Origin of the sequence: Streptomyces sp. A 4/2 (assembly GCF_940670765.1) — a bacterium.
GTDB lineage: Bacteria > Actinomycetota > Actinomycetes > Streptomycetales > Streptomycetaceae > Streptomyces.
On the sequence record NZ_CALNVW010000016.1, the window covers coordinates 230,687 to 288,357 of the forward strand.

Consider the following 57,671-nt stretch of genomic DNA (forward strand, 5'->3'; position numbering starts at 1 on the left):
CCAGGGACATCGGGACCCAGGTGGGCGAGCTGGTGGGCAGGGTCTGCGCCTCGCGGGTCTCGTCCAGCGGCTTGCGCATCCGCCGGACGATCCAGTACTCGGCCACGATGATGCCGCCGATGGGCGGAATGGCGACGCCCAGCAGGGACAGGAAGTCCGTGAAGTGCGTCATGATGCCGACCGCCGACAGCAGGGTGCCCGCCAGGCCCAGCACGATGGTGACCGCGCCGCGGTGCAGACGCTTGCCGAAGACGACCTGGAAGAAGTTGACGACGCCGAGCGAGGAGCCGTACAGGTTCCAGTCGTTGACCTTGGCGGTCGACATCAGCACGACGATCACGCCGATCGCGCCCGAGGTGCTCAGCACGATGTGCGAGACCTGGTTGCTCTTGACGAGGTGGCCCAGGAGCACGCCGGTCATGCCGACGATGTACTCCGAGAGGATCATCGACGAAGCGCTCTGCAGGAAGACGTGCGAGCCCTTCTTGTTGAAACGGGTCATCTCGGGGGCGACGATCGCACCGGTCATGAACCCGCCCGCGATGGCGGTGGCCGCCACTGCCAGCGAGATCGGCTCGCCGGGCGGCGGCGAGTGGACCAGGTCCGTGAAGGAGTGCTTGGTCAGGGTGGAGATGACCGACCAGGCGACCAGCGCGAAGAAGAGCGGCGTGACGATCTTGGCGAAGACGGCCATGTACTTGAAGCCGAAGATCACCAGCACCGTGACGGCCAGTCCGGCCACCACGCACCACATCCAGGACGGGCCTCCCACCAGGGAGGAGACGCTGTCACCGAAGATCGTGTTCTGTACGCCGAACCAGCCCACCAGGCTGACCGCGATGACGAAGCTGACCAGGGCGGAGCCGTTGCGGCCGAAGCCGACCCAGCGGGTGAGCAGCGGGGTCGCCAGTCCTTCGCGCATTCCGGCCAGGCCGATCGCGAAGATCACGATCTCCAGCGTCACCGCGCCCAGGGTGAAGGCGAGGAAGGCGTTACCGAAGGTCATCCCCACGCCGATGGTGGCGCCGAGCGTGAACTGCGAGATCGAGCCGGACTGGGCCAGCCACTGGAGCAGCATGCTCCCGAAGCCGAAGCGCTTGTCACGCGGAACGCGGGAGAGCGCGTAGTCGTCGCTTCCGATACCTGTGGTGTCCTCGGCAGCGGGTGGTGAAGTTGCCATTTATGACTCCCGTGACGGGTGGCCGAGGGTCTGCAGATGCGTCAGTGACCCGTAGCGGTTGACGAGGTTGTCGAACTCCCCCACGTCGTGGAAGTCCAGTTGGCCACCGCCGAAGACCTTGGCGGTCTCGACGGCGAACCGTGCGGCGGACGCGATGTCCGTCTCGTGGCTGGCGCCCGTCTGGCAGCCGGGAACCGCGGCGGCCGACGTGATCGCGAGTCCGACGACCGGGGCGGCGGTTGCCGTCGCGGGCTGGAGGATCGAATTGATGTGGTGTGCACCATTACCGTACGGAGTGATGTCCTGTGTCGTCACGGGGTAAGTGACCAACGGCTCACCCGTCACGACGGCCAGCAGCTCACCGAGCTGCTCGCTCACCCGCAGGACCCAGCCCTCCTTGACCGTGGGAGAGAGGGCGAGTCCCTTGTGGTTGATGATCCGGTTGCCCTTGGTGGTGTCGATGGAGAGCACGGCCTCCATGTCATCGGTCACCTCGTGGCGGTTCATCGTGGCGATGTCCACGGGCGAGCCCATGAACGGCACCGGGTCGTGCGGCTCGGTGGGCGCGCTGGGGCAGACGTGCGTGGCGACGATCACGTCACCGGGCAGGACGTCGCCCCGGCGGCGCATGTCGAGCAGTTTGGCGGCGGTGGCCAGCGCGGCGGCGGCGCCGTCCGCGTCCGAGACCAGTCCGGTCACCTCGGGCCGGGCGCCGACTCCACCGAGGCGGCCGACCACACCGAGGGTGCGGGCCGTGCCGCCCGAGGTGCGGCCCCGGCTGCCGTGGATGCGGATCTGTACGAAGTCGGTGGAGCCCCGCTCACCGGCCACCGTGGTGACCCGGGCCCCCGAGCCCTCGGAACCGGCTACGGCGTCGAGGTACTCGACGACGCGCTTGCCGTCGGCCGCGGGATCGTCCAGCAGATCCACGATGTCCAGGACGTACTTCAACATGGGGGGCCTTTCTCGCTACGTCAGCACCCGCTGAGTTCCGGTAGGTGCTTCCGGGGGGTGCTGACAGCAGATTCGGGATCCGATAGCGTTGAGCGCAACTGTTTCCCTCTATTTGCAATTCGGGTCTGGATGGTGAGATGACGTTGGCCGAGATCGATCTGGACCGGCGCAAGCCCGCAGGGGCACTGCAGACCGTCGACCGGGCACTGCTCGTCCTGCTGGCCTTCGAGCGGACCCGACCCGACTGGGGCGTCACCGAGGTGGCGAGCGAGTTCGGCTGGGACACCTCCGTCGCGCAGCGGCTGCTGTCGACGCTGGCGGGCCGCGGTTTCCTGGTCTCCGACCCCGCGACCCGGCGCTACCGGATCGGTCCGGCCGTGCTGCGGCTGAGCCGGCAGTGGGAGCGCTCGGGCTCGCTGGAGCTGCTGGCCGGCCCGGTGCTGGAGGAGCTGTGCCGCACCACCGGCGACACCGTGCTGTTCTGTCTGCCGGACAGCTACCACATGCGCTGCGTGGCGGCGGAGGAGGGCGAGGCCGGGCCGCTGCGGTACTACCCGCTGGTCGGTGAGCTGTATCCGGCGCACGCGGGCGCCACCAGCAAGTCGTACTACGCGTTCCTCCCCGACGAGCAGCGGCACCGCCTCTTCCGCGCCCGCCCGATGGCCCGCTTCACCGACCGCACGGTCACCGACGCCGATGAGTTGGAGCGGGAGTTCCTGCGTATCCGCGCCCAGGGGTACGCGTGGACGGTCGGCGAGTACGACCGCGGAATCGCCACCGTCGCCGTCCCGGTGTTCCTCGGCCGGGAGCCGTACGGCAGCCTCAGCCTGGGCGGGGCCGAACAACTCTTCGCGCAGGGACCCGAGTCCCGGCTCGACAGCCTCCGGCAGGCGGCCCAGCTCCTGGAGAAGCGGCTCACCCACCCGCCCCAGCGCACCCGCCGCCCGCGCACCTGACCCCCTTTTTTCCTCCCGCTACAACACCTGTCCCCTCGCTGAGAAAGCACCACCGTGAATCTGCTGCTTCTTTCCAACTCCACCCAGCACGGCCGTGGTTACCTGGAACACGCCCTGGACACCGTCACCGGGTTCCTGCCCCGGGGCGCCCGACTGGCCTTCGTCCCCTACGCCCTGGCCGACCACGACACGTACACGGCGCGGGTGCGCGGCGCCCTCGAACCGGTCGGCATCACGGTGCGCGGTGTCCACGAGAACGCCGACCCGGTGGCCGAACTGGCCGCCGCGGACGCCGTGTTCATCGGTGGCGGCAACTCCTTCCGGCTGTTGAGCGCGCTGTACCGTACGGGACTGCGCGAGGCGGTGCGCGACGCCGTGCGCGGCGGGCTTCCCTACATGGGCGCCAGCGCGGGCACGAACATGGCCGCGCCCACGCTCCGCACCTCCAACGACATGCCCATCGTCCAGCCGCCGTCCTTCGAGACGCTGGGCCTGGTCCCGTTCCAGATCAACCCGCACTACCTCGACCCGGATCCGGGCAGCACGCACAAGGGCGAGACCCGCGCGGAGCGCCTGACGGAGTTCCTGGAGGACAACGACGTCCCGGTACTCGGACTGCGCGAGGGAAGCTGGCTCCGGGTGACCGGGGCCGAGGCCCGGCTGGCCGGGGAGCGTCCGGCGCGCCTGTTCACGCGGGGCGAGCCCGCCCGGGAGCTCCCGGTGGGCTCCGACGTGTCCGCGCTGCTCGGCACGGAACCGCACTTCGACTCACCGGTGGCGTAACCACGGCCGCCGGGGCCGGGCCGCCGTCCGGGCGGCCCGGCCCCGGGGCCGTTCCGTCTCAGCCCGCGGTGTGCACCACTTCCCCGCCCACCACCACGATCTGGGCGACGGTTCCCGGGGTCCGCTCGATGGGCAGGCCGAGGATGTCCCGGGAGAACACGGCGAAGTCGGCCAGCTTGCCGACCGTCAGCGAACCCCGCTCGTGCTCCAGGAAGTTGGCGTAGGCGGAGCCCATCGTGTAGCCGTGCACCGCGGTCCGTACGTCCACCGTCTCCTCGGGTATCCACGCCGGGCCGCCGGACAACGGCCGCCGGGTGACGGCGGTGTAGATGCCGACCATGGGGTCCATCTCCGCGACGTTCCAGTCGCTGGAGAAGGCCAGCACGGTACCGGCCTCGTGCAGGGAGCGCATGGGCCATGCCTTGTGCCAGCGTTCCTCGCCGACGTTCTCCGCCCAGTCCTGGCCGGGGCCGGCGATCTCCGGCGCGCAGTGCCGGGGCTGCATGCAGGCCACGACGTCGAGCGCCGCGAAGCGCGGGAGGTCCTCGGGGTCCAGGCATTCGACATGGACGACCTGGTGGCGGGCGTCCCGGGGGCCGTTGACGGCGCGGGCCTGCTCGATGGCGTCCAGTACGGTGCGGATGCCACGGTCGCCGGTGGCGTGCACGAAGCACTGGAAGCCACGGGCGTCGAGCGCGGTGAGCAGGTCCGCGAACTCCTCGGGCGGGTAGAAGGTGTCGCCCCGGTGGTGGGCGCACCCTGCGTAGGGCTGGAGCATGGCGGCGGTGCGCGGCTCCACCACGTCGTCGATGTAGAGCTTGAGCGGTCCCAGCCGCAGCCGGTCGTCGGCGTGTTCGCGCGCCGCCGCCGCGAAGTCGTCGAGGTCCGCGCCGGTGGTGCCACGCGGGTGGAAGAGGGCGGCGACGATCCTCGAACGCAGCCGCCCCTCGGCGCGGGCGCGCTCGAACAGGGGCAGGTCGTCGAGGGAGTTCTGCGGTTCGACGACGGTGGTGATACCGAAGCTGATGGCGTCGTCGAGCGAGGCGGCGAGGCGCTGGTACTGGCGGTCCGGGGAGGCCCAGGGCACCCCGAGGGCGTGCAGGGCGCGGTATCCGTCGCGCGAGAGCCCCTTGACCGCGAAGTCGGTGAAGAAGCCGGTCGGTTCGCCGGTCGCGGGGTCCGTCCTCGCGGTGCCGAACGGCAGGTCCGGCTGGGCCGCGGTGACACCGAGCAGCCGCAGGGCGGCGGTGTTGAGCCAGACGGTGTGGACGTCGTAGCTGAGGACGAACGCGGGGGTGTCCCCGGTGGCCGGGTCGAGATCGCGGGCGGTGGGCATCCTGCCGTCCGGGACGGCGGAGTAGTCGAAGGCTTCGGCCTCGATCCACGTGGCGTCGGGATTCGCTGCGCGCCAGCGGAGGATGCGGGCGTGGATCTCCTCCAGTGACTGCGCTCCGGCCAACTGGACGCAGGCGTCGTCCGAGCCCAGCCGGACATGGTTGTGGGCGTCGATGAACCCGGGCAGCACCAGGCGCCCTTCTCCTTCGATGACCTGGGTGTCCGGCCCGATCCACGCCGCGGCCCCCTCGTCGTCACCGATCCAGGCGATGCGCCCGTCGCGCACGGCGAGCGCCTCGGCCCGGGGCAGGCCGGGGTCGACGGTGTGGATCCGGGCTCCGCGCAGAACGAGTGTCGCGGCCGGGGCGGAGGGGGTGCGAGGTGTCATCTGTGGTGCTCCTGCGTGGTTCTTGTCGGTGGGGCATCGGAGTGCGGTGCGGGCTCGACTGCCCGCGTTCCGCAGGGAGTTCAGGCCTGTTTCCGGTACGGCTTCGTCGTGCGGCGGGCGAGCGCCCAGTAGAGGAGGCCGGAGACGGGCGCGCCGAGGGCAGTGAGGTCCATTCCGCCCAGCGGCGCCACCCACGGGCCGGTCCACAGGGCGCTGTCACAGGTGAGCGCGGCGAAGGCCATCCCGCCGAGGAGGGCGACGATTCCCGGGGCGTGCCAGCCCGCGCGGTACCAGTACGCGCCGTCGCGCCCGCCGTGCAGGGCGTCGCTGTCGTAGTGGCAGCGCCGCAGCAGCATGTCGGCGAGGAAGACGCCGCCCCACGGGGCGAACACGATGACCAGCAGGGAGAGGAACGAGAGCAGCGATTCGGTGAAGTCGAGTACGAACAGCGCGGCCAGCGAACCCAGCGCAGTGACGGCGGCACTGATGAGGATGGCCTTGGCGCGGCTCCAGGGGATGCCGAGCACTTGCAGGTTGAGGCTGGAGGAGTACAGCGTGATGATCGAGTTGGTGACCGATCCGCCGAGTACCAGCACGAGGAACACCGGCTGGAACCACACCGGGAGAAGCTTCTGGGTTCCGGCGACGGCGTCGCCCAGGTCCGCCTGGGTGGCTGCCGCGGCCCCGGCGATGCCGAGGACCACGGAGGAGACGAAGCCGCCCGCCGCGCCGTTGAGGGTGAGGGAGCGCAGCGTGGTGGTGCGCGGCAGGTAGCGGGTGTAGTCGGCGGGCATGGGCACATAGCTGAACGGCCCGGCCAGCGTCACCACGAAGGCCAGGGACCAGCCGGTGGCGCCGCCGGGAAGGCTGGGCGCCGAGGTGTCGGTACCCGGCAGCAGGAAGACCAGCAGGGCGGCGAAGCCGATGGCCAGCACGTAGGCCATCCACCGCTCCGCCCACTGCACCGTGGCATGACCCCACAGGGCCACCACGAACGTCAGCAGAAGGGTGAGCAGCAGGGCGACGGCGCGAGCGGCGTTGCCGTGCCAGCCCAGTGAGGCGCAGCAGGCCGCCAGGGCGAGGGCTCCGACGACGGTGTTGACGATGGTGTAGCCGATGCTGACGATCCAGTTCAGCAGTCCGGCCGGCCAGTTGCCGCGTACGCCGAAGGCCGCGCGTGAGATCACCAGCGTGGCGGTGCCGGTACGGACGCCGCTCAGGCCCGCGGCGCTGATGGCGAGGAACGTCAGGCCGCCGGCGACCACGACCAGGACGGCCTGCCAGAAGGAGAGGCCGAAGGAGACCGCGAGGGCTCCGTTGATGACGTAGGTGAACGTCAGGTTGGAGCCGAACCACAGCCAGAACAGGTCCCGGGCGCCTCCGTGCCGCTCGGCGTCCGGGATCGGGTCGATGCCGTGTTCCTCCACCTGGAAGACGTCGTCGGCGGCCGGGGCGCCGCCGACCGCGGGCGGGTGCTCCCCCACTCCTTCGCGCCGCGCTGTGCTCGTCCCGCCGGCCATACGCCGCCGCCTGTCCCGCGACCCGTGTCGCGCATTTGAATGGTGTTCTAAACTCTTGAACGTCATTCAAGATGGAGGCAGCTCCCCTCGGCCGTCAACCCCTTGACGGCAATTCACAGAGATAGGCTCGGCTCCGCAGGCGCCGGGGCACGGGGCGCCGGGGCAAGCAGCCGGGGCGGCGGGAACAGAAGGAGCGGGGACCAGGTGGCAGGGGCGGCGGCACAGCGGCACTCGGCACGCGGCGGCGAGGAGTTGCGCGTACGCATCGTGCGGGAGGCCACGACGGTCATCGCCGAGGAAGGGCTGGCCACGCTCACCATGTCCGCCCTCGCCAAGCGCCTGAACACCAGCGGCGGCCATCTGCTGTACTACTTCGACAGCAAGGACCGGCTCCTCCTGGAGGCGCTGCGCTACAGCGAGAACGCCCTCACCGAGGAGCGCCGGGCCCTACTCAGGAAGCGGGTCACGCCACGACGGCGCCTCGACCTGTTCCTCCAGCTCTATCTGCCCACCGGTCCGCGCGATCCGCGCTGGATGCTCTGGATCGAGCTCTGGGCGCGCACCGGCTCCGACGAAGCCCTGCGCCCCGCCCAGGAGGAGATGGACGAGGCCTGGCAGCAGGATCTCCGGTCCATCCTGCTCAAGGGAGTGGAGCGCGCGGAGTTCGCCCCGGCCGATGTCACCGAGCAGGCGTCCCAACTGCTCGCCCTGCTGGACGGCCTGAGCACCCGTGTCGTCCTGGGGCAGGGCGGGACGGACAGCCGTCAGGCCCTCGCCACGGCCCGCGCCGCCGCCGTACTGCTGGTACCGGGCGCTGGTCCGCGGCACGGCGAGTGACAGGATGAGCAGCCTACCGACGGGAAAGGTGCCATGACATGGCGGTCATCCACAGGACCACACTGACCCCTACGAAGCTGGAGCTCCTCGCCTCCTGGCTCCCTGAGCAGTCCTGGTACCGCGGCAGCGGGCACCAGCCGGAACTGACCAAGGCCGGCGGTTTCCGGCTCGACGATCCGCAGGGCGAGGTCGGGATCGAGTTCATGGCGGTCACCGACGATTCCGGCGACGGGCCGGTGACGTACCAGGTACCGCTCACGTACCGCGGCGCGCCCCTGGACGGGGCCGACCACGCTCTCATCGGCACCTCGGAGCACGGGGTGCTGGGACAGCGGTGGGTGTACGACGGAGCCCACGACCCGGTTCTCGCCGCCCAGTTGTTCGCTCTCGTCGTGGGCGCGGCCGAGCCGCAGGCACAGAACGCGAGCAACAGCCCCGACCCGACCGTCACCAGTCGGCGCGCCGGGTCCTGCCCCACCTCGGCGACCGGGCCCACGGCGGTGGCCGACGGGCCGGACGCCACCGAGATCGGCATGCGCACCCCTGCCGGACCGGGTCGGCTGACCCTCCGCGTGAACCGCGTCCTCCGGCCGGAGCAGCCGGGACGGCCGGGACAGGACGGCTCGTCCGACAGCGCGGCCGGGTCGCTGGGACAGGTCAGCGCCGAGTGGCTGCTGCCGGACGGCACCAGGGCACGCGGGCTGTTCGCCGTCGTCCAGGACTGATCAGGTCGGTCCTCAAGCCGTGAAGCCCACGTGCACGTGGTCGTGGTGGGTGTTGTCGGTGAAGAACTGACCGGCCGTCGCACCCCCGGAGAGCTGGACCGGGCCGCCGACGTTGTACGAGCCGGCCGCCGCCGCGTCCCGCATGAAGGACTCGATCAGCCGGCGTGACGTGGCCGGGTCGACGACCATGTGCCCGTCGATCTGCCATACGTCGAAGGCCCGGCCCAGCGGATGGTCGCTGGGCCGGTTCGTGCCGAACACGTCCAGCGGGTGGCCGGAGCGGATCACGCTGACGTACATCCGATAGGTGCCGGCCAGCCGCAGCAGCGCCTGCAGGACGGTCGGGTGGATGTGCCCGCTGCGGATGTCGGCCTCGGCCGCGGGGGGCAACGTGATCCGCGGGTTCGCCAGCACACGCTGTGCGGCCGAGGGCAGCGACGCCACCGCCGCGCCGGGTCGCGCCGGGTGGAGCGCGGTCACCTTCCAGTGGGGCTGCGCCCGGCTCAGCCGTACGTCGACGGTCGTGCCACCGGCATGACCGGGTGTCCACTGGCGGCAGACCACCAGCACGCTGGCCGAGTCGCTGAGGATGCCGCCGTACTGCGCGTCGATCACCTGGAGTGCGGCCTCGTTCGCGCCCGGCAGCAGCGGTCCCGCCTGGTCCACCAGGGACGGCGCCGCTCCCAGCGCGGCCACCCGCTTCTTCGCCGCGGTCGCGCCGCCCTCTCCGGCGCCCCAGGCGCCGATCGCCTCCACGACCTGTACGGCGCGCAGCTTCACCGCGGGGTCCACGTCGGCGCGGTCCGGGCGCCAGGGCGTGGTCGCGGGCAAGGAGGAACGAGAGGACGGGGACGGGGACGAAGCGCGGCCGGGGCCCGCAGCCGTCCGGGGGTCTCCGGAGCATCCGGCCGCGCCCAGTCCCACGGCTCCCGTGACCAGACCTCCGGCGCCGAGCAGCACCGCGCGTCGGCCGAGTGGTTGTCCCATGCGATGCCCCGATCTCGTTCCGGCCTGTCCGGCACCAGCCTGCGGGACCACCGGGCGCGGCGCATGCGGGGCGCGGCGGACGTGGTGTCCGCCCCGGGAACCGGCTCGGATCGGATCGGCCCTACTCGGATCGGGTCAGAACGGGACGGTGAGCTGGGCCCGGACGTGCGCGCGCAGCACGCCCGCCATGTCCGTCGTGCATCCGCTGAGGAGCCACTGCACCTGGAGTCCGTCCATCAGCGCGATCAGTTGCTGCGCCGCCACTTCGGGCGCGATGCCGGGCCGCAGCGCGCCCGCGTCGTGCGCCTGCCCGTACGCGAGTACCGCTCCCTCCACCGAGGTCCGGTAACGCCGCACGAAGTACGCGTGGGCGGGGTGGTCGGCGGCCGTCGCCTCCGCGGCGAGCACCGAGAACAACTCGACGATCCCGCGGCGCCCCGCGTTCAGCTCGGCCAGATCGGCCATCCTGCGCAGCCGGTCGACGCCGGTCGGGCTGCCGAGCGACATCCACTCGCCGTCGACCTCGTCGCGGTGTTCCAGGACCGCGAGCAGGAGCGATTCCTTGGTCGGGAAGTGGTGCAGCAGCCCGGGGTGGGAGATACCGCAGCGGGTCGCGATCGTGCGCAGTGACGCTCCCCGGTAACCCGCCTCGCCGAACATGGCCATGGCGTGGTCGAGGATCTCGCGCCGTTTCGCACGGCCCTTCGCGTAGCCGCGCCGCTCTTCAGCGGTCACTCGTCACTTCCCGGGTCTCGTCGGACTGCGTCGCCGAACAGATTCGCACACCGGAATACTTACCACTTGGTCGGTATGGTGCGTACCGTGGACCGTCGCGGCCAGCGGGAGCCGTGCCCCGCCCCCTGGGCCGCGTCTCCCGTTGTCCCGCCCGACGAGCAGGACAACGACGTTGCGAAAGGAATCCCTGTGGCCCCCTCCCTGCCCTACCTCGACCCCGCGCTGCCCGTCGCCGAGCGGGTCGACGACCTCCTCGGCCGTATGACGCTGCCGGAGAAGACCGGACAGATGCTCCAGTTGAACGCCAAGGACGGGGTGCGGCACCTCATCGAGGACCTGCACGTGGGGTCGATCCTGCATGCCCCGCCGGACCGCGTTCTGGAAGCCGCCGAGCTGACCGGCCGGACCCGTCTGCGTATCCCGCTGCTTGTCGCGGAGGACTGCATCCACGGGCACTCCTTCTGGGAGGGCGCCACGATCTACCCCACCCAGCTCGGTATGGCCGCGACCTGGGACCCGGCGCTCGTCGAGCGCATCGCGAGGGCGACGGCCGTCGAGGTCGCGTCGACCGGTGTGCACTGGACGTTCTCCCCGGTGCTGTGCATCACGCGCGACCTGCGCTGGGGCCGGGTGAGCGAGACCTTCGGCGAGGACCCGTACCTCATCGGGGAGTTCGCCTCGGCCATGGTGCGCGGCTACCAGGGCGACGGGCTCGCCGACCCGACCGCGATCCTGGCGTGCGCCAAGCACTTCGCGGGCTACTCCGAGACCCAGGGCGGCCGGGACGCCAGCGAGGCCGACCTCTCACGGCGCAAGCTCCGTTCCTGGTTCCTGCCTCCGTTCGAGCGGGTCGCCCGGGAGGGCTGCCGTACGTTCATGCTCGGGTACCAGTCGATGGACGGCGTCCCGATCACGGTGAACAACTGGCTGCTGAACGACGTGCTGCGCGGCGAGTGGGGCTACACCGGGACCCTGGTGACCGACTGGGACAACGTCGGCCGCATGGTGTGGGAGCAGCGGGTGTACGCCGACTACCCGCAAGCAGCCGCGGCAGCGGTCCGCGCGGGCAACGACATGGTGATGACGACGCCGAAGTTCTTCGCCGGGGCGCAGGAGGCGGTCGCCCGGGGCGCGCTCGACGAAGCGGCGATCGACGCGGCGGTCCGCCGCATCCTGACCCTGAAGTTCGAGCTGGGTCTCTTCGAGGACCCGCGCCGCCCCGACCCCGCCCGGCAGGCCGAGGTCATCGGCAGCGCCGAACACACCGCGCTGAACCTGGAGGCGGCCCGCCGCTCACTGGTCCTGCTGACCAACGACGGCACGCTGCCCCTGGCCGGAGGGTCCGGTTCCGGAGGGGTGGTCGCCGGGGCCGGCTCCGGGCCGCGGACGATCGCCGTCGTCGGGCCGAACGCCGACGACCCGCACACCCAACTCGGCGACTGGGCGGGCGCGTCGGGCCAGGCGGACTGGCTGCCGGACGGTCACCCGCGCGCGATGATCAGGACCGTGCTCGACGGATTCCGTGCCCACTCCCCCGCGGGCTGGACCGTCTCGCACGCGCGGGGCGCCGACATCCTCACGGTGGGCCCGGATCCGGAGGGCGCGTTCTTCCCCGACGGCCAGCCCCGGCCGGACGTCGTCGTCCCCGCGGAACCGGACGAGACCCTGATCGGTGAGGCCGTCGCCGCGGCGCGGGCCGCCGATTACACCGTCGCCGTCGTCGGCGACCGTATCGAGCTGGTCGGCGAGGGCCGGTCCACCGCGACCCTGGAACTCGTCGGCGGGCAGGTCGCGCTGCTGGACGCGCTGGCCGCGACGGGCACACCGCTCGTCGTCGTGGTCATCAGCTCCAAGCCGCTGGTGCTCCCGCCCTCCGCGCTGGGCGCGGCGGCGATCGTGTACGCCTTCAACCCGGGCATGCAGGGCGGTCGGGCGGTGGCCGAACTGATCCTCGGCCTCGTCGAACCGTCGGGGCGTCTGCCCGTCTCCTTCGCACGGCACGCGGGGCAGCAGCCGACGTACTACAACCAGGTGCGCGGACAGCACGGCACCCGGTACGCCGATCTCACGCAGCATCCGGCGTTCGTGTTCGGAGAAGGGCTGAGCTACACGACCGTCACCTACACCGGTCTCGAAGTCCGGACGCCCACCCTCGGGGCGGACGACACGCTGCACGCCCGTGTCACGGTCCACAACACGGGCGAACGGCCCGCACGGGAGACCGTGCAGGTCTACGTGAGCGACACCGTCACCTCGGTGACCTGGGCCGAGAAGGAGCTGAAGGCCTATCAGCAGGTGACACTCGCCCCCGGTGAGTCACGCGAGGTCGTCATCGAACTGCCGGTCTCCTCGTGCTCGCTGGTGGACTCCGAGGGCCGTCGCGTCGTCGAGCCCGGCGCCTTCGAGCTGCTCGTCGGCCCCTCGTCACGCGACGAGTCCCTGCTGCGGGCGGGCTTCACCGTGAAGGGCTGAGACCTGCGGACGGGTCAGGAGAACAGCGGACGCCACGCGATCCGCCAGTGCGGACCGATACCGGGGGCGAACAGCTCACCCGTCGGGGAGATGCGTCTGGCGTCCGGAGAGAGGACGAACGGCAGGGGGAGATAGGACCTCCCGTTCTTCGGCTGGCGTACCCGGGTCTCCACCGTGTACGCGGCCGAGTCCTCCGGGTGGACGTAGACGGCGTCGTACGGCTCGCCCTCCCCCCGGCCTGCGGCGGCTTCCTCTTCCCGGGTCGGGATCCGCGGTGCGTGGCCGCCGAGCATCGCGACGGCGCGTGCCTCGTACCCGTCGGCCAGGATGTTCGCCACCGGACACAGGCCGTCGGCGCCGTGGTCCACCGCGGCCCGAGCGGCGTCGACGGCGTCCCTGGCGGTGGCGGCGAACTCGTCGCGCAGCGGTGAGGTGTTGTCGACCGCGGCGCCGAGGGCCAGCCGGGCGGTGTCGAGGGCGAGGAGCGCCGCGCGGCCGGGGGCGGCGCCGACCGCGGCCTCCGCCGCGATGTCGGCGGCCGTTCGCCCCGCCGCGTCCCTGACCTCGGCGCCCCCGTAGGCGACAGCGCGAGTGGCAGCGCTTGCGGCGCGCGCGAGGTGGCGGGCCCTCGCCTGCTCGTCGGGTTCGGCGGGCCCGTCCACCGGTCCGTCCCCGAACTCGTCGGGACCCGTGGGGAGAAGCGTGCTCATCGGTGTACCTCCGGCGTCCGCGGGGCGCGGCCCGTGCGCCGTACCCCATCCGGCCACGGTCTGCCGACGCGGACCGGCCACAGGTATTCGGAGCTGATGCGGTGCCGGATTGGCCGCATCCGCAGCCGGTTCGCGGAGCGCCGGGGCGAGCGCCGCTACGGCGTCGGTGCCGCCTCGGCCACCAGGTGTCGCAGGTTCGATTTCGGCCGCGCGCGGAGTGCGCAATTCCCCCTGGCCCCGCCCGTAATGGAGTATTGACAATACTCGGACAGCGATACCCACTCCGTGCGAGATCGGCTCGGCTACAGTCGGCTCACCGCCCTGCAGCGTAAGAGTCGAATGTCCACTCCGCAGCGGGACCGTCTCCCGGATCAGCGCATTCGCCCCCGGTTCAGGCAACACGTTCCGGGGCCCGGCCGGCTTGTCACAGTGAACGTGCCGTACGCGGCGCGGACGACAGGGGGAACCCATGAGCCCGGACAGCACCATCACGCACCTGGTCGGAGCCGCCGCGATCATCCTGGTCGTGGCCAACGGAGCGGGCCTGCTGGCCCGCAGACTCGGACAGCCGTCCATCGTGGGCCAGTTGACAGCCGGGATAGCCATCGGTCCCAGTCTGCTGTCCCAACTCCCTTCCTCCGTCGGCCGGATGCTGTTCCCCGCGGAGATCACCCCCATGCTCACCGCCCTGAGCCAGGTCGCCCTCGTGCTGTTCCTGTACTTCGTCGGGTACGAACTGGACCTCCGTCTGCTGCGCGGCCGGTCCCGCACCACGCTGACGGTGGCGTTCGCGGCGTTCGCCGTGCCCATTGCGGTGGGTGGGGGCGCCGCGCTGCTGTTCCACGGCACGCTGGAGAAACTCGGCCTCCCGCACGACGTGCCGGTGCGTTCGACACTCTTCCTGGCAATCGCGTTGTCGATCACGGCCGTTCCGGTGCTGGTCGTCGTGGTGCGCGAGTCCGGGCTGGCCGGCACGGTGCCCGGCGTCATCGCCGTCTCGGCTGCCGGGCTGATCGACATCCTGGGGTGGACGGTCCTGGTCGGCATCCTCCTGGGAACCGGCGACCGGTCCGGAATGGCGATGCCGGTGCGTCTGGCCCTGCTGCTGGTGACGGCCGTGGTGATGGTCTGGCCCGCGCGCCTGCTGCTGCGCTGGTTCATGCGGCGTCCCGGCGTCAGCCAGGGGCCGCGGCTGGCGGTACTGATCGGTTTCGCCTTCACCGGCGCCTGGGCGACCAGCGCGCTCGGCCTGCACGTGATCTTCGGGGCACTGCTCGCCGGAGTGGTCACGCCGCGCGAGCAGGACGGCACCCCCGACCCGGAGTTGGTGCGCTCGCTGGAGGGTGTCGGGTCGCTGCTGCTGCCGTTCTTCTTCGTGGTCTCCGGCCGGAGCGTGAGTGTCGGCGCCCTGACCGGTACCGCAGTGGCCGCCTTCGTGGTCGTCACGGTGCTCGCGGTGGTCGCCAAGGTGGGCTCGGGCGCACTGGCGGCGCGCGCGTGCCGTCTGGACAAGCGGACCTCGGTGACGGTCGGGATCCTGCTCAGCACCCGGGGTCTGACCGAGTTGATCGCCCTCAACGCCGGTCTCCAGGCGGGCCTGTTGAGCGGTCCTCTCTACACCGTTCTCGTCCTCATGGCCATCGCCACCACGCTGCTCACCCAGCCACTGCTGATCCTTTCCCGCCGCATCCGAGCGGCCGACACCGACCCGCACACCTCGGCGGACCCGGTATCGGCGGGCGTCCGCTGACGCCCGGGAGGCATTCGGTCGTCAGCGTGTTGCGGGCAAGCCTCAGGTCAGGACCATCCACCGTCGGCCGTCGATGAGTTCCCGTGCGGCATCGAGGTGGCCCGCGTGGCACGCGGTCTCGGTGATGACGTGCAGCAGGACGTCCCTGAGGGTGTGCAGGTGCGGCTCGCCGAAGAGATGCCGGGGCCACCAGACCAGGGGCGTGTCCGCGTTCGCAGCGGTGACGACGGTGTCCGCGAGGTGTGCCTCCGCGCGGTACCGGTCGAGGACGTCGACGGCCCGGACGTCCGGCTCCACCTGCCAGGCGTTGTCGATCTCGTCCAGCGCCCCGATGACCTCCTGGTCGCCGAAGGCCACCGCACGGAACCAGAATCGCTCGACGTCGAGGGCGAGGTGCTGGACGAGGCCCAGGCAGCTCCACCCGGAAGGCAGTACCGGTCGGCGCAGGCCGTCCGCGTCGAGTCCGTCGAGGATGCCGAGGACATGGCGCCGCTGCCCGTCCAGGACCGAGAGCAGTGTCCGGATCTCCGGATCCGGTGCCGAGGTCAGGTGGGCCGTGTCGGATGCGTCGGTGTGCTTCACCGTACAGAGGATCTACGAACGGGCCCGGCCCTGTACAGAGGCCGCCCGGATCTTCTGCCGACGACGGCGCCCGGCCCGGTGAGGACGGGATCGTACGGGCGCGCGCACGGGCGCGGCATGACGGAGGCCGACGGCTCCTCGCACACGAGCGCTCACGCCGGTGCGAGGGCGGCCGGCTTCAGCGCAGGTGCACGGGGAGCGATTCGATGCCGTACACGATCGACAGCTTGCGGAAGGTCAGGTCCTGCGGCGGGACGGCGAGGCGCAGGTGAGGGAACCTGCGCACCAGGGCCGGGTAGGCGGCGCGCAGTTCCATCCGGGCGAGTTCGGCGCCGATGCAGCGGTGGATTCCGTAACCGAAGGCGAGGTGCCCGGTGGTGTCGCGGTGCGGGTCGAAGCGTCCGCCGTCCGCGGTGTACGACGGATCACGGTTGGCGCCGCTGAGCGAGCAGAGCACCATGTCGCCGCGCGGGATGACCTGTCCGGCTATCTCGATGTCCTGCCGGGCGAACCGGGGGAAGGCGATCTGTACCGCGGTGAGATAGCGCAGCACCTCCTCGACGAACGGCGCGGTCAGCGCGCCGTCGGTCCGTATTCGCCGGAAGAGGTCCTCGTCCCGCAGCAGGACGAGCGAGCCGAGAGCGAGGGTGCTGGCGGTGGTCTCGAACCCGCCGGTGAGCACACCGTCGGCGAGGCCGGCGAGTTCCTCGTCGTCGACGTTGTCGCCGTGCTCGCGCACGATCATGCCGAGCAGACCGTCGCCCGGCTCGGCGCGCTGCTTCTTGACGACGTCCCGGAAGTAGGCGAGCGAGGCCGACATGGCGCCGAAGGGCGCACGCGATCCGGCGGCGAGGTCGAAGCGGTCCATGGCCAGCTGCTGGAAGTCGTGGCGGTCCTCGTACGCCACGCCGAGCAGTTCACAGATCGTCAGGGACGGGATCGGCAGCGCGAATTCCTGCACCAGGTCGACGGGCCCCTGCCGGGCGTCCATCGCGTCGAGGCGCTCCTCCACGATGGCGTCGATCCGGGGGGCGAGGCGCCGCAGCCGGCGCATCGTGAACTCGGGGGTGAGGATGCGGCGCAGCCTGGTGTGTACGGGGGGATCGCTGAACCCGAGTCCGCCGGGCGTCTGTTCCGCCGTCACGCGGGCATTCGCGGCGAGGTGGGCGAAGTCCGTGCTGAAGGCGTCGGCCGCGCCGAGGACGGCTCTCGACTCCTCGTAACCGGTGACGATCCAGGCGTCCATGCCGAACGGCAGCGAGACCTTGGACACCGGCGTCGTCGCCTGTACCTCGGCCATCCGGTCCACGGGGTCCATGCCGTCACGGCGCATCAGCATCAGCAGGTCCGCGGGCAGCAGTCGCATGGTTGAGGGGCCGAGCCCGCGCTGCTGAATCCTGGACAGGTAGGCGCGCCCGATGCGGGCGGTCATACGAGAACGGAACGTCGTCCTCAACGTGCACTCCAAGGGCTGGGCAGAAAGCGCGGAAATGAAGTGGGCGGGTGTCGACACGGCTGGCGGCACGTGGCGTTGTGGTGCGTCTCAGGGCAGGGCCAGGAGACCGCCGACGCTACACACAGTGGTGTGGGCACGCACATCCGCGGCCCCCCGCAGGTCGCGGTGAGAACGGAGAGAGGACTTCGTCCCCCTCGCGCAGGAAGTCGTGACCGCTGTGTTCGCCCCGGGCCCCGAGGAGCGCGCCGGCCATGCCGTGGGCCTGGCAATACCCTCAGTTGCACGTACAACAAACCGACGGATTCGGGACCCGGCCAAGGCTTTTCAGCCGTTTTCCGTGATCACAGTTGCGGCAGAAGTGGTTCTGATTACGTTAGGGGCTGTTTTGACAGTACGAGCCCGGGAAGGGTGTGGTTCGCTGTGTCCACGCTGCCGACGACGGCCGAGGAACATCCGGAGAATCCCCGCGCCAGCCTCACTTTCGAAGGCAACACACTACTCTCGGCGCAGCAATTTACGGATTCGGGGTACATCGTATTGCCCGGCCTCATTCCCGAATCGCTGCAGGACCGGCTCAGGCCCGAAGTGGACCGCTGGGTGGACGACGGACTGCGTTCACGTTCCATAGCCGCCTGTGCCGACCACGGCGCCGAAACCCCGCCGCCGCTCATGGAACTGGAAATGCCCGCACACGGTGAACTTCTCACTTACGAGCCGTTGTTACGGGTGATCGCGGATCTCATGGGCGCGCCGTTCGTCTTTCACCATCTGCACAGCGACCGGCACGGTCCCGGAGTTCCCGGAAAGCCGTGGCACCACGACCGTGAGCCCAACGACCGTGGCGATCCGGAGCTGTTGATGGTGCACGCGCTGCATTATCTCGGTGGTCTCGACGGGACGATAGGAAGCCTCGCGATGGTGCCCGGGTCCCATCGTCGGCCCCGGAGCAAGTCCGCGTTCGCCCACCTCGGCAGCGCCGAGCTGCCCGGCGAGGTGGTGATCGACACGCTGCCGCCCGGCTCGACCGTACTGATCAACTCCGCTCTGCTGCACGCCCGCAGGCCCGCGCCGAGCCCGGCCGGTGCCGCTCCCCGCTATTTCGTCGACGCGTGCTACTGCCAGACGGGGGCACGCTGGCGTCCCGCGAAGCCGTACTGGCGGCAGATGCTCGCCACGGCCCGGACCCTCGGTCTCGACGGCGGGCGGTGGCCGGAACTCTTCGCCGAACGGCATTTCACCGAGTACGCCCGGTCGGCGTGAGAAGGAGTGGCATCGATGCAGATCATCGGTCCGGTCACATTCGACGAGGTGCTCACCGCCTTCCATCAGGACCATCCCGTGGCGCGTGACCACGGGAACAACACCAACCAGGACGCGGAGAATGTTCTCCTCCTGGCCGACAAGATGTTCGGCACCTGGTCGAAGGTACGGCTGACCCGTGCCGAATTCCGCGAAGTGATACTGCCCTGGCACCTCAGCGAGGGCGGTGGGTTCGAGCTCGTACCCCGCACCGGGCGGACGGTCGGCGAGGCCGCGGACCTGCTCAGCTCGCGTGCGGCGGAGCTGGCGGCGGCCAACCCCGTCTGCACGGCGAAGATCGCCCGGTTCCGTGACGCCCCCTTCTCCTCCATCTATCTGAGCACCCGCCCGGTGACCCACGACCACTACGCGGACCTCCCCACCGGCGAGGGCATCGTCCACCTCGACGGCCTGCACCGTCTGCTCGCCTGGGAACTGTCCGGGCGGCTGTCGCTCCCGGAGAGCCCGACCGTGTACATCGCCGGTGATCTCGCCCCGGGCGCCCCGGGTTCCGTGAGCGGCAGCACACCCGATGCCACAGCCGGAGGTCCACGAACATGACGGATGCGGACCGCTCCCGCACTTCGCTGCCCGAACTCCTCATACGCAACGCCCTGTCCCATCCGGACCGGCCCGCGCTCAGCGACGGCGCACGCGCCTTCGACCACCGACGGCTCGACACCGTGGCCGGCCACGTCGCGGCCCGCCTCGCCGAGCTCGGGACCGGCCGCGGCGACCGGGTGGCGCTGCTCGGGGCCCGGGACGCCCGGGTGTGCGCGCTGTTGCACGGCATCCTGCGCTCGGGAGCCGCCGCCGTACTGGTCGATCCGGGGTGGAGTCCGGACGATGTACGCCGGAGGCTGGACGCCGTCGGGGTGCGCCAGGTTTTCACCACGACCCCGCGGATGCGGGCCCCCGAGCCGTACCGCACCGAGTTCGTCGATGTCGACACGCTCGCCAAGACCGATCCCGTCGACCCGCCCGCGGTCTTCCCCTGGGCGCCCGCCGACCTCGCCTACCTGTCGTTCACCTCGGGGTCGAGCGGGGAGCCGAAGGCGGTCGCGGTCACCCACGCCAACGCCGTGCACTACGCGCGGTCCCTGCGCGACCGGCTGGGGTTCACTGCCGCCGACGCGCCCTGCGTCGCCCACGTCACCACGCTTGCCGCGGACCTCGGTCACACCTCGTGGCTGCTCGCGCTGGCGACCGCCGGATCGGTGCATGTCGTCCCCGACGACCGGACGCGCGACCCGGAGGCGTTCTGGGCCTCGCTGCACGACGCCGGGGTGTCGGTGCTCAAGACCACGCCCTCGCATCTGACGGCGCTGCTGGCAGGCCGTCCTTCGCACGGGCCCGTCCTGGACACCTTGATCCTCGGCGGCGAGGCACTGCCCCGTTCGCTCGCCGCGAGCCTCCTCCGGGACGGCGTCACCGCGCGGGTCGCCAACCACTACGGACCGACCGAGACCACCGTCGGGGCCACCTGCTTCCTCGCGTCCAGCGAGGCCGAACTGCCCGCGGACGAAGTCACCGTGCCGATCGGCACGGCCATCGGCGAGGTCGAACTGCGGCTGGAGCGCGACACGGTGGCGGGCGACGCGGTCGACAGCGACGTGCTCAAGGGCGACACGGTCGAGGGCGGCGTGATCGAGGGCGACGTGGTCGAGGGCGAGCTCCACATCGGCGGAGCAGGGGTGAGCGCCGGGTACTTCGGGCGGCCGGAGGAGACCGCGCGCCGGTTCGTCACGCGCGAGGGGCGGCGGGAGTACCGGACGGGTGATGTGTGCCGCCGCCGGCCGGACGGGAACCTCGTCTTCGTCGGCCGGTCCGACCGCCAGGCGAAGGTCCGGGGCTTCCGCGTCGATCCCGTCGAGATCGAGCACGCCATCGGGGAGTTCCCGGATGTCCGCCAGTGCGCGGTGATCGTGCGCGCCACCCCCGCGGGCAGTCATCTGGTGGCCGCCGTACGGCTGTCCGACCGGTGTGCCGAGGGCGAGGCGCTCGCCGCACTCCGCTCGCACCTGCGTGACCGGCTGCCGGACTACTCCGTCCCCCAGCCGATCCTCGCGCTGCCGGACTTCCCGTTCGGAGCGAACGGAAAGCTCGACCGCGAACGTCTGAGCAGCGCCGTGTCCGGCCTCATCGAGTCCCGGGCCCGCACGGCACGCCTCGAACCGTCCGCCCCGGCAGAGGGCGCCGACCGGGCCACCGCGTCGCTGGCACACACCATCGCCGAGCTGTGGGCGGACGCACTGGGCCTGCCCGTGGTGGATCAGCACGCCAACGTGCTGGACCTGGGCGGCGACTCGATCCTCGCGATGCGCACCATCGCGTCACTGCGCCGACGCGGCCACCGCGTCGCCTTCCAGGACTTCTACGAGCACCCGACACCCACCCTGCTGGCAGCGGCAGCGACTGCTTCCGCGCACCGTCCTCCGCAGCCGCGCTCCGACACCGCCACCGAACCGGGCCGGCTCGCTCCCGCGCAGCGCTGGTTGTTCCGACAGCCCATCGACGAGCCACGGCACTGGAACCAGTCCGTTCTGCTGCGGTGCGGGCAGCGCGTGGACACGAGCGCCCTGTCGGCGGCGGTCCGGGCCGTCCTGCACCGCCATGCGGCGCTGCGCCGGCCGCTCGGCCCCGGCGGTCCCGGGCGTACCCGGCCCGAGGCCGACCTGGACACGGTGAGCCACACCCGGCTGCGGGCTGCCGACGCCTTGTCCGAGACGGTCGGCACGGTCTGCACCGAGCTGCACCGCAGTCTCGACCCGGAAGCCGGACGCCTGCTGAGGGTGCATCTGTTCTCCGGCGGGCCCGGTGTGGACGACCGGCTCGCGCTGATCGCCCACCACCTCGTCGTCGACGGACTGTCGTGGCGCATCCTGCTCGACGACCTCGCCACCGCCTACCGGGCCGCGCTGTCCGGCCGGCAGGCCGACCTCCCGCCGACCGCCGACTTCTACGCGTGGGCCGCTGCCGTGCCCCCGACCACCGCCGTGCACCCGGCCGCCGCACCCCGGCTCCCCGAGGACGACGCCACCGGTGGTGCCGAACCGGCAGCCCTCACCTGGTGTCTCGACGAGGAGGCGACGGACCGCCTCGTCGCGCGCCACGGGCGTGCCCAGCGCCTCGAAGCGGTGCTGCTCTCGGCGTTCGCCGACGCCGTGCCGGCCTGGAGCGGCCAGCGGAGTCTCGCGGTGGAGGTGGAGACCCACGGCCGGGAGACCGGCAGTGACGACGGGCAGTACCTGGACACGGTGGGCTGGTTCACCGCCGCCAAGTGGCTGACCATCGACGCGGCGGACGGCACACGGCGGGTGTCCGAGGTCGAGGATCTCGTCCGGCGGGCACCCCAGATACCGATGGACGCCGAAGGGGCGCGCCCCGAGGCCGGGTTCAACTTCCTGGGCACGTTCCGGCTGCCCGAGGATCCGGCCCTGGGCTGGTCGGTGGCGGACGAGCAGGCCGGGGCGGCCCGCTGTCCCAGCGGCGACACGCTGTACCGGCTCCGCCTCACCGCCCGGATCGTCGACGGCAGGCTGGTGACCGATCTGGTGTACGCATGGCCACAGCTCTCCCACGACCACGCGGAACAGATCTTCACCGCCTTCTCCCACGCGGTGGCCGGTGCGGCGGACACCAACGCTCCTCCCCACGTCAGGGCAGGGGTGTCCACCTCCGGTCAGCTGCTGCACCGGGGTGCTGAACCGTTTCGGGGCGGCTGGCGAGTCGTGCGCGAGCCGGCACACGTACTCCTGACCGGGGCGACCGGCTATCTGGGCCGGCACGTACTCACCGAGCTGGCCGACCAGGGCGCACGGGTGACCTGTCTGGTGCGCGGGAGGAGCGACGCCGAGGCGGCCCGGCGGCTCGGCGGCGCCGAAGTGATCGCCGGTGACATCACCCGGGAGGGCCTCGGCCTCTCTCCCGCCGGGCTCGCACGGGCCCGTACGGCCCGTGTCGTCGTACACGCCGCCGCAGACGTCCGGTTGGTGGCCTCACCCGCCGAACTGGAGCGGACCAATATCGCCGGGGTGCGGCAACTGCTCGACTGGATCGACGCGCACGCCCCCGGTGCCCGGCTGCACCACATCTCCACGCTGGCCGTCGCGGGCGGTGTGGCCGGTCCCGCACGCCGGTTCAGCGAGGCGGATCTCCGCATCGGCCAGAGCTTCCGGACCCCGTACGAGAAGGTGAAGTTCGGGGCGGAGGAGACCGTCCGTGCCTGGGCCGCCTCCGGCGGTCAGGCCTACATCCACCGCAGCGGCCACATCGCGGCACACAGCAGGACCGGGGCGTTCCAGGACAACATCGCGGACAACCGGGTCTATCAGACCGTCCGCGGCTACGTACTGGCCGGCGCGGCGCCGAGCCGGCCGTCGGCGACGTTCGAGTTCTCCCACGTGGACACGGTGGCGGCGGGGATCGCGGCGATCGCGAGCTATCCGTACGCGGCGCCGGGCGTCTACCACGTCGAGTCGCCGCACACCGTCCCGCACGACGAGCTGGTGACGTGGATGACCCGCCACGGCTATCCCGTCCGGCTGACGGACGACGCCACGTTCGCCGCGGCGCTGGCCCGCGCCGAGGAGCACCATCCGGACATGGCCCGAATCGCCTCGGCCTGGTCCCAGCTCGGCGACCGCAACGTCGTCTTCGACAGCTCGTGGACCCAGGTGGTGCTCGGCCGGCTCGGGGTGCGTTTCGCCGAGCCGACCGCGCAGTGGTGGTCGGCCGCGCTGTCCTGGGCGGCCGGTACCGGCTTCCTCCCGGCGGCCGTCGCCTGTCCCGACAGGCCTGGGCCGCATGCCGGTTCACCTTGCCCCTCCCCCAGCCGGCCCTGACCGCCGGCCCGCACCACCCTGCCCACCGCCCCACCTCAGGAGTGAAGCCATGACCCAGCTCTCCCCGGTCCTGAAGCAGGCCACGCCCGTGATCGCCACCCGAGGGGAGGGGATGTACCTCTACGACGCCGACGACCGGCGCTATCTCGACTTCACCGCCGGGGTCGGCGTGACCAGTACCGGTCACTGCCACCCCCGGGTCGTCGAAGCCGTACAACGGCAGGCGGGCCGGCTGATCCACGGGCAGTACACGACCGTGCTGCACGACCAGTTGCTCACACTGACGGAACGCCTGGGCGAGGTGCTGCCCACCGGTCTGGACTCGGTGTTCTACCTGAACTCGGGCAGCGAGGCGGTGGAGGCGGCACTGCGGCTCGCCCGGCAGGCCACCGGCCGGCAGAACGTGATCGTGTTCGACGGCTCGTTCCACGGGCGCACGATGGGTGCGGCGGCGATGAGTACCGCGGGCACCCGCTTCCGCGCCGGAATCGGGCCGCTGATGCCCGGGGTCGCGGTGGCGCCCTTCCCGTACGCCTTCCGGCTCGGAATGAGCGACGAGGAAGCGGCCGAGCACGCGCTGCGCGGCCTCGACCGTGTGCTGGCCACCGTCAGCGCACCCGCCGAGACCGCCGCGATGTTCGTCGAACCGATCCTGGGCGAGGGCGGTTTCGTGCCTGCCCCACCGAGCTTCCTGGCGGGGCTCCGGGAGCGTGCGGACCGGCACGGGATCCTGCTGGTGGTCGATGAGATCCAGTCCGGCTTCGGCCGGACCGGCGCGTTCTGGGCCCACCAGCACGCCCCGGGGCTCGTACCGGATGTGGTGATCACCGCCAAGGGCCTGGCCAGCGGTTTCCCGTTGTCCGCGATCGCCGCGTCCACGGAGCTGATGAGCCGGGCCTGGCCGGGATCGCAGGGCGGTACCTACGGCGGCAATGCCGTGGCCTGCGCCGCCGCGCTCGCCACTCTCGACGTGATCCGCGACGAGGGCCTGGTGGCGAACGCCGCCGAACAGGGACGTCTGCTGGTGGACGGCCTGCGCAAGACCGCCGCCGATGCCCCGGCCGTCGCCGATGTCCGCGGGACGGGCCTGATGGTGGGCAGCGAGTTCTGCCGGCCCGACGGCTCCCCCGACGCCGGGACCGCCCAGCGCGTCCAGCGCGCCGCCGCCGATCTCGGTCTGCTGCTGCTCACCTGCGGGGTCCACAGCAATGTCGTACGGATGCTCCCGGCGCTGGTCGTCACGGGCGAGCAGATCGGCGAGGCGCTCGGGCTGTGGGCCGACGCCGTCGCCACGGCAACCCGGTGAACTCCCGTACGGCTCCCGAAAGGACTGATCACCCCATGACCGGAACCACGATCGGTGGCATCGGCTGGACCAGCGAGTACCTGGAGTCCGCACCCGACGTGTGGTCGTTGTCGATGACCGACGAGGACCGGCGGCTGCTGTGGACCGACTCGCTGGCGCAGCGCTGGGACGAGGGCGAGGCGGCGTACGCGGCCGTACGCTCGTCCGTCCGGCGCAGCCTGGACGCCGTGGGCTTCGCACGCGTCCGCAACCTCATCTCCCCGGACGCGTCCGACGCCGACCTCATCACCAGCCTGTCGTTCATCCTGGACGAGGTGGGCAGGGCCGTACCGCAGAACGCCCAGGGCGACCTGTGGACCATCCTGCGTGACCGCGACGGCGACGGCGCCACCGAGCTCGGCTTCCACTGCGACACCTGCGACCTGCTCGTCCTGCTCTGCCTCCAGCCTGCCGCGGACGGCGGCGGCAACACGAAGCTGGCCAGTGCACGACACGTCCACGACATCATCGAACGTGAGAGGCCGGACCTGCTCGCCCTGCTCGAGGAGGAGTGGACGTTCGACCGGACCGGCCGTGCGGGCCGGCAGATCCTCGTCACCCCCATCCTGTTCACACAGGACGACGGGACCATCGGCTGCTACTACCAGACCCGGACGGTACGGGCGTCCGCGGACCTGGACGCCCGGCAGCTGGAAGCCCTCGACTACCTGGACGAGGTGCTCTACCGCCCGGAGATCGCCTTCGGGCTCCGACTGATCGCGGGAGATCTGCTGATGATCCGCAACAGCCGTGTGCTGCACGGCCGTTCACCCTACGTCGATGTCCCCGGTCCGGAGGCCCGCCGGATCCTGCGCGCGTGGATGAACGAGCGGTGACCGGCCACGGAAGGATCGGTGTCGTCACCGGCGGCGGAAGCGGCCTCGGACGGGCCGCCGCGCTGGCCCTGCTGGACCAGGGGTGGTCGCTCGCGCTGGCCGGCCGGCGCAAGGAAACGCTCGAAGAGACCGTCGCGTTGTCGGGCGCCGGTCCGGAGCGCGTGATCGCCGTGCCCACCGACATCAGCAGCCCGACCGAGGTCGCGGCGCTCTTCGGGACCGTACGCGACCACTTCGGCCGGCTGGACCTGCTGTTCAACAACGCGGGCGCAGCCGTACCGCGCAGGCCGGTGGCGGAGGTGACGTTCGAGGACTGGAGCCGGGTGATGGACACCACCGTCACCGGAACGTTCCTGTGCGCGCAGGAGGCGTTCCGCGTCATGCGCGACCAGACCCCGCAGGGCGGGCGAATCATCAACAACGGTGCGCCGTCCGCCCATTCACCCCGCCCGAACGCCATCGCCTACACCACGGCGAAGCACGCGGTGCTCGGTCTGACCAGGGCCCTGTCGCTGGACGGCCGCCCGTACACCATCTCCTGCGGGCAGATCGACGTGGGCAACGTGACCCCGGTGGACGGCAGCCCGCAGCCGCCCGCCATGCAGGCCGACGGAACGATGGCGGTGGAGGAGACCATTCCCGTGGAGCGCTTCACCGAGGCCCTGCTGCTGATGGCGTCGATGCCACCGGACGCCAACGTGCAGTTCCTCACGGTCCTGCCCACGACGATGCCGTACATCGGGCGGGGGTGACGCGATGCTGATCAGCGCACGTTCCTTCGACGAGTACCGGGCAATGTTCGCGCTCTCGGAGGACGACCTCGGCCTGCGCATCCTCGACTGCCCCGGCGGGGCCGCGAGCTTCGCGGCGGAGGCCGGGGCCCGGGGCACCGATGTCGTCGCGGTCGATCCGCAGTACGGTCCGCAACGTCATCTGCTGGGGAAACTGGCGCAGCAGGAGATCGAGCACAAGCATCGGTACGTGGCGGACCACGCGTCGAGTTTCGTGTGGAACTGGTTCGGTGACGCCGAGCGGTACACGCGGCTGCGGGCCCGGTCCGCGCGCGCCTTCGCCACCGACATCGCGGCCCGTCCGGACCGTTACGTCGAAGCCACCCTGCCTCAACTCCCCTTCCCCGACCGTTCCTTCGACCTCGTACTCAGTTCTCACCTCCTCTTCTCCTACGGGGCGCAGCTGAGCGAGGAGTTCCACCTGAGCGCGCTGCTCGAACTGGTCCGGGTGGCCCGCCGTGAGGTGCGGCTCTTCCCGGTCGTGCTGCACACCAGCGACCTGCGGTACGCCGCGCTGGACCGGCTGCGCGACACCCTCGACGGCCTGGGGGTGCCGTCGCGGCTGGACCGGGTCGGGTACGAGTTCCAGCCGGGCGGCAACGAAACCCTCGTCCTCGACTGCGCCGATCACGGCCCGTTGCCCACGGCCAGGCCCGGCGGCGATGCCCGCGATCCGGTGCGCTGGCGGCACCTGGAGGCGGCGGACTGACCACACACCGCGCCACACTCCCGGGTCAGGGCCTGCCTCGCTCCCCCGACCCGGCGTCCCCCGGCGCCGCCCGCCGCTGACCCACCTCGCGGGTGCCGCACGGCCGGGCGACACCGCGGTCGTGCGGTACCTCGGCCGTGCGGCACCTCGGCCGTGCGGCACCGGAGAACTACACCCAACGGCTGTGCCCGGGTCCGCCGTAGTCCCTGCGGCGGACCCGCCGGGTCGTCAGCGCAGGGGACGACCCCGATCCCGCCCGCCGCCTAACGTGCTGCACGTGATCGGGATCGTCCGGCTGCTGTTCGGCATTCCCCTCACACCGCCCTGGTCTCGCCCGAGGAATTCACCGGGATCAGAGATCTGGTGCTGGTCCGCGGCCCGCTGGAGTCCGGCACCATGAACGGAGTGGAGGGCACCCCGGAACAGATAACGGCCGCCATGCTGGCCGTGCACCGGATCGTCGTCGTCAGCGACGCGAGCGCGCCGTCCGCCCTCACCGATCGCGACCGGGCCAAACAGCGCGTCCTGCGGGCGCACTTCGTCCGCTGCTCCGAAACCGAGGCGCGTGGCCGCCGGGTCACCGTGTACCAGCGCCGCCGCAGTCGGAGCGAGTGAGAGGAGAACGCACAGGACGCGGTCGGGCCGGCCGGAAGGGGCACGCGTTTCCCGGCCGACCGCCGCGCCCTTCCCGATACGGAACTACCTTGGGGTGTCATGACGGACAACGAGAGCACCCGGCCCCTGCTCTTCCTGGATGTCGACGGACCGCTCAACCCCTACGGGGCCGCGCCGCACGAGCGCCCGCAGGGGTACGTCACACACCGCATGCGGCCGACAGGGTGGGAGGATCCGTCCACCAAGCCGCTGCGGGTCTGGCTCGACCACCGCCATGGCGAGCAACTCCTCGCGCTGCCTTACCAGTTGGTTTGGGCCACCACCTGGATGAACGAGGCGAACGAATGGATCGGCCCGCAGCTGGGCCTGCCGGAGCTCCCGTTCGTCGACTGGCCGGGCGCGAGCCTGCAGACCGACACCCGACTGCACTGGAAGACGCAGGCCCTGGTCGCGTACGCCGCCGGTCGTCCCTTCGCCTGGGTCGACGACGAGCTGGGACCGGTGGACCGCGATTGGGTGGCTGCTCATGGCGACAGCCCCGCGCTCCTGCACTGGGTCAGTCCCCGACTCGGGCTGCTCCCGGACGACTTCGCGACGCTCGCACGATGGGCGGCAGGACTGCGCGGGGAGGTGTGACCGAGCCACAGCGCAGAACGTCCCTGGTGGGCGGGGCGTCGTCGTGCGGTCGCTACTTCCGCGGCCAGCCCGCGTCGCCAGAGCGGTGACCGAAGCCTGCCGGACCGGGAGGTGCTGTGGCAGGTGTGCGCCCACCTCGACTTCCGGAGCGGACAGCCTCATCGGGTTCTCCTGCCGGGTGTCTCATCCGGCCGGGTGGTCCCGGACCGGGCAGTCCTCCCCCGGGTGCTGGAATGCCGGAGCAGGAGCACGCTGGAAGCATGCCAGTGCCTGTCATCGTGTATCCGCCTGATCCGTCCGGGGGCCGCCGCGTGCGCGCCGGCACCGAAGTCCTCGGCGTCGCCCGCAGCCGGAAGGATGTCGCCGACGCCCTGCGCAGGGCCGGTTTGGAAGGCATCGACGAGGAGCTCGTCGCGACGACGTCGCTGATCGAATGGCACGGCGGCGGACCGGATGCCTGGCCACCGCCCCAGTGACCGGCAGCCGGGCCGGCCGGCTCCGATGCTGGCGAGCGACGGGCCCGCGCCCGCCGATCTGCGCGGGTGGGCGGCGGAGGTGAAGTGGGACGGTATGCGGGTGCTCGCCGCCGTTGACACGCACGGCGTGGTGACCGCGTACGGCCGCTCCGGGACGAACGCCACCGCCCGGTACCCGGAGCTGGGAGCGGTGACCGCTCTGGTGGCCGAGGCGCCCCTTGTCCTGGACGGCGAAGTCGTGGCCCTCGACTCGACAGGGTTACCGTCCTTCGGCCGTCTCCAGCTGCGAATGGGGCTCGCCGGACCCGCCCGGATCCGGACCGCACAAGCACGAACCCCCGTGACATTCATGATCTTCGACATCCTGATGCATCGCGGTACGCCGGTGACCGGACGGCCGTACCTGGAACGGCGCCGCTTGCTGGAGCGCCTCGACCTCCCCGACGACGGCCAGGTCGCCGTACCGCCCGTATGGGTCGAGGACGTGCAGGCCGGCATCGAGTGGACCCGTGAACGCCGGATGGAAGGCGTGATCGTCAAGCGCCTGGCCTCCCGCTACCAGCCCGGTCGCCGGTCCCCGGACTGGGTGAAGATCAAGTTCCGCCCCTCGGCCGATGTCGTGATCGGCGGCTGGTCCGCCGACCTCCGCGGTGAGCCGCGGTCCCTGCTCGTCGGCATCCCCGAAGCCGACGGCCTTCGCTACGTCGGCGCCGTCGGTTCCGGTTTGTCGGCCGCCGCGCGCGGTCTCCTGCTTCCGCTCCTCAGGACGGCCGCCACTGACGCTTCCCCCTTCATGGCCGGTGCGCCACGGCCCCCACCCGGCATCCACTGGGTGCTGCCCCTCCTGCAGGGGGAGGTCCACTACGCCGAACGCACGCGCGACGGGATTCTGCGTCAGCCTGCCTGGAAGGGCCTGCGTGGGCTCGCCGGGGAGTAGCCGCCCCTCTCCCGGATCACCGTCAACCGACAGCGAGCCGCCGCCGGCGGCTGGGCCGCCACGCCGCCGAAGTCAGCCGGCGGCCGGCGGCCGGCCAGGACAGATCGACACCCGTCATCGCATACATGAACCTGTCCCGGCGCTCCTCACCCACCTGCTGCCAGCTGCGGAGCAGCCCCTCACGCCGGAAACCCACACGCTCAGCCGTTCATGCCGAGGCGGTGTTCCACGGCTCGACATACAACTCAAGACGGGGAATCTGCAGGTCACCGAAGGCCCAGTGGACAACGGCGGCGAGGCCTCGGCCGCATTCCGAGCGGGCGCCCGTCCTCGATCCGCACGATGACAAAGGGGAAGCCGCTGCCAGTAGACGCTCGCTCCCACTGGCGTCGGACGAAGGCTCCGCCCGCCTCCTGCGAGTACACCGCAGGAACGGTCGTGATCAACGGGATGTAGTCATCGCTCGATGCCTCCCGCACGAGAGGCAGATCGTCGAGCTGCCAAGGACGGAGCAGGAACTTGTCGCCCGCGGTCAAGCGCGGAACCTCCAAAGGCTCGCCCCCCCGTCAACCGACCTTGTTCACGGTGGTGTCGTCGGCGTCGAGTCGCCGCCCGTCCGCGGAGTGGACCTCCAACGTACGCAGGGGACGCCCCTGTCGGCGGTCAATCATCTCCGAGTGCAACTCGTCGGGGGCGAAGAGGTTTTGCTCGCCCCACTGGCGCAGCGCGACGATGACGGGGAAAAGGCCCTTGCCCTTGGTCGTCAGTACGTACTCGTGGTAGGCGCTGCCGTCCGACGCAGGCGCCGTGTCAAGGACTCCGACGGCGATCAGGTAGCGCAGACGCGTGGCAAGGATGTTCTTCGCCACGCCGAGGCTGCGCTGGAACTCCCCGAAGCGGCGGCTGCCGTCAAAGGCGTCCCGCACGATCAGCAAGGACCACCAGTCGCCGATCGTGTCGACCGATCGCGCGACGGGGCAGTCGCTGTCGTCGAAGCGCGTTCGCTCCACCATGTCACTCTCCACCTCAAGCTGGTTGCAACATGCTACCAGATCGGACTACGGTCCATCTGGTAGCAAGATGAAACCAGTCACGAGGGAGCTTCACGTGGAAAGAGATCGCGGGGTCATGACGACAGAGGCCGCGGGACCGAGCACAGGGACGTCCAGGTTCAGGCTGTCCAGAGGAGTCACCCTCCTCTTCGCCGTGGCCTGTGGAACAGCTGTGGCCAACGTCTACTTCGCGCAGCCGCTCCTGGTAACGCTGGGCCACGACTTCTCGATCAGTACGGCGACGGTCGGCGCAGTCGTGACCTTGACTCAAATCGGATACGGGCTGGGACTCTTCTTCCTCGTGCCACTGGGAGACCTGCTCGACAGCAGACGTCTCATCGCGGTGCAACTCCTCCTCCTGGCAACGGCGTTGACGGCGGTCGGCACCGCCGGCACCGCGACGCTCCTGCTGGTGGGCCTCGCCACCGTGGGGCTGCTCGCGGTGGTCACCCAGACGCTGGTGGCCTTCGCCGCTTCCCTCGCTGCGCCCGAGGAGCGAGGACGGGTCGTCGGCCTGGTGACCAGCGGCGTGGTCACCGGCATCCTGCTCGCCCGCACCGTGTCCGGCCTCTTGGCCGACCTCGCGGGCTGGCGCTCCGTCTACCTCGCTTCGGCGGTTCTCACCTGCGTGATCGCCCTGGCCCTGTACCGCCTGCTGCCGTCCCGCAACAGTGCCCCGTCGGCACCCGAGGGATACGGGCAACTCCTGCGCTCCACCCTCACGTTGTTCGCACGCGAGCGCCTCCTTCGTGTGCGGGCCCTGCTCGCCCTCCTGATCTTCGCCGCCTTCAGCGCACTGTGGAGCAGTGTCGCGCTGCCGCTCAGCGCGCCCCCGCTCTCCTTGTCCCACACCGAAATCGGAGCATTCGGGCTGGCCGGAGCCGCGGGCGCCCTCGCCGCCACCGCGGCCGGCCGGCTGAATGACCGCGGCTTCGCCCAGCGGACCACCGGCCTCGGCCTGGCCCTGCTCACCGTCTCCTGGCTGCCCCTGGCGTTCACCCGGCACTCGCTCTGGGCACTGGCCGTCGGCGTGATCGTCCTCGATCTCGCCGTGCAGGCGGTCCACGTCACCAACCAGACGTTGATCTACGCACTGCACCCGGAGGCGGGGAGCCGACTGATCGGCGGCTACATGGTCTTCTATTCGATCGGCAGCGCCTCCGGCGCGGTCGCCTCGACAACTCTCTACGCAGTGGCAGGCTGGACAGCCGTGTGCGCCCTCGGCGCTGGGATCAGCCTTCTCGCACTCTTCCTGTGGGCAGTCACACGGCGCGGTACCGCGAACCCAGCCGCCCCAGCCACCGGCTGAATCGTCACCGCCGTACGACGTCGGATGAGGTTGAAACGACCTCATCCGATGAGTTTCCGCACATCGGGCGGTCTCCACTGAACCGGGGCGGCAGGCGTCTCGGAACCGAGAAAGGGCAGTGCACTGTGAAGTTGGTTCTGCAGGAGTTCCTGTCGCTGGACGGAGTAGCGCAGGGTCCGGGGTCTCCGGAGGAGGACACCAGCGACGGGTTCACCCGGGGAGGATGGCTCGTTCCGCACCTCGACGACGCGTTCATGCGGATCGTCACGGGCTGGATCGGCGGCGTGGACGCGTTCCTGTTCGGACGCCGTACCTATGACAACTTCGCGCGCGACTGGCCGGCGATGAACGACCCGGACGACCCGATCGCCGCGAAGCTCAACGGCTTGCCGAAGTACGTGGCCTCACACAGCCTGACCGAGGCCGGCTGGGAGCCGACCACGATCCTCTCCGGGGACGTACCGGCCCGGGTCGCGGAGTTGAAACGGCAGCCCGGAGGTGAGCTGCAGATCCACGGCAGTGCCCGCCTCGGCGCATCCCTGCTGGCCGCGGGTCTGATCGACGAGGTACGCCTGATGGTGGCGCCGGTGCTCGTGGGCAGTGGCCGGCGGCTGTTCCCGGACCACGGCGTGCAGGCCGGGCTGCACCTGTTGAGCACCGAGACGACCCCGAGCGGAGTGGTGGCCCAGGTGTACGAGCCGACCGGACTGCCTCGGTACGGGACCTACGAGGCCGGCGCACCCTCCTGAGCGGGAGGCCGGCCCTACGGCGGCGCCGTCCTGGACCGCTCCGGCACCCCCCGCCCCGGCACCTTCGTCCATCCGGTCGGTCTGGGCTGAACTGCACCGCGCGCCACGGTGTGCCGACGCGGTGCAGTGTGCGCAACGCAACGCAGCGTGGGGCCTGGGGCCGCAGCGTCACTCCTCGTCGCGCAGCCGGGCCGCCAGGGAGGTCAGCGGCCGGGTCTCCTCGGTGTGGCCCAGGGCGGTCAGGCGGGAGACCGCCGCGTCGAGGCGGGTGAGGGCGGGGGCGGGGCGTTCCAGGTAGATGCCCTCCACGGCACCCGCGAGACGGACGCACTCGGCCCACTCGCCTGCGCGGTCCTCCTCGGGCCCCGGCTCACCGAGCAGGGCGAGGGCCTTCTCCAGGGCGGAAAGGGCGTCCTCGTACTCACCGGCGTAGGCATTGACCCGCCCGTGCTCGTAGGCCAGGGCGGTGTCCAGGGAACGACCGGGGGCCTCGTACGCGGCGCCGCGGGCCTCGTCGGCGATCCGGCCTGCGTCGTCGAGGTGGGCGAGGGCGTCGGCCAGGCCGTCGGGGCCCTGCCTCTCGGCCTGGAGGCGGGCGAGTTCGCGCAGGCAGTTGCTGAGCACCTCGAAGCGCGGGACCCGCGCATGGGCGGCGAGTGCCTGGTCCGCGGCCTCGCGGGCCCGGCCGAACTCGCCGGACTCGGCGAGGAGTACGGCCGTCTCCGCGGCGATCATGGCGTGGCTCCCCGGGTCGTCGTCCCAGTCGGCCGACTCGGCCGCGAGGGCGACGAACTCCGCCACGGCGACCTTGAGGTCCTCCCCCGCGCGCAGCGCGCGGGCGCGGGTCAGGCGCAGTTGGGCGACGAGCCGGTCGTCCAACTCTCCGGCGTCGACGTCCGGTTCGGTGAGGAGGGAGTCGAGCAGGGCGATGCAGTCCTCGACGCGGCCCAGGTCGAGGCAGAGCTGAGCCGCGTTGCTGTAGGCGCAGAACGCCTCCGTCCGGCTGCCGCGGCGCAGGTACACCTCCGCCGAGCGCGTCAGGTGCCGCACGGCCTCGTCGGGGCGACCGAGATGCATGCAGGTCTCGGCCAGGTCACCGTGGAGGCGGGTGGAGTCGACCACACCGGCCGGCCAGTCGGCGGCCAGTCGCAGGCCTTCGGCCAGGTCCGTGTGCGCGGCCTGCGCGTCCCGGAGGCCGAGCTGGATCCGGCCACGCAGTCCGAGCGTGCGGGGCAGGTGCCAGGCGGGGCCGTGCGCCTTCAGCCGGTCGAGGACGCCGTCGATCTCGGTGACCGCGGCGGGCAGGTCGCCGGAGATGGCGTGCGCGCTGGTCCGCAGCAGCAGGGCGCCGGAGATCTGCGCGCCGATGTCGTGCCGGGTGGCGAACGCGTGCAGCAGGTCCGCCTCGGCGAAGACCGGCGCGGCGTGCTCCTCGCTCCCCGACGTCTGCAGGCGCATGCCGAGCGCGGTCGCCCGCAGCCGCAGCAGGCGGGCCTCCTGGTGAGGGGCGAGGCCGGGCGTCTCCTCGTGCAGGCGGACCATGGACGCGTGGGCGGCGGTCAGCGCGGCGGCCTTCGCCTCGGCTCCGTCGCCGCCCTCCGCCGGGATCCCGGCGGGGATCTCGGCGGAAGCAAGCAGGGCGTAGGCGCGGGCGAGGGCCGCGTCGCCCGGCGCACCGGCGTCGTCGTACAGGCCCGCGGCCTCCTCGTGGAGTGCGGCGGCGACGGCGAAGTCGTCCTTCTCGTCCGCCCGGCTCGCCTCGTCGGTCAGCAGGTCCGCGCGCAGCTGTACCAGCGGGCCCACGGCCGGGTCGTCGGGGTGGGTGTAGTCGCCGGCGGAGACGAGCGTGCGCAGTTGCGCCCAGCAGGCCTCTGCGCCCGGGTGCCCCTGCTCGTTCAATTCCCGCGCCTGGCGGATGAGTTCGGGCAGCGACTGCGGTACGGCGGCCGTAGGGGCTGCGGGTGCGGCCACCGGGGCGGCCGGGGTCACGTCGTCGAGGCTGCGCGGGCGCAGGGTCAGTTCCAGCGCGTCCAGGAGCGGGGCGCGGTCGAGGCGGGCCCTGCGGCGGTCGGTGTGCGCCGTGGTTGCGTTGCGGGCGTCGAAGCGGGCGGCGAGGTCGTCGGCGCGGTCCCGTACCTCGGCGCGCAGGCGGGCCACCGTCCAGGTGCGGCCCCCGTATCCGGCGGTGGGCAGTTCGCCGTGGCCGAGGTGTTCGACGCGCTGGAGGAGGACTTCCACGCCGGTGACGAAGTCGAACATGTCCAGCGGGGAGTCCACCTCGTCGAACAGGCTCCGGTTCTCGGCGAGCAGTTCCAGGCCGCGTGCCTCGTTGCCGGTCAGCGCGCAGAACTCCAGGTGCCGGCCGACCTCCCCGGACATGGAGGGGTTGCGCCGACAGCCGCGGTACCCGGCGAGGTGCAGTTCGCGGGCCCGGTCGATCCGGCCGGAGCGCAGCAGGGGCAGCAGCGCGTACGAGATGGAGCGGGCCGGTTCCTCCTGGCAGGACTCCTTCCCGGCCAGGACGGGCTCCCAGGCGCCCAGCGCCCGCTCGTCGTTCCCCGCCGCGAGGTGGTGCAGGGCCAGCTCGCAGATCTCGCAGGCCTCGCAGTCGCTGAGCGGTGTCCGGGGCCGGCCCGCCCACAGCTCGTAGGCGAGGGCGGTGTCCTCACCCGCATGGGCGGCGAGCTGGTACGCCTGTCCGTAGTACGGCTGGAGGCCCAGGTCGGCCTTCTCGTACCGGTCGCGCATCTCCGTCAGCCACTGGCGCAGGCTGGCCAGCGGTATCTCGGGCAGCGCGCGCAGAGCGTTGGCCACCCACTTGAACCGCCAGAGCAGCGTGCGGCGCCGACGCTCGTCGAAGACGTCGGGCTGCTCGTCGAACAAGGTGAGGAGGCGGGCGAAGACGACGGGCGACTTCCGGGGTTCGGAGCCGTAGGTGTACGCCTCCTGGAGTTCGAGGAGCGCGTCGACGAGTGGGACGGGATCCCCGAACTGCTCGGCGGCTTCCACGAGTTCCTCGGCGGTGACGGTGCGGGTGCGGCCGTAGGGGCGCCGGTCGTTCTCCTGGAGCGCCTGGTACAGCTCGTCCGTGCTCTGGGGATGGGGTGCGGTCGGCATCGTCAGCTGTCCTTGCGGAGGGCGTGGGCGAGAAGGTCGAGGAAGGAGCGGTTGATGAGGCTCGATTCGGCGGGCCTGAGCGGGCGCCGGGACAGCAGCGCGGCCTGCCCGTAGAGGGCTTCGGCGCTGGTGCGGGCCAGCTCGGGCTCGTCGATGGCGACGGCGGTGCGAACCAGGGGGTTGAGCTGGTTGAGGATCAGCTGGGCCCGCGGTGCCTCCTGGCGCAGAGCGCCCAGGATGTCGCCCCACAGGCCGCCCTCCTGCTCACGGGCGAGCTGGGAGCGGGTGCGCTCGTGCCGGGCCTCGCGGCTGTCGACGAGGAGGGCCGGCGCGGACGCCGGCTGGAAGGTGCGCAGTGCGACGTCGCAGTCGAAGACGGCCAGGGCGTCGCGAGCCAGGGCGAGGTAGGCCACGGCGGCCAGTTCCGTCTCCCGGTCGACGGGGTCGAGGTGGGCGGTGAGGGTCGCCGGGTCGAGGTCGGCGACGCTGACCTCGGGCCTGATCTCGGGCAGCCGGTGGACCAGTTCACGGTCGTACGTGTAGCCGCCGTTGACGACGCCGAGCCCGGCGGCCGAGGCGATCGCCGCGACCTGCCGGAACTCCTCCACGCTCGACGTCACGAGCACGGTGCGGTGGGTGCGCGCGAACTCGTCGAGGGTGGTGTGCCCGTCGGTCGTATCGAACGGCAGCCAGGGCAGCAGCATCCGCAGGATCTCGTCGTCGTGCACCGCGAGCGACTTCACGGCCAGGTGGTGGGCCTGGAGGAAGCGGGCGAGCAGGTCCGGGTCGCTGGCGGCGGCGCGGGCGATCCACGCGCGCAGCCGCTCGGCGAGGGCGTCGCGGACGGCGGCGAGCGTGTCGTCCTCGTACAGGGACTCGCGGGACGCCGTCGGGCGCAGGCTCTCGGCGTCGACGACACAGCGGACGAAGAACGCCCACTCGGGCAGGATCTCCTCGGCCTGCGCGGACAGCAGCATGCCCTTGACGTGCACGCGATGGCCGTGACGGCGCCCGGCCGGCACCGTCTCGGGCAGCACACACGCGATGCCCTTGAGGCCCACGGCCGGCAGGTCCAGCTCGATGGTGTCCAGCGGTGTGAACCCGAAGACCTCCTCGCCGTACGCGGCCAGTGCGCGCGAACGGGCTCCGGGAGTGGGGTACGTACGTGCCCACGGTGCGGGCTCAGGGTTCACGGGCGCACCCGCACCGCCCGTGCCGTCGTCGAAGGCCACCGGGTGGCGCAGCAGGGAACCGAAGTGCCGGGCCAGCGCCTGTACCTGCACCGGCCCGGTCCACTCGCCCGCGTCGGCGCGCGGCGTCAGCGTGACGGTGGTACCGGGCCGGGGGCAGGCGGATGCGGGCAGGGTACGGACGGTGTAGCTGCCGTCGCCACGCCCCCGCCACTCCACGGCGTGTGCGTCGGGGGCGCGGGCGGAGCGGCTCAGTACGTGGATCTCGTCCGCGACCAGGAAGCAGGAGAGCAGGCCGATCCCGAACTGGCCGATGAAGTCGCCACGTTGCTCGGCCAGCCGCTCCGCGCGTTTGCTGCTGCGCCCGATCGTGGCGAGGAAGGTGTGCACGTCGGCCTCGGTGAGACCGACGCCGTCGTCCTCGACGCGTACCACCGAACCGTCGGCGTACAGGCGGATACCGAAGGCGTCGGCGGGTGCGTCCGGCTCGATGCCGTGCCGGGCGGTCAGCGCGTCCGCCGCGTTCTGCAGGAGTTCACGCAGGTAGACGCGGGGGCTGGAGTAGAGGTGGTGGGAGAGGAGGTCGACGAGGCCGCGCAGATCCACCTGGAAGGTGCGGTCGGCGGCGGGCGGGTTCGGGGCGGTGTCGGGCAGAGTCATCAGGAAGTCCGGAAGTGGGAGGGGCGGCAGGTGGCGGTGGGGATCGGCGCGGCGGGCGCCGCTCAAGCGGCGGCGATGGCGGCGGGCGCTCAGGCGCGGCGGCGGCGGGCGAACTGCTCCTCGGGTTCCGCGAAATAGGTCCAGGGCCGCCCTCCGGTGTACGCGCCGTCGAGCGCCTTGAAGACGCGCCGGACCGTGTGGCGTTCACCGGCCAGCGACAGCGCCATGGCGAACATGCTGAAGTCGTGCTGCCATCCGGGGCGCCGTACGTAAGCGGGGTGCAGGATGCTGTGGTCGGCCGCGGCCCGCAACTCCGTCTGGATCCTGGGTGTTTCGAGGACGTCCTCGGTGTCCGACTCGACCCAGTCCTCGATGTGCGCCACGGCGATCACACAGCCGAGCCGGTGCCCCTGCGGTGCGCGGGCGAGCGCATCACGGGCGAAGGCCAGGGCCTGGCCCGGCTCGCCGCCCCAGCGGGGCTGCAACTGCGACAGCCATTCGACGCGGGTCTCCAGATCCAGCGGGTCGCGGCGCAGCGCGGCGTCGAGCCGGGTCTCGTTGACGAGGCGACCCAACGACATGCCACGGCCGGAGGTGAGGAGGCGGCGCCACGGGGCGACCCACTCCGGCCGCAACTCGGCGGCCTCGAACAACTGCTCCTCGGCGATGTGGAGCCGCTCGTGGAAGACTCGCCACTGCTCCCGAGAGACGTTCACGGCCTGCGCGGCGGTCCGCGCCTCCCAGCCCCAGCTGATGTGACGGGCCCCGGATATCAGCAGGGCCGTCGCCCGGTGTTCCTTGTCCTCCTCGGCGGCCCGGCCGATCCAGTCCTGCACACCGTCCAAGTCGGCCAGCTCACTGAGAACTTGGTGGTCGCGGCCGAGGTCGAAGGGGGCCAGCGCCGTCTTGACCGCCTCCCAGTCACCCGCGTCGGCCGCCTCCACCAGGGCGAGCACCCGCGCGTCCCCGAGCGCGCGCACCTTGTACGTGCCGCCCTTCTGCCTGCGTGTGACGGGAAGGGCGTGCGGATCCGCCGCCGGTCTCTCGCCACTCCTACCGAACAGCTTGCCGAACATGCCGCGCCCTCCCCTGGTCCCGCGTGATCGTCGGGGTGCAGCATAAGGGGACCCACTGACATCACTTCCACAGGGTATTCACGGGTGCTCCACGAGTTCGGTCCCGATTTCGTCCCTCTCGCACGTTCCCGATTCGGAAGCCGACTGCATCAAATCTGCTTGTTCATGCTTATTTTGACGCTCTTTCAATCACCTATTGACACCCAGTTATGGGTGCGATGCACTTGCCCTGCCCCGGCCGCCTGCACAGCACCGATCAGCCCCCCACCTGTCGGAGCGGCTGACCGCATCGCGCCTGCCGCCGGAGGCTCTCACGTTCCCCCTCAACGGGAGGTTCTCATGCGCGTCCGTTCCCTTCTCCTCGCCGGCGCCCTCTGTGGTTCGCTGTTCGGCGTCGTTCTCCCGGCAGGGCCCGCCGCTGCCGCCGGCCGTACCTACTACCTCGACTGCTCGGGCGGCAGCGACACAGGCGCGGGCACCTCGCCCAGGACAGCCTGGAAGTCCCTGGACAAGGTCGATGCGACCGTGTTCGCGCCGGGCGACCGCATCCTGCTCAACCGCGGCACCACCTGTGCCGGAACCCTGGCACCGCAGGGCTCCGGGGCCGCTCGCAGACCGATCACCGTGAATACCTACGGCACCGGAGCCGACCCACTGGTGGCCGGTGACGGTGCAGCCGCCGCGGTACGGCTGCACAACCAGCAGTGGTGGGAGATCCGCAATCTGGAGATCACCAACAAAGCGGCGACGCAGGGCAACCGTCGCGGAGTGTCGGTCGAACTCTCGGACTACGGCACCGCCCACCACATCGTGCTGGAGAACCTGAACATCCACGATGTCAACGGCGACGACACCAAGGGCCTGTCCGGTAGTGGCGGCATCTACTTCACCGTCAGCGGAACCACCACGCCGTCCTCCTTCGACACGGTCGCCATCAGGAACAACACCATCCGCACGGTGGACCGCGAGGGCGTCTTCTTCGTCTCGTCCTGGAACCGGTCCGGCTTCGAGGGACCCAGCGCCGGTACCTTCATCCCCTGGCCGAACGTCACCATCAGCGGCAACCACCTCTCCGACATCGGCGGCGACGGCATCGTGCCCGGCAACACCACCGGCGCGCTGATCGACCACAACACCCTGACCGGCTTCCACAAGCGCTCCAGCGGCTACAACGCCGGAATGTGGCCCTACGACTCGGACAACGCGGTCTTCCAGTACAACGACACGAGCGGCGGCACCACCACCCTGGACGGGATGGCCTACGACATCGACCAGGGCACCGTGGGGACCGTCTTCCAGTACAACTACAGCCACGACAACGCCGGCGGATTCTTCCTGCTGTGCAACGCGACGGGCATCCTGCGCACGGCCGTGGTCCGGTACAACATCAGCCAGAACGACTCCTACCGAGGGTTCGAGAACTGCAGCGGGACCATCGAGTCGGCCGACGTCTACAACAACACCATCTACATCGGCCCCGGTGTCAGCCAGTCCGTGATCCAGGAGAACAACACCACCCTGCGCAACGTCACATTCCGCAACAACACAGTCGTCAAGACCGGCAGCGGTTCCGCCTCCGTCAACCTGCACGGCGGCGGCTACTCGCTGGACCACAACGACCTGTCGAACGTGACCGGCGCACCGGCCGGCGCCGGGATCACCACCGACCCGCTGCTGCAGGCACCGGGCACCGCCGCCGACCGCGCCCACGCCACCGGCTACCGGCTCTGCTCCGGATCCCAGGCACTGAAGACCGGAGCCGCGATCACCGGCAACGGCGGGCGCGACTACTACGGCAACACCGTACCGGCCACCGGCGCCCCGAACATCGGCGCCTACGCGGGCAGGGCCGTCTCCTGCGGTACCGGTCCCGTCAGCTCCGGGTCCTGAGGCAGACGGCAAACAGGGGGGGCGGCGCCACCGCCGACCAGCGCCGTCCCCCGGCCGCCGACGCCGACAGCCGCTCCTCGGTACGACTCGGGCCTGAACACATGGCCGGAGCGGTGCACGTGGCGAACGTGGCGACCAAACTCATCCGTGGGATGGGCAGCTTCTTCAAGACCTGCAGCTGTAAACGGCAGGGCGGATGCGCACACCCCTACGCCATCCGGTTCCGCAACGGAGCGGGGCGACAGTGCGAAGAGTCGGGTTGCCCGACGCAGGACGACGCGCTCGACCGCACCAGCCTGTCGACCCGATCCGGATCCCGATCGCGGTCACTTCGGACTCGCGTCCGCCCTGGGTACCGCGGCTCCCACCCGGCAGTGGGGCCACGCCCCACCGTCCTTACCGTCTTCACTGTCCTTACCGTCCTCACTGTCCTTGACGCGGCTGGTGGCGAACACCTCGTAGCGCCACCTGAGCGAACATCAGCATCCGGTGGCAAGGGGTCCCGCACACGCCGGGGCCCGGTCCAACCCGTCGGTAACTTAATCAACTCGTGATCAACACAGGCCGGTTGGCGCGCCCGACGGTGTCATACGATCGCCCGATGCCCCGTGCCAGGTACCAGGACCACACCGTGGCGGCAGCCACCGCCGTCTCGTTCACCGCACTGTGCCTCGTCGCCGCGTACGCGGATCCGACCGGCCTGTTCGCCCCGGTGGGCGCTCAGACGCTGCGCGCGGGGGCCGTGCACGGACTGTGGTCGCTGGCCGGATGGCTGGTGTTCCTGCCGGTCCTGGCCGCGGTGGCGTACGCGGGAACGCTGGCGACGGTACGCACCGCCGGGCCGGGCACCGGGCGCGGCCGGGTACTCCTCCGGGTCTGGGGGGTATGTGTCCTCGCGGGCGCCCTGGCCCGGTTCGGGCAGGCCGTTGCGGACACCGTGGGGGTCGCCGTGCACAGCGGCAGCACGGACTTCCTGCCGGTCGCCCTCTGGTCGGCGGGACTGGTGGCCGAGCGGACGGCGCTGCTCGGCTGGCTGCCGGCCCTGGTCGCGGTACTGGTGCTCCGGCGTGCGGCGCCGCCAGGAGAGCCGGCGGCCGGGCAGGACCTCCGGCCGATCGTCGCCCGGACCCTGCTGACCGCCCTGCCTGCCGGACTGCTGCTGCTCGGCGCCCTGGCCTCCTCCTCACCCGCCGCCTCGATATCCACGGGCCTGACCGCCCAGCTGCCGGCGATATCAGCCGTGTTGGTGACGGCGGTGGCGATCGCGCTGCAAGTGCGCAGCGAGCGGCGCTTCGCCCAGGCGCGGGGGACCGGACTCCTGGTCGGCGGCTGGGTCTGCGCGCTCGGTGCGGGCGCACTGGTCGGCGCGGTCGACGGACTCGTCGCAGCCGTGTCCGGCAGCGGCGACCTTGCGGCGATACCCATGGCAGGCCAGGCGGTCGGTGCGGGGCTCGCGCTCGGCCTGGCCTTCGGGTGGGCCCTCGCCCCGGCCGAGTTGCTCCTGCGCCGCCTGCCACAGATACGTACGAACCCACGAACAGGCCTGCCGCTGGTGGCGGTCCTGGTGCTGCTCGCCGTCGTCGCAGGGAATCTGCTGACCGCGGCGCCGGACCGCACCGCGACGGTGAGCGCCGCCGCACGGGCCACCGGGTCGCAGGAGTTGCCCGCACTGACGGTGCGGAGCCGGACGATCGTCGACACGAACGGCCGTCAGGTGCTGCTGCGCGGCGTGAACGTCAACCAGCTCAACGATTACGGCACGAACGGCCGGTCCGGAGCCAAGAGGGTGCTCCCGCTGACCGAGAACGACTTCCATCAGATGGCCGCCGCGGGCTTCGACGTCGTACGCCTCAACGTCAACTGGTCACGCCTGGAACCGACCCGTGGGCACTGGTCGCAGTCCTACCTCGCCCGCATCGAGCGGGCCGTCGCCTGGGCCGCCGAGTACGGCATGTACACCGACATCGACATGCACCAGGACGCCTACTCCCGCTACACGGCGGGCACAAAGAGCAGCGCGTGCGCGACACCACTGCCGGGCTTCGACGGCGCGCCCGCCTGGGCGACGCTCACCGACGGGCTCTCCCGCTGCCAGGGTCTCGACCGGGACACCACGTCCGCCGTCCAGCGCGCGGCGAGCAACTTCTACCACGACACCAACGGCATCCAGGGCCACCTCGTGGACACCCTCGCCCTGCTCGCGCGCACCTTCGCCGACAATCCGGCGGTGGCCGGATACGGCCTCTACAACGAGCCGGGGTTCGGTGACGACGCGAGCACCGACAGCTCGGTGCTGCTCGGCGCGTACTACGACCGGGCGCTGAAGGCGATCCGCGCGGCGGAGAACGCGACGCCGGGCGGCTTCCACCACCTGGCCTTCCTCGAACCCAGCGTGCTGTGGTCCGGGCTCGGCTTCGCCGCGACGCCGCTGCCGGGCTTCACCGACGACCCGTGGACGGTGTTCGCCCCGCACCTGTACAACGAGTCGATCACCATGGACCAGTCCCTCGGCATCACCCTCGTCTCCGTCGAACGGGGCTTCGCGCTGGCGGAGCGGCAGGCAAAGGCGTACGGGATGCCGATGTGGAGCGGCGAGTGGGGCTGGTTCCCGTTCACGGGCAAGCGCGCGCAGTCCCTGGCCGAGCGGTTCCAGGACGAGGCGGACGCGTACCGGATGGGTGGCGCCTTCTGGGTGTGGAAGCAGGCCTGCGGCAGCCCCGAGTCGAGCACCACGTCCCCGGCGGCCGGTAACTACGTCCAGCAGGACTGCGCCACCGGCGACACCCTGCCGCCCGCCGCCGGGGTCAAGGACCTGGTGGTACGGCCCTATCCGCGGGCCGTACCGGGGACCCTGGACGCGCTCTCCAGCTCGCGGCACACGCTGAAGTTCAGCGGCACGGCGGCGAAGGGCGCACGCTCGTGCACCCTCGACGTGTGGTTCCCCGGCTCGGCCGCGCCGAAGCTGTCCGTGCACGGCGTGACTGATGTGAAGTCGGCGCGCGAGCAAGGCGGTTGGCGGATCACGGGCTGCGCGAGAGGTTCGTACCGTGTCCAGGCACGAACCGGTGCACCCTAGTGACCTGAGTCAGAGACTCGTCGTCAGTCGGGCATGAGTCGTCCGGGTCCGAAGATTCCGCCGTTGTCGGTAACTGATGCCCAGCGGGCTGTGTTGGAGGGCTGGTTACGTCGCCGGACGACGGCCCAGGCTCTGGCCCAGCGGTCACGGATCGTGCTGGAGTGCGCTGAAGGCCACTCCATCATGGAGGTGTCCCCGCCGGCTGCGGATCACCCCGGACACGGTCCGCACCTGGCGACGCAGGTTCCTCGGGCGCGGCCTGGACGGCTTGTGCGACGACCCGCGGCCCGGCGTTCCCCCGGAAAATCACCGATGCCGCAATCACCATCTCGTTTGCCATGCAACGCTCTCCCCTGGCCGGTGCACCAACCCTGTCCAGTCGCATGAGGATCCCCGAGGGCCGTGCTATGCGATATCTGTCCCTCGGGCCTCTGTCGCAATGCACTGCCACTCGTTGCGGAGCCTGGCGGTGACACCTGAAACTCCGCCATCTTGAAGTAGCTGGTCAGCGGGGTGCCGTGACCTCGTTTCGAGGTGCTCGTGCTGGTCGTGGGCGGCAGTCCGTGCTGTCGATCGTCCGGCGCGGTGGTTTTTGCCGATGAGTTCACCGTCCTCCTACGGTCTACCCAGCGACACGACCGTTCTCGACAGGAGTGCCATGTCCACCATCCAGCCCGTGATCCTGACTGCCGACCAGGACGTTCTGCTCGGCTTCTACACGAAATTGTTCGGCGCCAAGGAGATCTTCCGGGTACCGGAGGAAGGCCCGTCCTTCTACCTCGGCCTGCGCATCGGCGACACCGACCTCGGGCTGGTGGCCAAGGCGGACCCCGAGACCGGGGCGGCGCCGCGGATCCTGCTCAGCATCGGTGTCGACGACGTCGACGAGACGCTCGCCCGGGTGGAGGCGCTCGGCGGCTCGGTCAGCGGAGGCCCCAACGACATGCCGTGGGGACAGCGCGTCGCCCACATCCAGGACCCCGACGGCAACCCGGTGAACCTCACTCAGCCGATCCCGGCCCGGTGACGCTTTTCCGGGGGCATGTGCTGATCGTGGGCTACCTGCGGCAGACATCAATTGCCGGTAGCGGCCTCGATGTTCGTCAGGACGAGCAGCGCGCGGAACAGGTGGGTGGCGAGGGCGGGGTCACTACGGAGCTGGGTGAGGATCCGCCAGTTCTTCAGGTGGGCAAAGCCGCGTTCGACGGGGACGCGTCCGGCGGCCAGGACCCAGTTGGCCTCCTTCTCGGCAGATGTGAGCCTGCGGGCGCGGGTGGCCTTGAAGCCAGTGACGACCACGGGATCGTCCCCGTCGTCGTCCAGGCCGAGGAAGCCCAGGTGGGCGGCCGGGGCGCCGAGGCCGGCAGCGCGCGGGTGGGCCCGCTTCCTCGTTGAGCCTGCCCGCGTGGAGGGCATTGGCCCAGATGCTGGCAGCGGTGGCCGTGCCGAAGAGGGTCCAAACGTAGAGCCGGGCGCGCAGGGGCGCGTCGCGGAGGACCAGGAGTGCCCGGATGCCGTAGGCGATGAACCCGTCGATCGGCGTTGTCACGCTGTTGGGTGTGTGGGTGTTTGACTGTGTGTCGAGGTGCGGTGGGGCCGGGCAGTGTGGCTGATGATGACGGAACAAGTCCTCGCATTCATCAGTTTCTCCTCTTCGCTTCCTCAACTGAACAGATGCGTCCGTTGATCCACCCGGAGCCAGGGATCCTTCCTTTACCCGGCTGAGCTCACGGCCGCATTCCGCCGTCTGGCCACGCCGCCCCGCCCGGCCAGCTGACTCGCTGCCCCGCCCACCTCGGTGGGATCACCTGCATCCGACCGATGGCACACTGGCGCGCGCCCGCACCCTGGCGTCGATAATTACGCCATGATGCACATCCGCAAAGGGCGCCACCCGCCAATCCCACTTGACGCTCCATCAGGAACCCGGCAAGGAGTCAGCATCAATACCGCGCGGAACCGCTTCGAGACGCCGTGAACCGCCCAGATCAATAATCTGCCCCACCCATCCTGACCTGTGAAAATCGTGCTCAACAACTTGCCTGCAAAGCTCACCAGGAGGTACCCGTGAGGATGCTCATCAACGTCCCGGAAACCGTCGTCGCGGATGCCCTGCGCGGCATGGCCGCCGCACACCCGGACCTCTCCGTCGATGTCGAGAACCGGTTGATCGTACGGCGCGACGCGCCCGTCGCCGGAAAAGTGGGGCTGGTCTCGGGGGGCGGATCCGGGCACGAGCCGTTGCACGGCGGGTTCGTCGGCCCCGGCATGCTTGCCGCCGCCTGTCCCGGTGAGGTGTTCACGTCGCCGGTTCCGGACCAGATGGTCCGGGCCGCCGCCGCGGTCGACAGCGGTGAGGGGGTGCTGTTCGTCGTGAAGAACTACACCGGCGATGTACTCAACTTCGACATGGCGGCCGAGCTGGCCGAGGACGAAGGCGTACGCATCGCGAAGGTGCTGGTCAACGACGACGTGGCGGTGGATGACAGCACGTTCACCGCCGGACGGCGCGGCACCGGTGCGACGCTCTTCGTGGAGAAGCTCGCGGGGGCCGCGGCGGAGGAGGGCGCGCCGCTGGAGCGGGTCGAGGCGATCGCCCGGCAGGTGAACGGCAGTGCGCGGTCCTTCGGTGTGGCCCTGAGTGCCTGCTCGACGCCCGCCAAGGGCGGTCCGACCTTCGATCTGCCGTCCGGCGAGCTGGAGTTGGGTGTCGGGATCCACGGCGAGCCCGGCCGCGAGCGGCGCCCGATGATGACATCGCGGGAGATCGCGGACTTCGCGGTGGACGCGGTTCTGGAGGATCTGCGGCCGAACGGCCCCGTGCTGGCCCTGGTGAACGGTATGGGGGCGACTCCCCTGCTGGAGCTGTACGGCTTCAATGCCGAGGTGCAGCGCGTGCTGACCGAGCGTGGTGTGGCCGTGGCTCGTACCCTCGTGGGGAACTACGTCACATCGCTCGACATGGCAGGCTGCTCGGTGACGCTCTGCCAGGTGGACGAGGAACTGCTGCGGTTGTGGGACGCGCCGGTGAGGACCGCCGCTCTGCGCTGGGGCTGCTGACCGTCCCGTCCACCGAACTCGTCCCGTCCACCGAACCGGACCCATCAGGGAGGCCCTGTGCTCGACGCCGAATTCTTCCGCCGCTGGATGTACACGACGGCCGAGGCGGTCGAAAGGGAGGCGGACCGGCTGACCGAACTGGACTCGGCCATCGGTGACGCCGACCACGGCAGCAATCTGCGGCGCGGCTTCACCGCGGTGACCGCCGTGCTGGAGAAGGAGGCCCCGGACACTCCGGGCGCGGTCCTGACCCTGGCCGGGCGGCAGCTGATCTCCACGGTCGGCGGTGCGTCGGGGCCGTTGTACGGCACGCTGCTGCGCCGTACGGGAAAGGCACTGGGCGACGACGCCACCGTCTCCCGGGAGCAGTTGGCCGAGGCCCTGGGTGCCGGTGTCGCGGCGGTGGGCCAGCTCGGTGGGTCCGCCGCCGGTGACAAGACGATGCTGGACGCACTCCTGCCGGCCGCCGAGGCTCTCGGGGAGTCGTTCGCGGCTGCCGGGGAAGCCGCCGACGCCGGGGCGCTCGCGACCGTACCGCTGCTGGCGCGCAAGGGGCGGGCGAGCTATCTGGGCGAGCGCAGCATCGGGCACCAGGATCCGGGGGCGACCTCGTCCGCGCTGCTGATCGGCGCGCTCGTGGCGGTGGCCGCATGAGTGCGCTCGTGGGAATCGTCCTCGTGTCGCACAGCGCGCCGGTCGCGGCTGCGGTCGCCGAGCTGGCGACGGGGCTGACCGGCGGGGCGACCACCGCTCCGGTGGCCGCGGCGGGTGGCACCCCGGACGGCGGGCTCGGTACCAGCTCGGAGCTGATCAGCACTGCCGCCGCGGCGGTCGACCGGGGGGCCGGTGTCGCGATCCTCGTCGACCTGGGCAGCGCGGTACTGACAGTGAAGGCGTTGCTGGCCGAGGGCGATGAACTCCCCGACGGCACCCGGCTGGTGGACGCACCGTTCCTGGAGGGCGCGGTGGCGGCCCTGGTCACCGCTTCGGCGGGTGGCGATCTCGACGCGGTGGAGGCCGCGGCGTCCGAGGCGTACGCGTACCACAAGGTCTGACCGACGTATCACGGAAGCTGCCGACGCCTCAGGCAGAGGCGTCGGCAGCTCACGGGGGATCAGCTCTGCGTGCTGCGGCGCTTGCGCGCGGCGAACATGATGCCGCCACCGGCGACGATCACCACAGCAGCCGCGCCCGCGATGAGCGGCGTGGAGCTGGAGGAACCGGTCTCGGCCAGGTCGGTCGGCTTACTCGCGCTCGGCGAGGGCACCGGCACCGCAGCCGACTCACTGGGGCTGGCGCTTGGGGTCACCGACTCGCTCGGAGTGGGGGCCGGCTTGCTCGGGGTGTCCGACGGGGTCGGGGTGACGGGCGGCTTCGGCGTGTCGCACACCGGCGCCGTCTTCGTCTCGTCCAGCGAGAACTGCTGGCTGTCGCCGGCCTTCACGACGAGGTGCACAGAGAGCTTCTCGGTGTGCTCGGCGAGCGGCAGCGTCTTGCTGAACGACGAGCCGAACTCCTGCGTGGGGAGAATGTCCTTCCCGTCCACGCTGACGGTCACCGTGTTGGTGACCTTGGCGTTGTACGCCTTCAGGTCGACAGTGACCTCGGAGCACGAGACAGACCACGCCGGAGCATGCGCCTGCGCCGGGACAGCACACAGACCGAGGCCGATCACACTGGTTGCCGCGGCTATGAAGGCCCCCCGGCGCCGCCACGATCTCTTGGATACGGTCACAAAAATCCTCCACACTTGCGGCACCGCCCGTTTGGCGGTGCGCGCGCAGGGTATCGCCCCGACACCCGCAGGTACATCGGCGCCCCACCCTTCACTCCGGTCTCCAACGCGCCCGCTCACCCGTCGGTTTGACGCCCCCTCCGCGCACGACCGGGGGCCGCTCCCCGGGCCATGTCCCGCCGGTGAATTCGCGTCCTCGCCCCGGGGCCCGGCAGATGACACCTACAGGTCGACACGGACGTCCCATTTCAAGTCCTGAACACACGACCATGACACAACACCCTTTTCGTTTTGGTCCGTTCAGACATGAATTCAGCTTTCCGGTGGGTGGTACAGACCAAGGCCTTGACAGCAAGTTGGTTCACTTCTTAAATCTCGAAGTGAAGTACGGCGCACCCCCCACCCCGGTCGTCGCACATGGGCGACCCCGCTGCGCATGTCTGTCATACCTGTGTCAAACATGCCCGTTCAGTGCACGGCATCCGTGCACCGGAAGGGAGAGTCATGGACTCCCCACGACTGGCACGGCGACTTCTTGTCGCCACCGCCTCAGCCCTGCTCCTCGCCCCGGTCCTCACCGCCACGGCGAGCGCGGACCAGACACCCGCGGCGAAGGCCGCCACGACGACGTTCTCCGACACCTTCGACGGGTCCGCGGGCTCCGCGGTCGACTCCGGAAAGTGGCAGATCGAGACCGGCGACAACGTCGACAACCACGAGCGCGAGTACTACACACCCGGCAGCGACAACGCCGCCCTCGACGGGCAGGGCCATCTCGTCATCACGGCCCGCAAGGAGAACCCGCACAACTACCAGTGCTGGTACGGAACATGTGAGTACACCTCGGCCCGGCTGAACACCTCGGGCAAGTTCTCGTCCACGTACGGACATGTCGAGGCCCGGATGAAGATCCCGAAGGGACAGGGCATGTGGCCCGCGTTCTGGATGCTCGGGAGCGACATCGGGCAGGTCGGCTGGCCCAACTGCGGTGAGATCGACGTCATGGAGAACGTCGGCTTCGAGCCGTCGACCGTGCACGGCACCATCCACGGCCCCGGCTACTCCGGATCGAACGGCATCGGCGCCCCCTACACGCTCCCCGGCGGGCAGGTGTTCTCCAACGACTTCCACACCTTCGCCGTCGACTGGGCCCCCGATTCCATCACCTGGTCCGTGGACGGCAACGTCTACCAGAAACGCACACCGGCCGATGTCAGTGGCAAGCAGTGGGTGTTCAACAAGCCCTTCTACCTGATCCTCAACCTCGCGGTCGGTGGATACTGGCCGGGCGACCCCGACGGCAGCACCGCCTTCCCGCAGCAGCTGGTCGTCGACGAGGTCAAGGTCACCACCGGCAACAGCGCACTGCCGACCGGGCAGGCCGCCAAGAAGGTTGCCCCGCACGGCGGTTGAACCGGCGCACCGGGCGGTACGGCAGTTCCGGGATCCCGCCGGGCGGGGCCGCGCGACCACGCGGCCCCGCCCGGCGGGCCGGCGTCATCCGTAAGGCCGGACCCGGGCCGTCACCCGCACCGCTCATGTACGCCCGGTCCCGCCCACACCGGCGCTCCCGTTCTCGCACCAGTCGACGGCCTCCTCGCGGGACGGGAACCTCCGCCAGGGCGTCAGCGCCGCGCCGGCGGTCGCGCGCGGCTCGACCACGACGGCGACCCGGTGCCCTTCCTCCTCCAGCCGGGCGAGCGCGGTCGCCACCATCGTCGCGCCCGAGGTGTCCATGCTCGTGACGTCCAGCAGATCGAGGACCACCCAGCCACCGTCCTGCGGGGTGACGTCCGACAGACCGTGCAGGAGCCGTTCGGCGGCGGTGAAGTCCAGCGCTCCCTGCGCGGCCACCAGGCCCTGCCGCACGCCCCGGTCGGCTTCCGTGACGGTGGGGGCGCTGCGCGTCGGATGACGCATCATGTGGAGGCCGAACCGCTCGGACAGCTCCCGCAGCGCCGCGACACCGCGTACCGGGGTGCCGCTGGCGTCGAGCGGCGGGCTGTGCACCGCGACGCCGAACCGGGCGGGGCTCACCGCGATCAGGCCGCCGGACACCCCGCTCTTCGCGGGCAGCCCGACCCGCAGCAGCCATGCGCCGGAGGCGTCGTACATCCCGCACGACGCCATCACCGCGAGTACCTGGCAGGCCACCGTCTCGGACACCACCGTCTCTCCGGTCACCGGGTTGACACCGCCGTTGGCCAGGGTCGCCGCCATCACGGCGAGGTCTCCGGTGGTGACCCGTACCGCGCACTGCCGGAAGTAGGTGTCCACGACGGAGGGCGCGCCGGGCAGTGCGCCGGCGCTGCTCATCAGATAGGCCAGCGCGCGGTTGCGGTCGCCGGTCTCCGCCTCGGAGCGGTGGACGGCCTCGTCGACGTCGAGGCCGCGTCCCGCGAAGCGGCTCAGGCAGTCCAGGATGCGCTCGAACCGCTCCTCGCAGGTGGCACCCGGCACCAATGCCGTAGTGGCGATGGCCCCGGCGTTGATCATCGCGTTGTCCGGCCGTCCCGTGTCCGGCTCCAGGCTGATGGCGTTGTACCCCTCGCCGCTCGGTTCGGTGCCCACCCAGCGGGTCACTTCCTCCAGGCCGAACTCCGAGAGGACCAGCGCGTAGACGAACGGCTTGGACACCGACTGGACGGTGAACGGCATCTCCGCGTCGCCCGCCTGGTACCGGTGTCCGTCCATGCTCACCAGGGAGAGCCCGAAGGTGTCCGGGTCCGCCAGGGCCAGCTGCGGGATGTAGTCGGCGACCGCTCCGTCGTCCAGTGCGCCGAGCCGCTCGTACAGCTCCACCAGGGATTCGGTCACCACATCGAGCACGGGCCCGTCCGTCGCCATTCCTCATGCTAAGCACGGATCGGAGCGGGTCGCGTCCGGATGCAGCCGTGCGGCGGCTGATGGATTGTGAAGGAGGACAAAGACCAGAAAGGGAGTCATGGAAACCAACGCTCTGACGCCTGCGCTGTTGCAGACCCTGCGCAAGAAGCAGCCCCATCCGGTGGTGTCCGTGAGTATGCCCACCCACCGGCGCGAACCCGACAACGCCCAGGACTCGGTGCGTCTGCGCAATCTCATGACGGAGGCCGGGCGCCGGATCGACGCCGACGAATCCGTGTCGCGGCAGGTGCGCGTGGGGCTGAAGGCCCAGTTGGACCGGGCGCTCGCCGAAGTCGACCTGCGGTACTCCCTGGACGGTCTGGTGATCTTCGCCGGTACGGACGAGTACCAGATCTGGGTGCTGGAAAGGGCGGTGCCCGAGCGGGTGGTGGTGAGCGACAGCTATCTGACCAGGAACCTGGTCGCCGCCAGGGCGCAGGCCAGGCCCTACTGGGTGCTCGCCGTCGCGGCGACCCGCGCCACGCTCTGGCACGGGTCGGGCGAGACCGTGCGCGAGCACACCGGCAACACCTTCCCCGTCACCCCGGACGAACTGCAGAACGACCCTCAGCGCGAGGAGCGGGTGGGCGATGTGGCCAGTACGTTCCAGGACGAGGAGACCCGGCGGTTCCTGCGTGAGGTGGACACCGCGCTCGGCGCGATCCTCACCGCGGTGCCCCGGCCGCTCTACGTGGTGGGTCTGGCGCCCGCACTGAGCCTGCTGGAGGACGTGGGGACCGCCACCCGCAACGCCGCGGGCAAGGTGCTCACCGGCGGCATGGTGAACGGTCCGGCCTACGAACTCCACAAGGAACTCGAACCCAGCCTGGCGGAATTCCAGCGGCGGACCGCGGAAAGGACCGCTGACCGGCTCGACGCCGCACGCGGCAGGCGGACCTTCGCCGCGGGTCTCGACGAGGTGTGGGAGGCGGTACGGGAGGGGCGCGCCGCCTTCGTGGCCGTAGAGGAGGGCTTCCAGCAGACCGTCCGGGTGAAGGAGGGGCACCTCGCCCCCGCGGACCCGGCGGAACACGAGTCACAGGCACCCGACGACGGGATCGTCCGGGAGGACATCGTCGACGAACTCGTCGAACTGGCCCTGGACAGCGGCGCCGAAGTCGCTTTCGTCCCTGACGGCACACTCGCCGACCACCAGCACATCGCGGCCGAACTCCGTTACTGAGCAGCAGTTCCGGGCTACCGGCGCGGGCTGCCCGCCTGCTCGCGGTGCGCGAGGCCGCCGTCCGCGTCGGGAACGACGTGTACGGCGGCCTCCTCGGCCGAGGCGGCACCGCCGTCGATGCCGACGTCCTCCGCCAGCATGTCCTTCTCCGCTTCCTCGTGCGCCCCTTCGTCGGGGGCGACCAGACGGCCCGCACGGCCGGCGCCGACCTCGTCGTCCAGCGCCTCGCCGTCGCTGTCCGACGAGTCACCGATGCCGTCGCCGTGCGGAGCCCGCAGCATCGCCGGGTCGGGCAGCTCCTCCGCGAGACGCTCGTCCAGCGTCTCGCCCTCGTGCTGCTCCTCCGCCGTGGTACCCACGTGATCGACACCCAGTGGCCGCTCCGGCGGCGACCAGCCCTCGTCGTACGGGTCCGACGCGCGACCGGTCAGCGTGTCCTCACGGTCGAGGATGCCCGTGTCCTCGGTGACTTCGCTGCCGTCCGGCTGGTAGACGTCGTCCCCCCTGGCGTCATGTGCTCGCATCGCCACGGTGTCCTCCTTCGTACGGCTCGTGGTGCGCCTGCTCGCAGATCGAGGCGGGGACACCCCACACCTCCCAGTATGCCGAGCCCACGCCACAGCCGCCCTCGGCGTGCACCGCACCCGATGTGTGGTACGGTGCCATCAGCACTTGTGTACGCCGCATTCTCGTACATCACATTCATGTACACCACGTTCCCAGCAGTCCGTGGTCGGCGCCGGTGCAGTTTCTCCTCTCCCGCTGTTGCGCCTGTCTCTTCGTGAGCGGCGATCCAGCCTCCGAGTACCACACTTCCCTTCCCGGCCCCGGGCTCCTCCGCCCGGCACGGGGCGTGATCACACCGCCCCGCCAGGCCCCCTGTTCGCCATGTCCGCGAAAGGACCCCTCATGACCAGCACACTCGAACGCCCCCCTGTACCCCAGCACTTGGCCGTCCCGGCCGCCGGCGTTCTCGACCTCACCGACCGCAGGCACGGCCTGTTGCGCACCCAGCGGACAGCGGGCTCCCGCCCCTCCCCCGACGACGTACAGGTGTCCGCCGCGCAGATCCGCCAATTCGGCCTGCGTGCGGGCGACTTCGTCGAAGGAAGCTGCGAGCGTCCCGGTTCGCCCGCCCGCGTGGAGCGGGTCAACGGCCGGCCGCCCGAGGCCCTGCGCGGCCGGCCGCACTTCCGCGACCTGACCCCGCTCCATCCCCGGGAGCGGCTGCGTCTCGAAACCGCGGGCGGCAGCGCCACGACCCGCCTCGTCGATCTGATCACGCCGGTCGGCAAGGGGCAGCGCGGGCTGATCGTCGCGCCGCCCAGGACCGGCAAGACCGTGCTGCTCCAGCAGCTCGCCGCCGCCGTCGCGGCCAACCACCCCGAGTGCCATCTGATGGTGGTCCTGCTCGACGAACGCCCCGAGGAGGTCACCGACATGCGCCGCTCCGTACGGGGCGAGGTGCTCGCCTCGACCTTCGACCGGCCGCCGAAGGAGCACATCGCGCTCGCCGAACTCGCGGTGGAGCGGGCCAAGCGCCTGGTCGAGCAGGGCAAGGACGTCGTCATCCTGCTGGACTCCCTCACCCGGCTCTGCCGGGCGCACAACAACGCGGCCCCCGCCGGCGGCCGTACGCTCTCGGGCGGTGTCGATGCCTCCGCCGTACAGGGCCCCAAGCGCCTCTTCGGAGCGGCGCGTCTCGCCGAGGAGGGCGGCTCGCTCACCATCCTCGCGACCGCGCTGGTCGACACGGGATCGCGCGCCGACGACTACTTCTTCGAGGAGCTCAAGAGCACCGGCAACATGGAGCTCAAGCTGGACCGCGCACTGGCCGACAGCAGGATCTTCCCGGCCGTCGACATCTCCCCGTCCGGCACCCGGCGCGAGGAACTGCTCGTCCCCGACGCCGAGTTGACGGCGGTACGGGGGCTGCGCAGGGCGCTCCGGTCCAGGGACGGCCGGTCGGCGCTGGAGGCGCTGCTGGACAGGATCCGGAAGACGCCGGACAACGCGGCCTTCCTGCGGCAGATCCAGCAGACCGTCCCCGGCGCCTGACGGCCGCCCCGACGGGAGTACGGGCAGGGCCCGTTCGCCGTCAGCCCGCGAGCGCCGCCGAGACGACCGCCTTGGCCTCCTCCTGGACCCGGCCGAGATGGTCCGCCCCCAGGAATGACTCGCCGTAGATCTTGTACACGTCCTCGGTGCCGGAGGGACGGGCCGCGAACCAGGCGTTCTCGGTGGTCACCTTGATGCCGCCGATGGGCGCACCGTTGCCGGGTGCCTCGGTGAGTACAGCGGTCACCGGCTCCCCGGCGAGTGTGTCCGCGGTGATCTGTTCGGGCGAGAGCCTGGCCAGCACCGCCTTCTCCGCGCGTGTCGCGGGGGCGTCGATCCGGGCGTAGGCGGGCGCCCCGAAACGGTCGGTGAGCGCGGTGTAGTGCTCGGACGGGGTCTTCCCGGTGACCGCGAGGATCTCGGAGGCGAGCAGCGCCAGGATGATGCCGTCCTTGTCGGTGGTCCACACCGAGCCGTCCCGGCGCAGGAACGAGGCCCCTGCCGACTCCTCGCCACCGAAGCCCAGCGAGCCGTCGACCAGACCGTCCACGAACCACTTGAAACCGACCGGCACTTCGACCAGTTCACGTCCCAGGTCGGCGGCGACCCGGTCGATCATCCCCGACGACACCAGCGTCTTGCCGACGCCGGCGGCGGCAGGCCACTGCTCGCGATGGGTGTAGAGGTAGGAAATGGCCGCGGCCAGATAGTGGTTGGGGTTCATCAGTCCGGCGTCCGGGGTGACGATGCCGTGCCGGTCGGCGTCGGCGTCGTTGCCGGTGGCGATCCCGTACTCGTGGCGCCGCTCGATCAGGGAGGCCATCGCCCAGGGCGACGAGCAGTCCATCCGGATCCTGCCGTCCCAGTCCAGCGTCATGAACCGCCAGGTGGGATCGGCCAGCGGGTTGACCACCGTCAGATCGATCCGGTGCTGCTCGGCGATCCGGCCCCAGTACGCGACCGAGGCACCGCCCAGCGGATCGGCGCCGATCCTGATCCCCGCGGCCCGTACCGCGTCCAGGTCGAGCACCGCGGGGAGGTCCCCCACGTAGCTGCCGAGGAAGTCGTACCGCCCGGTGGTGGGCGCGGCCAGCGCGCGGGTGTACGGGATCCGGTGCACGTCCTTGAGGCCGGCGGCGATGATCTCGTTGGCCCGGTCCTGGATCCAGCCGGTCGCGTCGGAGCCCGCCGGTCCGCCGCTGGGCGGGTTGTACTTGAACCCGCCGTCGCCGGGCGGGTTGTGCGAGGGCGTGACCACCACGCCGTCGGCGAGTGCCGAGGTGCGGCCACGGTTGTACGTGAGGATGGCGTGCGACACGGCCGGGGTCGGGGTGTACCCGTCGGCGGTGTCGATGAGCACGGTCACCCCGTTGGCGGCGAACACCTCGATGGCGGTCACCCGGGCGGGCTCGGAGAGCGCATGGGTGTCGGCGCCGAGGAAGAGCGGACCGTCGGTGCCCTGGCCGGCCCGGTACTCACAGATCGCCTGGCTGGTCGCGGCGATGTGGTCCTCGTTGAACGCGGTGGCGAAGGAGGAACCCCGGTGTCCCGACGTTCCGAACGCCACGCGTTGCGCCGGCTCGTCCGGGTCCGGGTGCAGCGCGTAGTACGCGGTCACCAGCCGGGCGACATCGGTGAGATCCTCCGGCCGCGCCTGCTGTCCCGCTCTTTCGTGCGGCATCTGCCCACTCCTCCACATCGGTCGTCGGTCTCAGTTTGTCAGCTCATCCTCCAGGCTCGCCGACGTGTTCGACGGGTGCCCCGCCGCTGGGGTGGCCCGACCGGTGCCGGGGCGTCGCACGCGCGCGACGTCGCGGCACCGGTCGGGCCGGTTGCCGGCTCAGTTCGGGGCGGGCCCCGGGTCGCGGCTCACGACACCGAGAGGTCGTCGCCGTAGACGGAACCCTGTCCGTACCAGCCGTGCAGATACACGGTGACCGAACCCGACGCGTCCGTGGTGAACGGGACCGACAGCTTCGACCAGCCGCTGGAGCTGGTCCAGGCACTGCCGGTCGCCCCGCCCCGTACGCCCAGGTAGGCGTAGTCGCCCTGGACCCAACCGCTCAGCGTGTAGGCCTTGTTGGGTGCGAGGGTGAGGGTCTGCGCGCACTCGCCGAGCTGGGAGGCGGAGGGGGCCGTCTTCACCGCGTGGGTGCCGCCGTGCGCCGGGGTGGCGACCACCGAGGCGCCGCTCTCACAGGTCCACGGTGACAGCGAACCGCTCTCGAAGTCGCCGTTCACCAGCGATCCGGTGCTGCCGCCGGGCCCGGACACGGTCAGCGTGAAGGTGCTGGAGTGGCTGACCGAGCCCGCGGTGCCGGTGATCGTGATCGGGTACGTACCGGGTGCGGCCGTCGCCGAGGCACTGACCGTGAGCTTCGACGTGCCGCCCGCGGTGACCGATGCGGGGCTGAGCGCCGCCGTCACCCCGGCAGGTGCGCCGGTGGCCTTCAGCGTCACGGACTGCGCGGCGCCGGAGGTGACCGCGGTGCTCACGGTCGAGGTGGTCGTCCCGCCCGGGTCCACGGACGCCGAGCCGGGCGCCGCGGAGAGCGAGAAGTCGTCGGTCGCCGGAGCGCCGCCGCCGGTGAAGGGCTCGAAGGTGTGGCTGAAGTACCACGGGTCCTGCGCGATGCCCGAGCAGGTGTCCGAGCCGCCCGTGCCGGGACAGCCGCCGTTGTCACGCTGGAGCGCCCAGAAGGACAGGGTGTTGATCCCCTTGGACGTGGCCCAGTTGTAGACGGAGGTGGCGTCGGCCGTGGTGAAGGTCTC

At 71.0% G+C, this 57,671-nt stretch carries 48 protein-coding genes (2 of these 48 running past the window's edge); 28 read left to right on the forward strand and 20 right to left on the reverse strand.

The annotated features are described in order from the left end of the window. Together NBY69_RS10620 and NBY69_RS10625 are read right to left on the reverse strand one after the other, a co-directional pair. Nucleotides 1–1,180, reverse strand: the 5' portion of a protein-coding gene (locus NBY69_RS10620; protein WP_250300322.1) for a cytosine permease. It extends 197 nt beyond the left edge of the window; the window shows 1,180 of its 1,377 coding nt (coding positions 1–1,180); the start codon lies at nt 1,178–1,180; its stop codon lies off the left edge, out of view. Then, nucleotides 1,181–2,134, reverse strand: a complete 954-nt coding sequence (locus NBY69_RS10625) for a DUF1177 domain-containing protein (RefSeq protein ID WP_250300324.1) — start codon at nt 2,132–2,134, stop codon at nt 1,181–1,183. A 137-nt stretch (nt 2,135–2,271) separates the two neighbouring features. Between NBY69_RS10625 and NBY69_RS10630 the strand changes: the two genes are divergently transcribed. Together NBY69_RS10630 and pepE are read left to right on the forward strand one after the other, a co-directional pair. Continuing rightward, complete coding sequence (locus NBY69_RS10630; RefSeq protein ID WP_250300326.1) at nt 2,272–3,090, forward strand: IclR family transcriptional regulator; 819 nt, start codon at nt 2,272–2,274, stop codon at nt 3,088–3,090. A 54-nt stretch (nt 3,091–3,144) separates the two neighbouring features. Then, the gene (pepE, locus tag NBY69_RS10635; protein WP_250300327.1) at nt 3,145–3,873 is read left to right on the forward strand and encodes a dipeptidase PepE; all 729 of its coding nucleotides are present in this window, start codon (nt 3,145–3,147) and stop codon (nt 3,871–3,873) included. A 58-nt stretch (nt 3,874–3,931) separates the two neighbouring features. On the opposite strand, the gene NBY69_RS10640 is transcribed toward pepE, so the two are convergent. Then, complete coding sequence (locus NBY69_RS10640) at nt 3,932–5,596, reverse strand: amidohydrolase (RefSeq protein ID WP_250300329.1); 1,665 nt, start codon at nt 5,594–5,596, stop codon at nt 3,932–3,934. A gap of 80 nt (nt 5,597–5,676) precedes the next feature. After that, nucleotides 5,677–7,116 carry a cytosine permease gene (locus tag NBY69_RS10645; protein ID WP_250300330.1) on the reverse strand — a complete coding sequence of 480 codons (1,440 nt, stop codon included), beginning with the start codon at nt 7,114–7,116 and terminating at the stop codon, nt 5,677–5,679. A 204-nt stretch (nt 7,117–7,320) separates the two neighbouring features. Here NBY69_RS10645 and NBY69_RS10650 point away from each other — a divergent pair, with 204 nt between their 5' ends. Beyond that, nucleotides 7,321–7,953, forward strand: coding sequence for a TetR/AcrR family transcriptional regulator (locus tag NBY69_RS10650; RefSeq protein ID WP_250300332.1), 633 nt, complete (start codon nt 7,321–7,323; stop codon nt 7,951–7,953). A gap of 38 nt (nt 7,954–7,991) precedes the next feature. After that, nucleotides 7,992–8,678 (forward strand): maltokinase N-terminal cap-like domain-containing protein, encoded by a 687-nt coding sequence (locus NBY69_RS10655; RefSeq protein WP_250300335.1) that lies wholly within the window; start codon nt 7,992–7,994, stop codon nt 8,676–8,678. Between the two features lie 12 nt (nt 8,679–8,690). On the opposite strand, the gene NBY69_RS10660 is transcribed toward NBY69_RS10655, so the two are convergent. Continuing rightward, nucleotides 8,691–9,509, reverse strand: a complete 819-nt coding sequence (locus NBY69_RS10660) for a hypothetical protein (RefSeq protein WP_250300336.1) — start codon at nt 9,507–9,509, stop codon at nt 8,691–8,693. A 291-nt stretch (nt 9,510–9,800) separates the two neighbouring features. Continuing rightward, complete coding sequence (locus tag NBY69_RS10665; RefSeq protein ID WP_250300338.1) at nt 9,801–10,400, reverse strand: TetR/AcrR family transcriptional regulator; 600 nt, start codon at nt 10,398–10,400, stop codon at nt 9,801–9,803. Between the two features lie 189 nt (nt 10,401–10,589). On the opposite strand from NBY69_RS10665, the gene NBY69_RS10670 reads away from it, so the two are divergent. Then, a complete protein-coding gene (locus tag NBY69_RS10670) occupies nt 10,590–12,872 on the forward strand; it encodes a glycoside hydrolase family 3 N-terminal domain-containing protein (RefSeq protein WP_250300340.1) in 2,283 nt (760 codons plus the stop codon). A 14-nt stretch (nt 12,873–12,886) separates the two neighbouring features. Here the strand turns inward: NBY69_RS10670 and NBY69_RS10675 are convergent, their stop codons facing one another. Next, the gene (locus NBY69_RS10675; protein ID WP_250300342.1) at nt 12,887–13,582 is read right to left on the reverse strand and encodes a hypothetical protein; all 696 of its coding nucleotides are present in this window, start codon (nt 13,580–13,582) and stop codon (nt 12,887–12,889) included. A 469-nt stretch (nt 13,583–14,051) separates the two neighbouring features. Here NBY69_RS10675 and NBY69_RS10680 point away from each other — a divergent pair, with 469 nt between their 5' ends. Next, nucleotides 14,052–15,332: a cation:proton antiporter gene (locus tag NBY69_RS10680; RefSeq protein WP_250300344.1), complete on the forward strand. Its 1,281-nt coding sequence runs from the start codon at nt 14,052–14,054 to the stop codon at nt 15,330–15,332. A gap of 42 nt (nt 15,333–15,374) precedes the next feature. Here NBY69_RS10680 and NBY69_RS10685 read toward each other — a convergent pair whose 3' ends face one another. Together NBY69_RS10685 and NBY69_RS10690 are read right to left on the reverse strand one after the other, a co-directional pair. Then, on the reverse strand, nt 15,375–15,881 hold the full coding sequence (locus tag NBY69_RS10685) for a DUF664 domain-containing protein (protein ID WP_374211256.1): 507 nt from the start codon (nt 15,879–15,881) through the stop codon (nt 15,375–15,377). A 211-nt stretch (nt 15,882–16,092) separates the two neighbouring features. Then, nucleotides 16,093–17,346, reverse strand: coding sequence for a cytochrome P450 (locus NBY69_RS10690; protein ID WP_250300348.1), 1,254 nt, complete (start codon nt 17,344–17,346; stop codon nt 16,093–16,095). Between the two features lie 444 nt (nt 17,347–17,790). Between NBY69_RS10690 and NBY69_RS10695 the strand changes: the two genes are divergently transcribed. The 11 genes from NBY69_RS10695 (at nt 17,791) to ligD (ending at nt 29,858) form a co-directional block, all read left to right on the forward strand. Next, nucleotides 17,791–18,630 carry a phytanoyl-CoA dioxygenase family protein gene (locus tag NBY69_RS10695; protein ID WP_250300350.1) on the forward strand — a complete coding sequence of 280 codons (840 nt, stop codon included), beginning with the start codon at nt 17,791–17,793 and terminating at the stop codon, nt 18,628–18,630. 15 nt (nt 18,631–18,645) lie between these two features. Next, nucleotides 18,646–19,230, forward strand: coding sequence for a DUF6309 family protein (locus NBY69_RS10700; RefSeq protein ID WP_250300352.1), 585 nt, complete (start codon nt 18,646–18,648; stop codon nt 19,228–19,230). Continuing rightward, nucleotides 19,227–23,513: an AMP-binding protein gene (locus NBY69_RS10705; RefSeq protein ID WP_250300354.1), complete on the forward strand. Its 4,287-nt coding sequence runs from the start codon at nt 19,227–19,229 to the stop codon at nt 23,511–23,513. The genes NBY69_RS10700 and NBY69_RS10705 overlap by 4 nt, the downstream gene beginning before the upstream one ends. A gap of 49 nt (nt 23,514–23,562) precedes the next feature. Next, entirely contained in the window at nt 23,563–24,819 is a 1,257-nt protein-coding gene (locus tag NBY69_RS10710; protein WP_250300357.1) for an aspartate aminotransferase family protein, read from the forward strand. Nucleotides 24,820–24,854: 35 nt separating this feature from the next. After that, nucleotides 24,855–25,694: a TauD/TfdA family dioxygenase gene (locus NBY69_RS10715; RefSeq protein WP_250300359.1), complete on the forward strand. Its 840-nt coding sequence runs from the start codon at nt 24,855–24,857 to the stop codon at nt 25,692–25,694. Beyond that, nucleotides 25,676–26,446 (forward strand): SDR family oxidoreductase, encoded by a 771-nt coding sequence (locus NBY69_RS10720; RefSeq protein WP_250300361.1) that lies wholly within the window; start codon nt 25,676–25,678, stop codon nt 26,444–26,446. The genes NBY69_RS10715 and NBY69_RS10720 overlap by 19 nt, the downstream gene beginning before the upstream one ends. A gap of 4 nt (nt 26,447–26,450) precedes the next feature. Then, entirely contained in the window at nt 26,451–27,194 is a 744-nt protein-coding gene (locus NBY69_RS10725; RefSeq protein WP_250300362.1) for a methyltransferase domain-containing protein, read from the forward strand. 396 nt (nt 27,195–27,590) lie between these two features. Then, complete coding sequence (locus NBY69_RS10730) at nt 27,591–27,809, forward strand: hypothetical protein (RefSeq protein ID WP_250300365.1); 219 nt, start codon at nt 27,591–27,593, stop codon at nt 27,807–27,809. 99 nt (nt 27,810–27,908) lie between these two features. Next, on the forward strand, nt 27,909–28,445 hold the full coding sequence (locus NBY69_RS10735) for a hypothetical protein (RefSeq protein ID WP_250300367.1): 537 nt from the start codon (nt 27,909–27,911) through the stop codon (nt 28,443–28,445). Between the two features lie 260 nt (nt 28,446–28,705). Continuing rightward, nucleotides 28,706–28,921, forward strand: a complete 216-nt coding sequence (locus NBY69_RS10740) for a hypothetical protein (RefSeq protein WP_250300369.1) — start codon at nt 28,706–28,708, stop codon at nt 28,919–28,921. Nucleotides 28,922–28,946: 25 nt separating this feature from the next. Continuing rightward, nucleotides 28,947–29,858 (forward strand): non-homologous end-joining DNA ligase, encoded by a 912-nt coding sequence (ligD, locus tag NBY69_RS10745; RefSeq protein ID WP_250300371.1) that lies wholly within the window; start codon nt 28,947–28,949, stop codon nt 29,856–29,858. Nucleotides 29,859–30,424: 566 nt separating this feature from the next. Here ligD and NBY69_RS10750 read toward each other — a convergent pair. Beyond that, nucleotides 30,425–30,871 (reverse strand): helix-turn-helix domain-containing protein, encoded by a 447-nt coding sequence (locus NBY69_RS10750; protein WP_250300372.1) that lies wholly within the window; start codon nt 30,869–30,871, stop codon nt 30,425–30,427. Nucleotides 30,872–30,986: 115 nt separating this feature from the next. Here NBY69_RS10750 and NBY69_RS10755 point away from each other — a divergent pair, with 115 nt between their 5' ends. Both NBY69_RS10755 and NBY69_RS10760 read left to right on the forward strand, forming a co-directional pair. Next, the gene (locus NBY69_RS10755; protein ID WP_250300374.1) at nt 30,987–32,219 is read left to right on the forward strand and encodes an MFS transporter; all 1,233 of its coding nucleotides are present in this window, start codon (nt 30,987–30,989) and stop codon (nt 32,217–32,219) included. A 125-nt stretch (nt 32,220–32,344) separates the two neighbouring features. Then, complete coding sequence (locus tag NBY69_RS10760) at nt 32,345–32,968, forward strand: dihydrofolate reductase family protein (protein ID WP_250300376.1); 624 nt, start codon at nt 32,345–32,347, stop codon at nt 32,966–32,968. Between the two features lie 168 nt (nt 32,969–33,136). Here the strand turns inward: NBY69_RS10760 and NBY69_RS10765 are convergent, their stop codons facing one another. The 3 genes from NBY69_RS10765 to NBY69_RS10775 all read right to left on the reverse strand — a co-directional run bounded on the left by NBY69_RS10765 (nt 33,137) and on the right by NBY69_RS10775 (nt 39,011). After that, the gene (locus tag NBY69_RS10765) at nt 33,137–36,085 is read right to left on the reverse strand and encodes a hypothetical protein (protein WP_250300378.1); all 2,949 of its coding nucleotides are present in this window, start codon (nt 36,083–36,085) and stop codon (nt 33,137–33,139) included. Nucleotides 36,086–36,087: 2 nt separating this feature from the next. Continuing rightward, nucleotides 36,088–37,935, reverse strand: a complete 1,848-nt coding sequence (locus NBY69_RS10770) for an HSP90 family protein (RefSeq protein ID WP_250300380.1) — start codon at nt 37,933–37,935, stop codon at nt 36,088–36,090. 89 nt (nt 37,936–38,024) lie between these two features. Next, nucleotides 38,025–39,011 carry a hypothetical protein gene (locus NBY69_RS10775; RefSeq protein WP_250300381.1) on the reverse strand — a complete coding sequence of 329 codons (987 nt, stop codon included), beginning with the start codon at nt 39,009–39,011 and terminating at the stop codon, nt 38,025–38,027. Nucleotides 39,012–39,350: 339 nt separating this feature from the next. On the opposite strand from NBY69_RS10775, the gene NBY69_RS10780 reads away from it, so the two are divergent. From NBY69_RS10780 to NBY69_RS10790, 3 genes are all read left to right on the forward strand, one after another. Continuing rightward, nucleotides 39,351–40,901: a right-handed parallel beta-helix repeat-containing protein gene (locus tag NBY69_RS10780; RefSeq protein WP_250300383.1), complete on the forward strand. Its 1,551-nt coding sequence runs from the start codon at nt 39,351–39,353 to the stop codon at nt 40,899–40,901. A 601-nt stretch (nt 40,902–41,502) separates the two neighbouring features. Continuing rightward, the gene (locus NBY69_RS10785) at nt 41,503–43,977 is read left to right on the forward strand and encodes a glycoside hydrolase family 5 protein (protein ID WP_250300384.1); all 2,475 of its coding nucleotides are present in this window, start codon (nt 41,503–41,505) and stop codon (nt 43,975–43,977) included. A 658-nt stretch (nt 43,978–44,635) separates the two neighbouring features. Further along, the gene (locus NBY69_RS10790) at nt 44,636–45,004 is read left to right on the forward strand and encodes a VOC family protein (RefSeq protein WP_250300386.1); all 369 of its coding nucleotides are present in this window, start codon (nt 44,636–44,638) and stop codon (nt 45,002–45,004) included. 47 nt (nt 45,005–45,051) lie between these two features. Here NBY69_RS10790 and NBY69_RS10795 read toward each other — a convergent pair whose 3' ends face one another. Further along, nucleotides 45,052–45,393, reverse strand: a complete 342-nt coding sequence (locus NBY69_RS10795) for a transposase family protein (protein ID WP_250300388.1) — start codon at nt 45,391–45,393, stop codon at nt 45,052–45,054. 651 nt (nt 45,394–46,044) lie between these two features. Between NBY69_RS10795 and dhaK the strand changes: the two genes are divergently transcribed. Genes dhaK through NBY69_RS10810 form a run of 3 tightly spaced genes read left to right on the forward strand, consistent with a single transcriptional unit; the run spans nt 46,045 to nt 48,092 of the window. After that, nucleotides 46,045–47,037, forward strand: a complete 993-nt coding sequence (gene dhaK, locus NBY69_RS10800) for a dihydroxyacetone kinase subunit DhaK (RefSeq protein WP_250300390.1) — start codon at nt 46,045–46,047, stop codon at nt 47,035–47,037. A gap of 57 nt (nt 47,038–47,094) precedes the next feature. Further along, complete coding sequence (dhaL, locus tag NBY69_RS10805; protein ID WP_250300392.1) at nt 47,095–47,691, forward strand: dihydroxyacetone kinase subunit DhaL; 597 nt, start codon at nt 47,095–47,097, stop codon at nt 47,689–47,691. Next, nucleotides 47,688–48,092: a PTS-dependent dihydroxyacetone kinase phosphotransferase subunit DhaM gene (locus tag NBY69_RS10810; RefSeq protein WP_250300394.1), complete on the forward strand. Its 405-nt coding sequence runs from the start codon at nt 47,688–47,690 to the stop codon at nt 48,090–48,092. The genes dhaL and NBY69_RS10810 overlap by 4 nt, the downstream gene beginning before the upstream one ends. A gap of 59 nt (nt 48,093–48,151) precedes the next feature. On the opposite strand, the gene NBY69_RS10815 is transcribed toward NBY69_RS10810, so the two are convergent. Further along, complete coding sequence (locus NBY69_RS10815) at nt 48,152–48,772, reverse strand: LAETG motif-containing sortase-dependent surface protein (protein WP_250300395.1); 621 nt, start codon at nt 48,770–48,772, stop codon at nt 48,152–48,154. 504 nt (nt 48,773–49,276) lie between these two features. Between NBY69_RS10815 and NBY69_RS10820 the strand changes: the two genes are divergently transcribed. Then, on the forward strand, nt 49,277–50,185 hold the full coding sequence (locus NBY69_RS10820) for a family 16 glycosylhydrolase (protein WP_250300397.1): 909 nt from the start codon (nt 49,277–49,279) through the stop codon (nt 50,183–50,185). Between the two features lie 123 nt (nt 50,186–50,308). On the opposite strand, the gene glsA is transcribed toward NBY69_RS10820, so the two are convergent. Then, the gene (gene glsA / locus NBY69_RS10825) at nt 50,309–51,619 is read right to left on the reverse strand and encodes a glutaminase A (RefSeq protein ID WP_250300398.1); all 1,311 of its coding nucleotides are present in this window, start codon (nt 51,617–51,619) and stop codon (nt 50,309–50,311) included. A 97-nt stretch (nt 51,620–51,716) separates the two neighbouring features. Here glsA and NBY69_RS10830 point away from each other — a divergent pair, with 97 nt between their 5' ends. Further along, nucleotides 51,717–52,841, forward strand: a complete 1,125-nt coding sequence (locus tag NBY69_RS10830; RefSeq protein WP_250300400.1) for a chemotaxis protein — start codon at nt 51,717–51,719, stop codon at nt 52,839–52,841. A 14-nt stretch (nt 52,842–52,855) separates the two neighbouring features. On the opposite strand, the gene NBY69_RS10835 is transcribed toward NBY69_RS10830, so the two are convergent. Continuing rightward, nucleotides 52,856–53,365 (reverse strand): DUF5709 domain-containing protein, encoded by a 510-nt coding sequence (locus NBY69_RS10835; protein WP_250300401.1) that lies wholly within the window; start codon nt 53,363–53,365, stop codon nt 52,856–52,858. Next, on the reverse strand, nt 53,352–53,507 hold the full coding sequence (locus tag NBY69_RS10840; RefSeq protein WP_250300403.1) for a hypothetical protein: 156 nt from the start codon (nt 53,505–53,507) through the stop codon (nt 53,352–53,354). Before NBY69_RS10840 ends, NBY69_RS10835 begins: the two co-directional genes overlap by 14 nt. Nucleotides 53,508–53,750: 243 nt before the next feature. Between NBY69_RS10840 and rho the strand changes: the two genes are divergently transcribed. After that, the gene (gene rho / locus NBY69_RS10845; protein ID WP_250300405.1) at nt 53,751–54,899 is read left to right on the forward strand and encodes a transcription termination factor Rho; all 1,149 of its coding nucleotides are present in this window, start codon (nt 53,751–53,753) and stop codon (nt 54,897–54,899) included. A 40-nt stretch (nt 54,900–54,939) separates the two neighbouring features. Here rho and pgm read toward each other — a convergent pair whose 3' ends face one another. Further along, nucleotides 54,940–56,580 carry a phosphoglucomutase (alpha-D-glucose-1,6-bisphosphate-dependent) gene (gene pgm, locus NBY69_RS10850; protein WP_250300407.1) on the reverse strand — a complete coding sequence of 547 codons (1,641 nt, stop codon included), beginning with the start codon at nt 56,578–56,580 and terminating at the stop codon, nt 54,940–54,942. 188 nt (nt 56,581–56,768) lie between these two features. Further along, a protein-coding gene (locus NBY69_RS10855) for a glycosyl hydrolase family 18 protein (RefSeq protein WP_250300409.1) crosses the window boundary here: on the reverse strand, nt 56,769–57,671 show its 3' portion. 849 nt of this gene lie beyond the right edge of the window; the window shows 903 of its 1,752 coding nt (coding positions 850–1,752); its start codon lies off the right edge, out of view — the gene reads right to left on this strand; its stop codon occupies nt 56,769–56,771.

Bases quoted from the DNA above. Each gene is read 5' to 3' on its own strand.
- NBY69_RS10740 (WP_250300369.1), top strand. From the start codon at position 28,706: ATGCCAGTGCCTGTCATCGTGTATCCGCCTGATCCGTCCGGGGGCCGC.
- NBY69_RS10680 (WP_250300344.1), top strand. From the start codon at position 14,052: ATGAGCCCGGACAGCACCATCACGCACCTGGTCGGAGCCGCCGCGATC.
- NBY69_RS10795 (WP_250300388.1), bottom strand. From the start codon at position 45,393: ATGCCCTCCACGCGGGCAGGCTCAACGAGGAAGCGGGCCCACCCGCGC.
- NBY69_RS10710 (WP_250300357.1), top strand. From the start codon at position 23,563: ATGACCCAGCTCTCCCCGGTCCTGAAGCAGGCCACGCCCGTGATCGCC.
- NBY69_RS10830 (WP_250300400.1), top strand. From the start codon at position 51,717: ATGGAAACCAACGCTCTGACGCCTGCGCTGTTGCAGACCCTGCGCAAG.
- NBY69_RS10790 (WP_250300386.1), top strand. From the start codon at position 44,636: ATGTCCACCATCCAGCCCGTGATCCTGACTGCCGACCAGGACGTTCTG.
- NBY69_RS10645 (WP_250300330.1), bottom strand. From the start codon at position 7,116: ATGGCCGGCGGGACGAGCACAGCGCGGCGCGAAGGAGTGGGGGAGCAC.
- NBY69_RS10630 (WP_250300326.1), top strand. From the start codon at position 2,272: ATGACGTTGGCCGAGATCGATCTGGACCGGCGCAAGCCCGCAGGGGCA.
- NBY69_RS10725 (WP_250300362.1), top strand. From the start codon at position 26,451: ATGCTGATCAGCGCACGTTCCTTCGACGAGTACCGGGCAATGTTCGCG.
- NBY69_RS10705 (WP_250300354.1), top strand. From the start codon at position 19,227: ATGACGGATGCGGACCGCTCCCGCACTTCGCTGCCCGAACTCCTCATA.
- NBY69_RS10700 (WP_250300352.1), top strand. From the start codon at position 18,646: ATGCAGATCATCGGTCCGGTCACATTCGACGAGGTGCTCACCGCCTTC.
- NBY69_RS10840 (WP_250300403.1), bottom strand. From the start codon at position 53,507: ATGGCACCGTACCACACATCGGGTGCGGTGCACGCCGAGGGCGGCTGT.
- NBY69_RS10785 (WP_250300384.1), top strand. From the start codon at position 41,503: ATGCCCCGTGCCAGGTACCAGGACCACACCGTGGCGGCAGCCACCGCC.
- NBY69_RS10730 (WP_250300365.1), top strand. From the start codon at position 27,591: ATGAACGGAGTGGAGGGCACCCCGGAACAGATAACGGCCGCCATGCTG.
- NBY69_RS10625 (WP_250300324.1), bottom strand. From the start codon at position 2,134: ATGTTGAAGTACGTCCTGGACATCGTGGATCTGCTGGACGATCCCGCG.
- NBY69_RS10750 (WP_250300372.1), bottom strand. From the start codon at position 30,871: ATGGTGGAGCGAACGCGCTTCGACGACAGCGACTGCCCCGTCGCGCGA.
- NBY69_RS10690 (WP_250300348.1), bottom strand. From the start codon at position 17,346: ATGACCGCCCGCATCGGGCGCGCCTACCTGTCCAGGATTCAGCAGCGC.
- NBY69_RS10755 (WP_250300374.1), top strand. From the start codon at position 30,987: ATGACGACAGAGGCCGCGGGACCGAGCACAGGGACGTCCAGGTTCAGG.
- NBY69_RS10775 (WP_250300381.1), bottom strand. From the start codon at position 39,011: ATGTTCGGCAAGCTGTTCGGTAGGAGTGGCGAGAGACCGGCGGCGGAT.
- NBY69_RS10820 (WP_250300397.1), top strand. From the start codon at position 49,277: ATGGACTCCCCACGACTGGCACGGCGACTTCTTGTCGCCACCGCCTCA.
- NBY69_RS10715 (WP_250300359.1), top strand. From the start codon at position 24,855: ATGACCGGAACCACGATCGGTGGCATCGGCTGGACCAGCGAGTACCTG.
- NBY69_RS10770 (WP_250300380.1), bottom strand. From the start codon at position 37,935: ATGACTCTGCCCGACACCGCCCCGAACCCGCCCGCCGCCGACCGCACC.
- pgm (WP_250300407.1), bottom strand. From the start codon at position 56,580: ATGCCGCACGAAAGAGCGGGACAGCAGGCGCGGCCGGAGGATCTCACC.
- NBY69_RS10780 (WP_250300383.1), top strand. From the start codon at position 39,351: ATGCGCGTCCGTTCCCTTCTCCTCGCCGGCGCCCTCTGTGGTTCGCTG.
- NBY69_RS10735 (WP_250300367.1), top strand. From the start codon at position 27,909: ATGACGGACAACGAGAGCACCCGGCCCCTGCTCTTCCTGGATGTCGAC.
- NBY69_RS10675 (WP_250300342.1), bottom strand. From the start codon at position 13,582: ATGAGCACGCTTCTCCCCACGGGTCCCGACGAGTTCGGGGACGGACCG.
- NBY69_RS10655 (WP_250300335.1), top strand. From the start codon at position 7,992: ATGGCGGTCATCCACAGGACCACACTGACCCCTACGAAGCTGGAGCTC.
- rho (WP_250300405.1), top strand. From the start codon at position 53,751: ATGACCAGCACACTCGAACGCCCCCCTGTACCCCAGCACTTGGCCGTC.
- ligD (WP_250300371.1), top strand. From the start codon at position 28,947: ATGCTGGCGAGCGACGGGCCCGCGCCCGCCGATCTGCGCGGGTGGGCG.
- NBY69_RS10640 (WP_250300329.1), bottom strand. From the start codon at position 5,596: ATGACACCTCGCACCCCCTCCGCCCCGGCCGCGACACTCGTTCTGCGC.
- NBY69_RS10810 (WP_250300394.1), top strand. From the start codon at position 47,688: ATGAGTGCGCTCGTGGGAATCGTCCTCGTGTCGCACAGCGCGCCGGTC.
- NBY69_RS10765 (WP_250300378.1), bottom strand. From the start codon at position 36,085: ATGCCGACCGCACCCCATCCCCAGAGCACGGACGAGCTGTACCAGGCG.
- NBY69_RS10835 (WP_250300401.1), bottom strand. From the start codon at position 53,365: ATGCGAGCACATGACGCCAGGGGGGACGACGTCTACCAGCCGGACGGC.
- glsA (WP_250300398.1), bottom strand. From the start codon at position 51,619: ATGGCGACGGACGGGCCCGTGCTCGATGTGGTGACCGAATCCCTGGTG.